The following is a 51116-nucleotide window of genomic DNA, read 5'->3' on the forward strand; positions in this document are numbered from 1 at the left end:
ATCCCAGGCCGTGCCTTGAAGGCGCCTCAAGGCACGGGCGAGGTTTGCCGCTCACGCCCCGCAAGGAGATGAGGATTTGCACTAACTACGCCCCCGTGCAGCGCCAGCTGCTGCGCGATGTGTTCGGCGTCGAGCCACCGCAGCTCGACTATCCGCTGGAGACCCGGCCGGACTGCCGCGCCGTTCATCGTCAGCAACGGTGGCGGCCGACAGGCGCTGGTGGGGACATTCGGTATGGTGCCAAAGACCCGGATCCCGCCCGGCGGGGCCAAATTCGACACGACCAACGCGCGATCGGAAACAGTCGGTGAGAAGCGGTCGTTCTCAGGGCCCTGGAAGAAGGGCCAGCTCTGCCTGGTGCCGGCCAGTTCGTTCTACGAGCCCAACTATGAGAGCGGGACCAAGTCCGTGCGCTGGCGGATCTGGCTGAAGGACGAGCCTGAGTTTGCCATCGCTGGGCTGTGGCGYGCCTGGCCGGACGAGGACGGCGCGGAAGTGTTCAGCTTCACCATGCTTACCATCAACTCGGACAAGCATCCGCTGGTGAACCGCTTCCACGCCCCCGGAAAGGAGAAGCGGATGATCGTCATCGTGCCGCGCGCCGAGTGGGGTGACTGGCTGACGTGTCGGGATCCGGAGCGGGCGCACAGCTTCATGCGGCCCTACCCCCCCGAGCTAATGGACGCTGCGCCGGCGCCGCGCGCGCCGCGGGCAAAAGCTGCCGAGTAGCCTTGCGCATCCCATCGAGAGAGTTATGTTCCCTCGGACCTAATTCCACTAGAGTGATGCCGGGCAAACGCGATTGCCCCGTCTTTCCTTCAGCACCCACTCCTTCCCGGCAGCGGGTGCTTTTTTTTACCGCCAGCGCGCCCGCACCTCGTCCGCCAGGTCCATGAGCCGGCGCACTCCGTCGCGCGCCCATCACTAGTAGGGTACCAGCTGTTGATGCGACGCATTATCATTAGCGATGGCAACAGATTGGACCCCTTGTTGCTTTCCGAGGTGTAGGCGCCATCTCCCTGCGCCTACACCCCTTTCTCCCTCTAAGGTGCCTACCATCAGCGCACCAGAGTACCTACGCTTTACCCCAACTCGTTCTCCAGATTCGCCAAGCCACCTCCCCTGCTCCGCCGCGCGCTAATTGACAAGCGGCCACGGCGGCCTCCAGCCGGATCTAATACGGCGCGCGCTGTGCCACCGCCATCTATGAACACTGCAGTGGTGGCACTTCGCAGGGGATCCCGTCTCCGTCACCGTCAATCTTCACGCCAGGGCAATTGCGCAGGTAGAAGCGAGCTTCCTGACAGGAAGTCATTTGGCTGCAGTGCTGCTTCCCCTGACATTGAAAGACCGGCGAAGCTGCCGGAAGTGCTGTCGCTTCAATCATGGGTTCAGCAGGCTGGGCAGCTTGTTCGGCCTTGGGAGATTGCTTGAAGTAGAACCAGGCGGCGGCGACCGCGACAGCGACCAGTAGGAATTTGTTCAAGTGACCCCTTCTTTTTATGCGAAGGATGCCACATTTTCTCCTTTATCAGGTCAAAGCGACGGAATAGCCGGCCTCGTCTTTCGCACTGTAGGATACCTTTCCTATTCCAGAATGACAGGCTGGTGGGGTAGATGCGGTCAAGACTCAATGGCTCTGGCCTACCCATCGCGGTCAGTCACCTAGTGCCCAGTGAACAACCGAGCCTAGCTGAAAGCAGCCTCCAAGCGCGGTCATCGAGATGCATTTTGCGTGCATCCTTCACTGCTGTGTCCTGCCCTATGCCGGACGGCGACTCTGCCTTGACAATGCCGTTACCGCTCGCGCGCCGGTTGCTGGCAGAATCGCACATGACACCGGCTTCTCGAAGCCGGCCAAGGACAAGCACCAATGACACTCCCGATGGATGACCACCCCCCACTGATGAGGAACACCCTCGAAGATGCCCTCCCAGTTGCAGCAATGCGACCAAACCTCTTCAAGTACGCGACGTCCGAATTGTCTCAGGACGCGGTAATCTGCTGGATCCTGGCAGTGGCGGACGTCCATTTCCGCGATTCTTGTCCAGAATTGCATGCGTTCGGCCAGGCCTTCGTCCGGTCACTCCTTTCACGAAGCGCCTCCTGCCCTCAGCCACAGGAGGTCAGAAGAGTCCGCGTCGTCCAGCAGGAAGCAAATATCGACATCCTGTGTTGGATCAACGAGGAAATTGTAATTCTTATAGAGGATAAAGTCGGAACCAAGCAGCACAGTAATCAGCTTCATCGATATAAGAACCACCTCGCAAAGGCGCGGGACCGCATAGCGCATTCGGTACTGATTTACCTTCAGACTGGAGATCAGTGCGATTATTCTCCTGTCACGGATGCGGATTATCATGTCCTGCATCGGCGTGATCTGATTGATCTACTTGGTACCGAGAGCGGACGTCAAGGACGCTTGAAGAGTGACATTCTGGAGGACTTCGCATGCCACCTCGAGCGCATCGAGACCTTAGTCCAGGGCTATCCCGTTATTCCAGTGAAGAAATGGGGGAAGAACGCTCGAATCGGCTTCCTCTCGCGCCTCAAGCGAGACCTAGACAGCGGATCATGGAAGTATTGCCCCGATCAGACCGGGGGGCACTATGGCTATTTCGGAGACAAGGTGCAAGTCGATGGCGCGGCGATTTACTTGCGGGTAGTGCTCAGCGATCGTGAGAACAAACTGTTCTTCAAGATAGACGTTTCTACTCCTGCGGAGCAAGTCCGTCTCAGAGACATGTGGACTAGCCTAATCGTTGGCCACGCATGCAAGCTGGGACTGGCGGTTAGCAAGCCTAGGCGGAAGTTCGACAGTAGCACGATGACAGTCGCTATAGTGGGCCATCCATTCCCAATGACCGATCCAAGCGGCTGTCTCGACCTTGAACAGAGCCTTGAGATAATTCGCGAATGCCAAAGGGTCATTGATACTTGCAAGCGCGAGGTTGTCGATGCGGCCACGGGCTACCACGATCGCGCCGCCCGACAACATGCCGGGTTCGTGGAGGCTTGAGCGATGAAGGTCTACTTGGACGACGAACGCCCCACGCCTGCGGGCTGGACGAGAGCGTATTGGCCATCAGAAACAATAGCACTACTTGAAACCGGTGAGGTCACCGATCTGAGCCTCGACCATGATCTTGGAGACGATGAGCGCGGGACCGGCTACGACGTCATCCTGTGGATTGAGGAGGCCGTGGCGCTTAGGGACTTCGTCCCGCCGCGAATCACTGTCCATTCCTCGAATGCATCGGCCGCTGAAAAGATGCGCGCTGGCATCTTGACCATTGAGCGATTGGCAGGAGGCCGTTGATAGGCCAAGGGAGCGCTACCTCTCTCAGCCCAGAATGCCCCGCGCCCGAACTTCATTCTCCAGGTCTGTCAGCCGCTTCCCCTGCTCGGCTGCGCGCTCATTGGCACGCCGCCACTGCTGCCTTCAGTCTGACCTCATACCCCCCGCGCAGCGCCAGCTCGGCCAGCGCCGCGCGAAAGAACTCGAAGTCGCCGGCCGTCTCCGGCACCTTCGCCAACGGCCAATCCGGCTCGGGGATCTCGGGCGTCTCGCACGGCACGGCCACTGGCACCCTCACCTCCACCGGCTTCTCGATCATCTGCGGCGCGGCGGCGCAGCCGGCCAGCAGAAGCACCGCAAGTACCGCACACGCCGCGAAATTGCGTTTTTGCGCAAGTTGCCACTTCATAGCTTCCCCCGCTCGGTCATAAAGGTCTCGCGCAATCCATGCAGCGATGCGCACAGGTCCGACCCCGGCACCTGCGCCTGGATCTTGCCGGCCAGCAGCGTGTACTTGGACTGAGCTGCCTGAGCCTCGGCGTCGGCCTTCGCTGCCTGGTACTGCCGCAGCTTGGCCTGCGCCTCAAGGGCAGCCACCGCGGCGTTCTGGGTGGTCAGAGATCCGGCCAGCGCCCGGTTGTCACCCTTGGCCTTGACCAGGTCGGCCAAGGCCTGAGCCAGCTCGGCGCGAGCAGCGTCACGCTCGTGCCGGTAGACCAGCACCGAACCGCCAGCCAGCGCCAGCACCACCAGCACCGCGACGAAGAAGATCCGCTGCGGCGTGGCGAAGACGGCTTTGATGACCGCCCCGATAGCGTCAAGAATCGGCATGGTGGATCACCTCCGTGGGACTGAACTGGTAGCCTTCCCGCGCATTCCTCTGGGTGATCCAGAGCGGGAACGGCAAGTCGAATGAAAAAAAACCGTTCGAAGGCGGCTGGAATGAAAGAAAACTGGGAAGGCTGAAAGAAAACTTGGGGCCGTCAGCGGCCCCACCCCTCCGGAAACTCGGCCAGCGGCACGATCTGGCCCGCCAGCGCGTGCGTGCAGTCGCCCAGGAACTGGATGCGGCCATCGGTCACGAAGCTGTGGCAGGTCTTCTTGACGTACGGGATCTGATAACTCGGATCGGCGCGCTTGCGCGCGACCTGGGCGCGCAGCTCATCGGGGTTGCCTGCAGCGGCCGGCTCATCCCACCAGGTCAGCACACTCGGCGTGAACGTCGGGCGCTCCACGTCGCCATTCCAGCCCCAACGCGGTCCGTCACCGGCACCGTGCTGGATATGGTGCGGGCTATCACAGCCAGGGCACCAGAAGGAAAGCCCGTTGCCCGGTGAGTCCTGAAGGACCTTCGATAGGATGCTCATGAAACCCCCAATGCAGTTTTGGCGCGCGCCCAGAAGGCGCGCCGCTCCGCAATACCGTTGATCCCGCCGTTGATGGCTCGCGTCAGACCCACGAAGTCGCCAGCGTCGGCGAACCGGTTCAGGCTATGGGTGTGCCAGTACCAACCGGCGGACGCCGCCGCGTGCACAGGCAGTTCCAGCAGTTCGGGATGCGTCAGCAGGTCCAGGTGCAGCCCGAACCCGCACAGCAGATAGTTCTTGCGGCGGGTGACCTGAATCAGGCCCCGCCCCATGAACCGCTTTCCGTCGCCGGGCTCGGTATTGCCCAGGTCCGCCCGGCCCTCATACCGGCGCTGCGTCGGCGTCGGGCCCCAGATCTCGCGTAACAGGCGCAACTGCCCGGACTCGTGCGCGACCTGCGCCACGAAGGCGGCCGCGCGTGTGGGCGTATTGACCTCGAACTGCAGCATGGCGGTGGCCAGCGGCGCAGCGAACACATCGGCGCGCGCGCCGGCCAGCGGCATGATGGCGTGCAGCTGCACCGCGGTGATAAGCGGGTCAGCCATGCTTCGCCCCAGCCACCGCGTCACGCACGTCCTCCGCCACCTCGGCCAGGTCCTTGTCGCGACGCTTCTCGATGAAGTTGAACAGCCAGCGCACCACCGCCCAGCCCGGCAGGCCGCAGGCGAACACGACGCCGAACAGTGCGACCAGACCGATGTAATCATGCGTCCAGGCCTGCAGCCCGAGCTTCTGCACGACGGCCGCGCCCCCGGCGACGCTGGAAACGACGGTAGAAATCAGCCCTACCGCCCACTCTCTTGGGCTTCGTGGAGTCATCATCATCATCATCATCATCATCATCATCATCATCACTACGAGGGCGGCCAGGCCGGAGGCGCCGGCGGCAACCGCCGCCGGGCCGCCGAAGGCTTTGAAGGCAGCAGCGCCGGCTGCGGCGCTGCCGCTGATTGGTTCGGACATTTGTGACCCCGGAAATGAAAAAGCCCGCAGGACGCGGGCGTAAAAAAGCCGCCCGAGGGCGGCATGGTGATAGTTCAGAGTCTCAGTATTAGGAGGCTGGCTGAAGCCCCTTGTCGCTACTTCGCAAACGGCGCAGCCCGGCCTCCACCAGGACGACCAGCATGTGGACGAGCGCGGCCATAGCCACCGTGGAAACAAGGTAGAAGACATAGATCGCCCACAACGGCTGCTCGACGAATCCGAAGAAATGCCGATAGAAGCCGACGAACGGCATGTGCACCAGGTAGATCTCAAAGCTGAGCTTGTTCAGCCAAGCAAATGACCACGGTAGCCGGGCTATCTGGTAGACGCAGATGAAACCGCTGATGGCAATCAGCGGGTCGACCGCTGCGGCGCCGATGTTGTACAGGCTCATCAACGTAGCCGCGAGCCAAAGGACCAAACCAATCGGCCAACTCTTCCTCAGCCGACTTTCAAGCTTCTGGCGATCCTCGTGCAAAGCAATGCCGAAGAGGATACCGACGCAAAAAGATCCCATCACAAAGGAGATATACGTGAACGGCGTGAGTACACCAAGGTCCGGAGGGAACTTGAGCACAGCCGCCTGTATGCACGTTGTGACGACAAGCGCGAACACGCCAAGTTTCCTGCATAGAGCGAAGAACAACGGGAACGCCACGTACAAAACCACCAGGCTAAACAGGAACCAATGATGCGTGGAAAGGTAGGTGGTTCCGCCTATGTTCAGCAAAAACACGTTGGCGACCCACTCCTGAGCGCTCTTCGGCAACACATAGGGCACATCCCAGCTTCCTGCCCAGCGCATAGCGGCTTGATAGATGAGGATTGTGCTAATGGTGACCCAGTATGGCAGGTAAATCCGCCATGCCCTGGCCACTATGAACTGCGTCCAACTCGGACGCTTCCTCATGCACGACAGAGCAAGCCCCAAGCCGCTTGCCGCGAAAAATAACTGATTCCCCTGCCAGCCCAACTCAAACGGGATGGACAAGAAGGCCTTGACGCTGGATAGAAAGTGCAGCGGATCAGTAGTCCGCTTGTTGAAGAACAGCCAGAAATGGAAGGAAATCACCCCCAACATCGCCAGCAACTTGATGTTGTCGACCCAGAGGATGGGCCCGCCACCCCTGTTTTCACCCTGTAATGCCACGCGCCGTCCCCCGGACGTCTAATTTGACGGCGGAAGGATAGCGTATTTCCGAACAGAACACGGGCGCCGGGGGCTCAGGCAGCCGAGTTCAAATTCGACAACGCCGTTCGTAATACAATACGCCGCCCAAAAAAGGATCCTACGCATGACGGCCGAGAAGCCGCACGGGAAGAACCAAGAAATTCAGATGCTTCGCGGGATTTCGATCGCGTTCATCCTGGTCCAGCACTACTACCCTGCTCTCCCGGCGCCGGCTTGGTTTTACGAAGCCGTCCATGCCACAAGCCTACGGAGCGGCGTGGATCTGTTCTTCGTCATCTCAGGATTTGTCATTTCCAAGTCTCTGCTCGAAACAATGCGAACTTTGGCAAACGCCAAATGCCCGGGATGCCTTGATTTATTTAGGGGTGGAGAACTTCAGAGAACTTCTGCGGACTTCATTATGGTCCCGCCGGCAGGAATCGAACCTGCATTTCACGCTTAGGAGGCGCGTGTTCTATCCATTGAACTACGGCGAGCGGATAGGTTCTGCCCAGTAGCTGGAAACCCTTGTCAGGACTGGCTCTAGCCTTATCCTGCCTGGGTTTCCGGGCGATTGGTCGACACCGAACTTATCACTTTGCATCATCCTGTATCATCACATTTCACGCAGCGCGTGCTACAGATTTGCTACAGGAGACCGCATGGCATCGATCCTCAAGATCGGGGAGCGCTGGCGCGCTCAGATCCGGAAGCAGGGCCGGAGTATATCAAAAACCTTTCGCACCAAGGCAGAAGCGCAAGCGTGGGCGAAAAATTCAGAAGTGGACATTGAGACGCCGCGCGTGGCCGCCAGCCTCACGGTCGGCACCCTCATCGATGACTATCGGAAAGCACGCGAGAAATCGGGCCGCGCTGTAGCGCTGCAGTCCAACGAGGAGTACATGCTCCGCAAGCTCAAACTGGCCTTTGCGGACCACCTGGCACACCGCCTGTCGACTCAGGACATCCTCAAATTCGCTCAGGATCGGAAAGCCGCCGGCGCAGGCCCGTACACCATCAGCATGGACATCTCCAAGCTCGGCACGGTCATGCGCCATATGAGCAGCATTCAAGACCTCGCCCTGCCCGATGTAGTGAAAAATGCCTGGCCCGCCCTAAACCACCTCAAGCTGGTCGGCCCTGGGGGCAAGCGCGAGCGCCGCCCCTCCCCCGCCGAGCTAGGAAAAATCTTCGCCTGGTTCCGCGAGCATCCCGAGCACAAGCTGCCCATGGAGGCGATCATCCGCGTCCTGATGCAATCTGCCTTCCGCCGGGGCGAGATTTTCCGCATCACATGGACCGACCTAGACGAAGCTCGCCGCCTTGTGCTGGTGCGTGACCGGAAAGACCCCCGCCAGAAGCAAGGCAATGACGAGTTGGTGCCGCTCATCGGTGATGCTCTTGAGATCATCCAGCGCCAGCCTCGGAACGCCCCCGATGACCGGATTTTTCCCTATGTGCCAGGCACGGCCAGCAAGTATTTCAAGTGGGCGTGCGACGGGAAGCAAATAGCCGATCTGCACCTGCACGACCTTCGGCACGAGGCCACCAGCAAGCTGTTCGAAGCCGGCTGGGACATCCCCGAAGTCGCGGCCGTTACCGGCCACAAGGATTGGCGGAACCTGAAGCGGTACACCAATCTGGATCCCGCTGACGTGGCCGAAAAGGGCAAATTACTGCACTTCAAGCCCAAAGCGGCCTAGCGCGGCGACCGGCAATCCTGTCGTTGGAACGGCTGGCAAGGGTGCGCAGTTTTCAGTACATTACAAGATTCGCCGGAGAAATCGGCCGCAGCCTGCCACAGGCACAGGAAAACCACAATAGACCACAAATGACAAAAGAAGCATTGGAGAATAAGGCGCTGCGCATCGAGGGGCGTGCCAAAGAAGCGCTAGAGCGAGTGAGGTCCGCAATTGCAGACACAGGAATCGAGCAGGCCTGCTACGCGGTGCGCGCGAGGGTCAAGTCGGAGAACCGCCTTGTCGAGAAAGTTGGCCGCAAACGCGAAACGAAACCTGAGTATCAACTTGAATCGATCACCGACGTCATTGGCATTCGCCTCGTCACATTGTTCCGGCGAGACCTTCCGGAGATTCTGACGAAGGTGCTCGACATCATCGAACATGAAGTTGAGCTCATGCCCAATCCAGTGAAGAAAGCCAGCCTGGAAGAGATCATCGTCTACAACAATGAGCTCGATAGCTCCCCCTTCAACCTCCTGATCAAGGAAACACTTGATCAACGGCGTGTGCAGTTTGCGAAGCTTTCTTCGAAAGAAGGGTACTCAAGCCTGCATATCGTATGTCGCGTTGGCAAGCACGTAGTGAAGTGCGCCGACATCGGGCCGGAGTATCTGCTGCCAATCGAGATCCAGATCCGGACAGTCTTTGAAGACGCATGGGGCGAGATCGACCACAAGTATGGCTACGTGGCACGGTCTGGCAAGGAACTGACGCTCGCTGGAAATCAAGCCCTGATTGGCCCGCATCTCAGGGTGCTCAAACAGTTCACCGATGCTTGCGCGGCTTACGCTGACACCATTAAGGAAATGTCGTCCGAGTATGCGACGGTGAGCACCAAGGCCGGCAAGATCTTGTCCGTGGAGTCAGACGACGACGTGTTGCGACGGTTTGAGCAACTGGATGTCCCCCAGCCCTATATTGATCAGTACGCCAACGGTCGACTGATTCGAGAAAAGTGCGCCTCCGAGCAACTGAGCAAGCAAGATCGCGCGCTGCGCTATCTCGAAGCGTCCCAGTATTTTTCGTCGATTGCACAGGAATGCGAGAACGAACTGCAGGGAGAAGGCCTGAAGCTGTACTGGTACTACGTCACATTGAATGCCGCATTCTGCTTGCTTTCGACCAATTCCAGCGAGAGCATTGAGAACGCCGTAGGCATCTATCTAGACCTCAGCGAAAAGTATCCTAACTTTCCCTTGGTCAAATTCCGTCTCGGCCAAGCCTACTCGAAGCTGGGACGGACCGACGATGCAATACGACTCTTCGAGGATGCGCTGGGCGACGTCGAACAAATTGCGGCAGCAAGCAAGGCAAAACAAAGTTGGGACGACAATCTGCCCCTGCCGGACTACACTCACATTTCCACGGCGCTGCCCAAGCTCTTGGGTTACCAGTACTGGGAAAAGGGCGCATACCGCACTGACGCGGGAGATGTGCAACAGCGCCTCACCTTGTACCGCAAGGCCTACGAAGTTACGTTGCTGGCCTACGCGCTAACGCCGGACAGCGCTGACCTCGCGAATAACCTCGCCTACTACGCCCTCGAGTATCTGGGCTTGGATACCAACGACGAATTCAGAAATACCTTGGTGGACGGCCTGGAGAGGTACCTGCCGACTATTGAGACCGCAGCGGACTCCCCCGAAGCAGATGCACTGCTACTCGACACACTTCTTCAAATCTACATTGTCACCGCCCAAAAAGAGTCTTCTGCGTCACTTGCAACACGCATTGCAGATGTTCTAGATGAGGCGGAAGATATTCCAGACACGATCGCTAGGTCCATCCAGGCGCGAGTGCTGAGAGTTATGAAGAACACCTAACTGATGCAGGGGCTTTTCGCAATCGCTTGACTTCCTGGCTCTCAAAACGTTAAATCGACACACGAACCCATTTTAACCCCCGCCCGGAGACCATCGTGACTACAGCTTGGCCCAACAATGACGGCTAAATGTTGCTCATAGATCACCAAATAGACAAAAACGCCTCCTTGGAGGCGTTTTTGCATTTCCATTCGCTCACATCACAGGCGCCCCGCAGACGGCTACCCCAAATAGCGACTGCCGTCGCGCCTACCTGACCCAATGGGCCCGGCGACGCTCTCGTGCAGTCCGCGTCCGTCGCATCGTCGGCCAAAATGGGCACTCGCTAGATCTGGCCGACAGAAGGAAGTGTCAAGAGCTTTGCGCTTGCGGGAAGATCAGCGAGTCAATTTCCTTGACTGCAGAAGCATGCAAGGAAACCCCAAGATTCAGGGAAGTGTTGAAGTTCGCAATCTGCCGTGCCGCTGAGGGAATTTCCTCCACTCGGACCTCACCTTGTTGCGTGCGTTCAATTGCCCCCCATATGACACCGAGTAGCTTGACCTTAGATCCTGGTGCAATGGAGCCATCTGGCAGCGTGTAGAAGGGGGATTGGTAAGCGAATACTGGTGAACCGCTTGATCCAGGAAAGATAGCGATGTCCAAGAGGAAATCTCGACGATTCTGATATGCGGCCAAAGGGTGAGTTGCAGTGGTCCCCATTCTGGCCACCGGCATGTTGTTGTGCGAGTCCCATATACCAATGGGATAACCGATGACGACCACGTGCTCGATGTCTCGCAGGGAGTCTTCGGCAGACGCGATCCAGTGTGAATCGAGCAGCACGGCTCTGTGCTGAAGCCCAGCCTGTACCACTAGACCAAATGGTACTGTGACGTCAATGCCGCAAAGATCAATGTTCGAATCAGGGTGCGGATACAGGTTGCCCTGCAAGGCGACTTCAAAAGTCTGGTCAACTCGGCCGCGCGGCTGGTGGACTTCGTCGAGATCGTTGATCGACGGAGCTGTGGAAGCGACGAAGCGAATCGAGTCTGCGCCAGCGACAACATGCTTGTTCGTCAAGATGAGGATTTTGCCGACACCCCCGTGCTCGACCTTATAGTAAAAGCCTGTACCTGTTGAGTGGACGTTACCACCGGCACAGGCAAGTAGCCTGACTGTAGACCTCACGATTCCATACTCGATGTTCATTCTCGCGGTCCTTTGATGCTTTTGGGCCTATCCCAATGCTCGTTTCAGGAGGTGTGATTGTACGGCGGAGGGCTGGAAGATGCGACGCACGATGTAACGTAACGAACCCAGGGCCGGCGATACGCCGGCCTTCCATTTCGACTGCCCTGTGGCTAGAACAGGCCAGCCGGCTCAGCAGCACGATCCCAGCTGTAGATGATCACCTCCCGACGTGCAGCCAGCTTGTCGCCGCCAGCCACCTGGTAGTTGATGTCGAGTGTCTCCATCTGGAAGCGCGCAAAGATGCGACGGATCTCCGGATGGTCGTTCAAGCTGACGATGGCCTTGCCCTTGAGCTGGCGCATCACCTCCGCCATGCGCACGTATTGCTCGAGCGGGAAATCGACGCCATAGCCCTCTGTTTCCCAATAGGGCGGATCCAGGTAGAACAGCGTGTGCGGTCGATCGTAGCGCGCGATGCACGCCGCCCAATCCAGCTGCTCGATGTAGGCGCTGGCCAGGCGCAGATGGGCGGCAGACAGGCTCTCCTCCAGTCGCAGGAGATTCAATCCCGGCGGCGTGGTGGTTGCGGTGCCAAACGTCTGTCCGGCCACCTTTCCGCCGAAACAAGCCTGCTGCAGGTAGTAGAAGCGGGCAGCGCGCTGGATGTCAGTCAACGTCTCCGGCCGAGTGTCCTTGAGCCACTGGAACACCGTGCGGCTGGTGAGCGCCCATTTGAACTGGCGCACGAACTCCTCCAGGTGGTGCTGCACGACGCGGTAGAGATTGACCAGCTCGCCGTTGACGTCATTGATGACCTCAACCGCCGCCGGCGGCCGCATGAAGAACAGCGCGGCGCCGCCGGCGAACACCTCCACATAGCACTCGTGCGCCGGGAAGCGGGAAAGCAGGGTATTGGCCAGGCGGCGCTTGCCACCGAGCCAGGGAATGATGGGTGTTGCCATTGTGGTGAGCCTTTCACATTTTGGTATGATTCGCCCGCCTCCTAGGAAGGTGGCAGGGCCTTGGCTGGGCTCACTGGTAATGTCAGTGTGTTCGGTGGCCACCGCCGGTGCTCCAACACCGACAGTGGCCGCCCTGTCTTTACCGCTGCGCCTGGTTCAACGTGCCGCGGACGGCGTTGTAGGCGTCGATACAGGCATTGGCGTCGCGGATCCCGCGGTCGCCGTCCCGGGCGATGCCGTCGAGAGCTGCTGCAGCCTCCGGAGCAAGTTCGGCTCGCGCTTCACCAGCTCCGCCGGCAGCGCCGGGATCTGCGGTGCCGCCACCGGCGCCGGCCTGACAGGAACGGACGGCGAGGGACAGCCGGCGAGCGCCAGACAGGTACTCAGCGCGAGCAGTAGCTTTTGCGATTTCTTCACGATCTCTCTCCTCTTTGGCGTGTTTCACCACGGCCGTGATTGCCTCTCCGGCCGCGCGCTCCAGCCCGCGGTACTTCGTGACCTGGTCGGCCTCCGCTCGCGCGGCAGCCTCCCGCTCGCCGGCGACCTGCTCGCGCAGTTCGGCCAGCGCACGCTCATAGCGATTGCCCTGCAGCCACCAGGCGGCAGATCCGCCCAGGACCGCGCCGGCGGCCACCATCAGAAAAGCCACCAGCAGGCGGCTCTTCCAGGCGGCGAGAAACTCAAGCGCCTTTGCCATGCCGGCCCTCGCTCTGGCGCAGCCTGCGCTTGAAGTAGCTCTCCAGGGCCTGCGCGCCGACGATGCCGAACGCGCTGCCCAACCCCACCAGCGCCACCGGGTTGAGCCCGGGGAACTGGATCAGCGCCATGCCGGCCACCATCGACGCCGCGGCCCCCATCACCGCCCGGCCGAACACCAGGCGCACGGTGATCGTCTCGTCGCTGGCCAGCAGCTTGCCCAGGCCGATCATGGCGCCCACCCCCACCAACATAAACAGACTCTTCTCAGGTTCTTGCATGGGGCTCCTTTACCCTTGAATGCATTGCGTGGCCCGCACGTAGCGCTGCATGCGGTCGTCCAGCCCGTTGTAGCCGCCGTTGATGCGCTTGGTCAGGGCGCGCTGGTCGCCGGCGTCGGCCAGCTGGTTGCAGCCGTTGGCGAACCAGAACCACCCGGCCGAGCGCGCCGCCAGCCGGTCGTCGGTGGCGAGCAGCTCGGGCTGCCTGACCAGGTCGATGCCGAGGGCCTGACCGCAGGCCATGTAGTTGTCGTTGAACGTGATCTGCTTGAGACCGCGGCCGCGGTACCGCCAGCCATCCCCGGTGCTGGCATCGCCGTTGCCGTAGCGCCCGGCGTAGACGATGCTGGCGATGCGCTGCTGGCGCTCGAGCGGCACCATGCGCTCGCCGGCCTGGCGGCCGAGGGTCTTGGCCAGCGCCGGCGAGAGCCGCTTATCGAAGGTATCGATCAGCCCACCCACCGAGTAATCGAAGGACTCCGCCAGGGTGGAGAAGCCCTTCGATTCATGGCCGACCTGGGCAATCCAGGCCGCCACCCGGTGAGGGAGCAGGATGCCGAACTCGAACAGCGCGGCGTCGACGTGCGGCCACCAGCGATCGGCCAGCGCCTCGTTGATGCCGGCCGCCTTCTGAAAGGTTGTTTTATCCATGACCTCGAATTGAAAAAGCCCGCATGCGGCGGGCAAGAAAAAACCACCCCGCAGGGTGGTCGATGGTGGTGCGGCTGGCGTGCTAGGCCGTGAGCAGGCGGTAGGCCTCCTCCTGCGTGATGTCCAGGTCGTAGTGGCTGGCCAGCACCGCGGACAGCGGCAGCGCCGCCGGCAGGCCGGCGACGGCCAGCTGCGCGCGGTAGGCCTCCAGCTCAAGGCGCAAGCGCCAGCGGCGGCTGACCTGGTACAGCAGGCCATTGCAGCCCAGCCAGCGCCAGAACTGCCGCGCATGGGTCTGCTCATGCGCCAGCAGTGCGGCGCTGGTACCGGGCCGCACCAGCACCACCGGGCCGACCGTGTAGCCGTCAAAGCGAGCCGGGATGAGGTGGCGCGTCTGCACCACCAGGCAGAGAGGGCGCAGGCAGAGTTTCATGCGGCCCACACCCGGTAAGGCGTCTCCGGAGGAGCCAGCGTGTACTCCGACAGCTCACCAGGGTTGAGAGGGCGAGCCATCCGGAGATTGGCGAAGTAGCCAGGCTGCAGCGTCAGCGGCACGCCGTCGGCGTCATACGTGGCCGGAATCTGGCCGATGTAGTCAAACGAGGCTTCCGGCTCGGCATATTGCTCGCCAACCGCCAGAAGCTCCTCCGCCGTATCGGCGCGCAGGAAGTAGTCGCTATAAGTCATGGCTTTGTCGTAAAGGCAATCAGTTCGGCATCGGATTTGAACTGCGGAATATATTCGAACAGCGCAATATCTCCGCCCAGGCTATTGGAAGCATTGGTGTTGATCCCGCCGACACCTAACCGGCTGCAGGGCGGAATGCCAGCAGTTGTCACGGAATAAATCGCTCCATTCACCGCAAGCTTTGCGACAGTGCCTTTAACGGATACCGCCGTCTGCACGCGAGTCCCCGGCTGGATGACACCGGTGTTTGGTACCCCAACCGTTACCAGGCTCGTGCCGCCATACGTCCCACCTAGAACCACCCCGCCTGACGTGAGCTGGCCGAGATAGAAGCGGTTTTGCAGCGTGTTGTCCCCGAACTCCCAAGCGGTGAGCGTGGTGTGCGGGAATCGCGGCTGCGTGAAGTCGCACAATACGGTGGATTCCGCAGCGTTATATGCCAGCTTTGACAAGTCCGTTTGTAGCATCCCGTCAAGTCCGCGGCTTACCTGCGCCGTGGTGGTAACGATTGGGGGTGATGGCACGATTGCGCCCACCTCCATGCTGCAGTGATGCACGATGATTTCCTCGCCCATCGGCGTACCCGACACGTAGGGATAGACCATCAGCGTTTGATTGGCTTGCTGAATGACCGATACGTAGAGCCGCCATACCTCGCCGCCATTCGGCCCAACGTTGGCGATCTTGTAGGCGCCATAGGAGCGGTTGTTCGCCCCCGGTCCGTTTAACGAAATGGCCTGCGTATTCGGCACGAATCGAACACCGGTCCAGATCTGTGAACTTGGAGAGGTCTGGTAGAAGTTCAGATCGATTGCCGACGACGGCGTTACGCCCGGCACGATTTCAATAATCATGCTGGCGCAATATGGCGAAGTCGAAGGCGTAGCCGTCGAAGCCAACGACGCGCCGGCGTCCGGGCTCATCGGCGGCATGCCAACCGCGACATGCTTGTAACGGTAGGCCTTTTGAATGCCATCGGAGAACATGGACGGCACTTCCGTTACGTCGTAATACGTCGTCGCAATCGAAATGCGGCTAGGCCAAATGCTATTGGCACGCGCAGGCTGCGCCGAGTAACCCCGCGCCAGGCCCGTAATGCCATCGTATGCCATTGCCGGAACACCGATCGCAACCGGAACGTAGCGGCTATTCGGACCCATCACATAACGGGTAGTTGTCCGCGTGAACTGCACGCATTGATCTAGTGTCTTTTGAGACAGCATTATGCTTTCACCTTGAAAATGCCGAGTAGCCCATAAGGCCAAGCCGGATCATCGTCCCAGCTCCGATAGTCTTGCCCGACGAAATTGAGCGTCATGGTGCGATCGTTGACGGCGACGAAGTTGAGCGACATCGTGCCTTGGGCCAAGTCCAACACGTCGTACCGCCCCCTGCCTGCCATCGTTACGCTGTAACTGATGCCGAGCCGCATCACAGCACCACGAAGTCGTTAGCGGTAGTGCCCGTTGCGTTGATGCGGATGCAACGAATCGGCAGGATGCCGCCGGGCCAGTTCTTGAAGAGCACCGCAACGCCGTCTTCTCGCACCGCCATAACGTCGCCGGGCGTACCGACATAAACCGAACGGGCAAAGGTTGCGAAGTCGACGGTGTCGCTCTTGTTCGCCGCATAGTAGTCGCGCGACGGCGAATCCAGTTCCTGCCGGTGATACCGGTACTTGTCTTCTGCAGGCATGCAGTCCTCCAAAATGAAAAAAGCCACCCGAAGGTGGCGAGGTTGATTCAACGCGCGAGGCGCTACAGCTTGATCAGATTGACCATGAAGATTCCGGTTGCGACGAACAGACAGGTGCTGGTGTCTCCCCCGCCCAAGGTGGCCGACCTCCACTGGACCACAGCCTGCGCGTTGTAGGTGAGCACCACCTCCCGCACCACGTTGTAGTTGTCGTCTAGCAGTTGCGCCTTAATGTTGTTGCGGAAGCCGGGATCCGATTGGAAATTAACGATCGTGTCATTCCCGGAGGCAGAGACAGTTGACATGATCGCGGTAATCGGCATGTTGCCGAAGTACGGATCCACTGCCGCCGCCAGCCCGCCATCCGATTGATTCCAGCTGTACCACATGGTCCCTGGGATGTCGTTTTGCCTGACCGGCACCAACCCCCACCAAGGCCGTGTCTTGCCTAGAAAGTCAGAGAGCGAGATGGGCCCAGGATGAAGCCGGCTCATGCCGAGGAGGCGCTTGACGTTGTCCCAGCTGAGCGACAGACCTTCACCCGGCAACAGCCGCAGCTCTGTGGCGATGTCCTGAAACGAAATTGGCGGTACAGCAGGCAAGGTCATGCTCGCACCTCCTCGAGCTGGCGTACCCTGGCAGCAAGCTCTTTCAATGCCTCGATCAGCACCGGCGAGAGCGCACAGTAGTCGACGGCCAGATACCCATCGGAACCCTCTTGCACCGCTTCCGGCAGCACCGAGCGCATCTCTTGCGCGATCACACCCACGAAGCGCCGGCGATCCTCAAGGTCGTTACGCACATAGGAAACGCCACGCATACGTTCTACCTTCGATAGCGCCTGCTCGATCGGCTTGACATCCTCCTTCAGTCGTCCATCCGAGGTATATGTCACATTGACGGTCGCCACCAGCGCCCCGTTGCATCGCATACTTCCCTCAAAGATGAACTTGTACAGCGCGTCATCCGCCGCGCCACCGAACAGGTGCCGGCCGGCGCTGTTGACCTGGTGCTCGGCGACATACGTGCTGAAGTCCCGCGCGGCCGCCGTGTTGCGCAGCAGGGCATAGGCGCCACCCTCGACCTGCGTCTGGAACACGCCCACCGCGCCGGCCTGGTCAGTTTCCACGTAGCGCACCAGCGGTTGCGTATGGCTCATCGTCAGGGCCGGGAGCGACTGCACCCAGGCCACGCCGTTGGCCGCCGCATTGACCGCCAGGAACTTGTTCGCATTGCCGGCCAGGGCGGGCACGCCGGCCGCTGACTGCGCCGCCGCGGCATAGGTCTGCGCCTGGCCGGCCGAGGTGGCCGCCGCATCGCGGTAGCCGAGCACCAGCGCCGCCGTGGTTTTCACCCAAAGCACCACCTTCATGAACTGCGCCAGCGCGATCATGAAGCGCGTGCGGTGGCCACCGTTGCCGAGTCCGGTGGTGGCGCTGTCGCTGTCGTCAATGGTGATGTTGTCGCCGCCGACGTCCGGCGTAAAAGTCACGCTCGTCATTAGAGTTCCTCGATTTCAAAAGCGTTGCTGTGATTGCCGACCATGACGCGCGCGATCGGGCTGAGCTGGCGCAGGCGCCCCAGGTAGGACTGGCGCAGCAGGTGGATGGCATCGTCCTTGTCCCACACCAGCAGGAGCTCGCCATCGATGCCGGCCTTGCGCTGGATCTCGAAGATGCGCCCCAAGGCCTCATCCTTGGTCAGGTAGCCCAGCTCGAAGCGGGTGACGCGACGGCCAGCCTTGCGATCGAAGTACGGCTGACCGGACATGGCGCGCTGCATGCCGGTATCGGTCTCCCAGCCGATCGAGGCGCCCCAGTTGGCGTTGTAGATCGGCTGCCAGGCACTCCCCACGAACAGGCGCCCGAACTCGACATAGCCATCCGGATTGGTCTCGTCGTCGACCTCCACCCGGAGGTAGCGGCCGGCCACCGGCTTCGGCAGCACCGCCAGCAACAGGGACGGATATTCCTTGCGCTCCTCCTCGGTGATGCTGCCGGCCCAGAAGTTGTCATCCTCCCATTCCAGCACGCTAGTGGGGAACAGCGTCGGCCAGGCCAGCTGCCAGTCCGGATCCCAGGCCAGGTAGGTCTGCGTGGCGAAGTCCATCAGCAGGCTGGGCCCGCCGTCCGGTGGCACCGTGACCGCGTTGTCGTAGACCGTGCTGGTGAAGCCCGCATTGTTGGCCACCCTCACCCGCCACTTGGCCGCGGTGGACAGGTTGTGCCGGACGACGGCAATCACGGAAATCAGGCGACTGCGACCGAGATCCAGCGTGAATTGCGTGTCGGCCTTGCTCGCCGTCGCCGTACGGGCCACGCGCGAGAGCTGGCGATCCTTGAGGTTGTCGCGCGAGATCTGCCAATTGCCACCGCTCAGCGTGCCGGTGTCGGTGATATTGGGATGCGCTAGGAGAACGTTCGCCACCCTACCCCCACAAAGTCAGTTTCACGGTATCGGAATCGACACCGGCATCCAATCCGATCACCCGCAGCAGCCGGCCGGCGAGCCCGTAGCGCGGATGATCCAGGGCCACCACCACACCCAGGTCGACCTGGTCGCCCAACTCGGACAGCGGCACCTCGACGTCGACTAGGATGCGCCGCACGCTGTACAGCGCGCTGCGCCGGGTCGCCTCGGCCGCGGCATCCGCTTCGGCGACCAGCGCCRCATCGAATGTCACCTCTTCCGAGGAAGGCCACGCCGTTTTGACCGCCACCACCTCGACGGCCGTCTGCCGGTATTCCTGCGCCAGAAAGGCCTTGCGCGCTTGCGCCACGCTGCCGGCTGGCTGCGCCTGCACCGTGTAGTTGCGACCAAAGCGCACCACCGCGCGCCAGTTCGGCACGCCGGCGGAACGCAACACCAGGCTGGTCACCGCGTCGACGGACCACCGCGCCACCGGCACGCCGGTCGGGGCAGTCAGCCGGCCCATGCGCAGGCGGTTGAGGCGATCGAAACCGTACCAGGCGCCGATGGCGTTGGCCAGCTCATCCATCACCGTCTGCGTGTTGGCTTCGCTGTCCACCCACACCCCCACCGGCGCACTGTTGGCGGCGTTGAGCGCTGTCACGTCGGCATCCACGATGTCGCCGGCCGGGATCTCCCCATCGAGCGCGAGCTGCTTGAGCAGCGCCCCGGCGCGCTGCTCCGCAGTGCCGGCATCCGCCGTCACCTGGCCGGCCGGCATGGATCCCAGCCGGAACAGGCCCAGCCAGCAACGGAAGGTGCCGGCCGCCGGCGCGGTGGCCAGCAGGTCGGCCTGGTTGGCATAGTCAGCGCCGCGCGCGAGGGCCACGCAGTTGTCATAGACCACGGTCACGGTGCAGGCCTGGTCGGAGACCTGATAGACCAGCTTGGAGGTGTTGACGGCCTTGGCCGGCACATTGAACACGCCGCCATAGACGCGCGGCTTGTACTGGTCCTTGAGATCGTCCTTGGTGCCCTCCACGCCATCCGGGAGCACATTGCTGCCGGCATACTTCGGCCGAGCCAGGGGCCGCCCCAGGAATGCCAGGCGATCGCGCACCTGCAGGCTCATGGCGCCGTCATCCGCGCTCACGTCATCGAGCAGCCCCGACATCACCGTCGCCCAGCCGGACACCGGCGTGCCCGGCTGCCCCACCTTGACGGTGAAAGGCCGGCCATCAAACGCATAGTCGGTGACCAGGTTGTCCAGGCCACCATCGGTGTTCAGCAGCCGGATCTTGCCCGCCGAAGCGCGCGAGGCGCCGTAGGTGGTGGCCCGGTCGAACAGCGTGCGCGACAGCCGCGGCTGTTCGACCAGGCGGCCCTCGAAATACGCATTGGCCGGCGTATCGGTCGGCCGCGTGGTGAAGCCTGCGCTGGCGAAGCGCAGCACCTCCACCGCCGCGGCCGAGATCCGCCAGGCGCTTACCTCTATCGCAATCGTCATGATTTGCTCTCATTGATCATTTCATCGAGCAGCCGGTTGCCCTTGCCGGCTACCGCAACGGCCTCCTGGTGGTTTTCCTCGGCCTGCTGCATGCGAGCCGCAGTCAGCTGCCGACTGTCATTGCGCAGCGCCTGCACCTCGGCCCGCAGCGACTTGATTTCCGCCACCAGGGCAGCGCTGCCGCCACGGCCAAACTCCGACCAGTTCGGCGCCTGGTTGAACCGCATGTTTTCCGCCCGGGTCAGCACCCGCTCGCSCTCGTGGAGCACAGGCCGGTAGCCGTCGAACGGCACGTACGCCAGACCGTTAGCGTGGGAGCCGTCCGGCTTGAAGCCCTTGACGCTGTTGTAGTCGGCGGCGTACTGCCCACCGCTGGCGTAGTAGGCGCGGGAGGCCTCCAGGAAGGCCTGCGCGATCTGCGTCCACTTCGACTGCGCGTCGGCATCGCCACCCAGCGCCGCGGCCGAGGTTTCCTCATAGCGCCGCCGGGCCTCCGCATACTGCTGCTCGGGCGTCAGCGTCGACAGGTTGCCCAGGTCCAGCGAGGCCTGGAACTCCCGCACCTGCTTGCCGAAGGCATCCAGCGCCTCGGTCAGTTGCGCGAAGGCCGGCGCGATGCCCAGCAGCGTGGCGTACAGCTTGCGGCCGCTCTCGTCGTTGAGGTTGATCCCCTCCATCAAGGCGCGGAATGCCGCCTTGCTCTGCGGCATCGCCACGTTCAGCGCGGCGAACTGGGCGGCCAGCTGCTTCCTGGCAAATGCCTGCTGTTCGCCCGCGCTGTAGTACGCCTGGAAATAGCTGTTGAGCCCCGAGGTCAGCGCCTCCATGCCGCCGGCAACCTTGGCCAGTTCCAGCGCAGCCGAGGCCGACAGGTCCGCAAAGCCCTTGAATGGCAGCTTCTTGACCGCGTCGGCAAACTGGTAAAGGCTGTCGAGCGTGGCCAGCACAGCCTGGACATCATCGGCACTGAGCTTGGAGGCGTCGATGCTATCGATGTAGTCCTTGAACGGCCGATCCAGGTTCGCGCTCTGCAGGCCCTGGATGATGGAGCGCTGCAGCTGCAGGTTCAGGGCCTCGAGCACCTTGCCGGCATCCTTCTCGCCGGACAGGTCAACGCGGTTGTCCTGCCCCAGGCCGGCGAACACGAAGGAGCGGCCCTTCTTGGGGCTGACTTCCCAGCCAGCCCGATAGCCGCCGGTGCCGTCGAGCGAACCGCCGTAGCGCTCGGTGAGCGACTGCAGCGAGCCATAGGTAGTCTCGATCGCCTTCGTCACCTGGTCGGCCGCCGGATCACCGCCGGACGGCCCACCGCCCTTGCTGGCCTTGCCGCCATTCACGTTATAGCCGGCGCCGTAGCGGGTTTCCCCGCCTCCACCGATCAGCGAGCCCAGCGCAGCACCAATGACGGCACCGGCGATCGTGCCCACTACAGGCAACGCAGAGCCCAGGCTGGCCCCCACGGCGCTGGCCGCGGCCGCGCTCGACCCTGCCACCGCCAGCCCGCCGACTGCCCCCAGGCTGCCACCCAAGGACGAATAGCCCTTGTTATTGAACAGGGCACCGCCCAGCATCCCGCCGGCGATACCTGCACCGGCACCCCACAAGCCCGAGGCGCCGTTGACCCAGGAGCCCATGCTGCTACCGGCGCCGGAGGCAAATCCGCCCGAGCTGGCCGTCGCGCTCAAGCCGGCGACACCGAATTCGCCCGTTTGCGCAGCCAGCATGGCGGCCTGTTGGCTGCCGACAGTCAAGCCGGGCACCATGGCGCCATACGCGCCCGAGTTGCCCACCAGCAGGCCACCCAGCATGCCGTTGACGCCGTAGGCATCGCCAAGCAGGTTGGACATCTGCATCAGGTTGGATGTACCACCCATTCCCCCACCGCTGCCATAGCCGCTGGCAACACCACCCGGGCCACCACTGAACCCCAGCGCGCCATTCACCCCCGCCTGGACGTACTGGAAGGGAATACGCAACACCGTGGTCTTGAACAGGTTTTTGAGGCCATCCACGAAGGTGCGGCCCATGTCCTTGCCCGCCTCGAAAGCCCGGAAAAAGGAATCTGTCAGCCCCTGCCCGATCTCGTCATAAACACGCTTCCATTCCTCTGCGGTTTTCTTCGCCTGGTCATAGCGCGCCTCAGTGGCTTCCTTGGTGTAGAGCGCATCCCGCAGGCGCTGGCGTGCCTCGATCTCCGCGTCAATCGCCTTGAGCTGCTCGCTCATGGGATCCAGCATGGCGATCGCCTCCCTCCGCTCCTGCAGGCGCGCCACGGTCACGGCCTCGATCGCCGATGGCAGGCGCCCATACAGCAGCGTTTCCTGCGTCACAGCCACAATGCGCTGTTCCAGCCCCAGCAGCGTCTTCTGGTCGAGATCGGTCTGCTGGCGGTAGAGCAGATCGGTCTGGTCCTGCAGCGCGTTGATGCGCTCCTGGCCCAGGCTCTTGAGCTCGGCCTCGATGCGTACGCGCTCGCCGCGGTACTTCTCGCGCGCCGCCAGCTCCTTCTTGCCAGCGGCCAGGTCCTCCAGCTGCTTCGATTGCTCCAGCTCGCCCTCCAGGGCGGTCTGCCGCGCGTCATAGCTGCGCGTGAGCGCCTCGGTTTCCGTGATCTGCCCGGTCCGGCGCAGGCGCTCGACATTGGCCAGCTCACGCTTGAGCGCATCCTCGCGCAGCTTGCTCTGCTGCTCGATCGCGGCCATCTGCCCGCCCAGCGCGTTCTGGAAGGCCTTGTTGGCCTCCTCCGCGTCCTTGGCCCCGCCAGCCCACTTGTCATAGGCCACCTTGACGCGCGCGGTGTAGGTCGTCAGGTTGATGGCGCCCTCGGCCAGCAGCGCCTTCTGCGTGGTGACGTACTTCTCGTAGTTCTCGTTGACCCCCTTGAGCTGGTTCTCGAACTTCGCGTTGTCCGCTTCCAGCTTGCGCACGCGCTCGGCACGCATGGCAGCCTCGGCGGCCACCAGGGCGTTTTCGAGCCGCGCCTCATCCAGCAGGTTCGGGTTGTAGGGATTGGCCGCCCGCTGCTCCGGCGTGAGGGCGGCATTCTTGGCGCGCAGATCCGCCAGCGCCTTCTTCTGGTCGACCAGCCTGGCGCCATCGCCCGCCGGCGTGCCGTCGCGGATCTCGTTGCGCTCCCGGTACTTGGCAATCTGCTTGTTCAGGTCGTCAATGATCTGCTGCGTCGACTGCCCACTGACCGCGACCTGCTTGCCCGACGAATCGACCGCCTCGCGCGCCGCATCCCGCTGCCGCGCCGAATAGATCTCCCAGGCCGTGACGCCCAGGCCCAGCACCGTGACCACCGCGCCCAAGGGGCCGCCCAACAGGCCGAGCGCCCGGGTCGCCAGCCCGGCGCCGGCACCGGCGGCGGTCTGCGCCGTCGCCAGCGCGCGCTGCGCCACCGCATTGGCTTCGGTGGCCGCCGCAATCTCCAGGTTCACCCGGACTTGCTGCTGGCCGAGCACCGCCAGCTCGGCGAGCGCGGCCGACCGGGCCGCCGTGGCCGCGGTCGCCTGCAGCTCGGCCTCACGCACCAGGCGCAGCGAACCGGACAGAGCGCCAGTGGCCGTCGCGGCGGCAATGGTGGCCTCCGCGCTCTGCAGTGAGGCATTGGCACTGGACAGCTTGGCCATCTGCTCCGCCCGGGCCACCCCGATGGCAGCAGAGACCGCCGTGGTGTCAGCAGCGACCGCCGCGGTATGTGCTGCCTCCGCCTCGACCGCCAGCAGGGTCGCCGTCGCCTGCTGCCGGGTCGCCTGGCTCAGCAACAGAGCGGCGTCCGCCTTGCGAGCGAACGACGACGCCGCATTGAGCGCCCAATCGGCCGCCTTGGCTGCCACCAGGCCAGTCAGGGCCGCCGTGACATAGTCCAGGTTGGTCGCCAGGAACGACACGCCGTCCGCCAGCTTGCGGAACACCCCGGAGGCCTCGTTCATGTCCGAGATGCGCTTCATCAGCGCATTCTGCAACTGGGTGAACGACTGCTCGACCGTCATCGGCATCTGCGCAAACTCGGCGCTCAGCTGCTTGCCCGCCTTGTCCAGCGCATCGAGCAGCTGCGCCGGCACCAGCTGGCCGGCTTCGCCGAGCTTGCGCAGCTCGCCGATCGAGACGCCCAGTCCATCGGCCAGCGCCTGCGCCAGGCGCGGCGCCTGCTCCAGCACCGAATTCAGCTCTTCGCCGCGCAGCGTGCCGCTGGCCAGGCCCTGCGAGAACTGCACCAGGGCGGCCTGCGTCGATTCCGCGGAACTGCCGCTCAGCGCGATCGCCTTGGACACGTTTTCCGTGACGCGTAGGATCTTGTCCTGGCTGGCGCCCATCTCCTGCCCGGCCTTGGCCAGGTAGGAGTACGTCTGCGCCACCCCGGCCCACTGCTGGCGCGTGCGCTGCGCGACGTCATACAGCGCGCTTTGCGTCTGCGCCGCCCCCTGCGCCGACGACGACACCAGGCCGATCCGCGCCGACAGGTTGGTCGCCGCATCCGACATGCTGACCATCTCCGCAATGGTCAGCCCCAGGCCGATGCCGCCAATCGTGCGCATGAGGCCGTCGAAGCGGCGGTTCAGCGCGTCGGTGGACTCCACCACCCGGCCCATCGAGCCCGCCATCCGGTCCGCACTGCGGGCGACAGCGACCGCGCTTTGATCGGCCCGGGTCGCCACCCCCTGCAGGGAACTCTCGACGTCCCGGCCGAACTTCTTGGCGGTCGCCGCGCCGGCCGCCATGCCCTGGTTGTAGTCCGTCAGGTCCGCCCGATACCTGACCATCATGTTTCCGAGCTCGGACACAGGCCCCTCCCCTCAATTGAAAGCACCCGCCGCAGCGGGTGTTGATGCTATTGGCGCCGCGCCTCGGCCTCATCCATAAAGACCTGCAGCGCCGCTTTCTCCATCAGCTGCAGATCCGCGAACAGGGCCGCCAGCCGCTTGCGTCGATATCGCTTTTTGCTCATGACGCTGTCGACGCCGGGATAGTTGAGGCCGGTGCGCACCACGCCGGCCATGGTGCCCACGTAGTTCCACTGAGTAGCCACGTCGAAGAACAGGAACAGGGATTCCTCGTTGTCGGCGTAGTAGAAAAAATCCTCGCCGGTCGGCCGCGCGCGCACCGCATCGAGCACGTCCTCGGGGGCGCCGAATGCCGCCAGCGCGTCGGCCACGTCGGCGTCGGCCTCGAAGTCATCCTCGCGGAAGCCAGCCCAATGGCGCGCGGCCGCAATCAGTTTTTTGCGCGCGCCGTGACGATGTTGTCCCAGAACGCCTGCTGCACCGCTGCGGCCGCCGGCGGGATGCTGAGCAGGAATGCCTTGTTCTCCTCGTTGAACTCGGCGACCGTGCCATCGTCGGCGACCATCTCTTTCCAGCCCACCAGGACCTCGCGCGCGATCCAGATCGGATCGTTAGCGCCCTCCACAATCCAGCGGGCCTTGAGCGCTTCCAACTCATCCACGGTGTACCGGGTGAAACTGGCCAGGAACTGCGATTTTTCGAGAATGCCTTTCTCGTTGAGGACCTCAACGTTGACGCGCGCGCCGAAGGTGGGTTTCATTGCCAGGCGGAATGCCATGGGGATCTCCTGAAGATGCAAAAGGCCCGCACAGTGGCGGGCCTTGATGGGTTTTGGTTGGTGCGACCAGGTCGCTTACTTGACGGTGATCACCAACTCATCGTTGCCGGCCGACGGGGCGACGATCAGGTTGGCGGTCATCATCGCCACGCCGTCCTGGTCGGTATAGGCCGGATTCGACAGCTGCACCTGTGGCGCGTCGAACTTGACGATGTTGCCGGGGACCGTGCCGTGGGTGATCGACAGCGAGCCGGTCAAGGCATCGCGGACCGTCGACCACCAGTCCTTCGAGGCGACGGTGGTGAGCTCCATGTTGATGCTGCCTGCCACCTGGCGATCGGTCTGGGCTCCGCCCTCGTAACCGATCAGCGAACGCCAGACCAGGGTGTTTGCCAGGTCGATCTGCAACGCCTGCAGCGGGCCCGTGTACCCCTGAATCGACCAGGTCGCCGTGTTCGTCTTGTTGGCGAGAACCGGGCGTTTGAACTTCGTGTAGTCGACGCTCGCCGGGTTCCCCGCATCGGTCACCGGGCTGAAGGCGCCGAGGAACTTGTAACGCATCACCGGAATGCCCTTGCTGGTAATGTCGAACGCGACCGTGCCCATGCAGCCGAGCAACTTGTGCAGCAGTCCATCAATATAGCCATAGATGGACACCGTCTCGTTGCTGCCAGTGATCGGCGCATATTTGACGTCGGTGGCCGCGGTGACCGTCTCCGACATGCCGCAGGCACGCATCAACGGTCCCCAGGCTGGGGCGGTACCGGCCGCGCCAGCACCGGCGAGTTCGACCTCAAAGTCCAGCTCACTATGGATACCAGCCGGCAGCTGGTCGCTGTTGCCGAAATAGGCGCGGATCAGGTTGCGCGGCACATTCTCGGCCACCAGCGGCTGGATGTTGACCGACCGCACCAGGATGGCATTGGCGGCGCCGGTGGGAATCGCATCCGTGCCGGATGTGGTCTCGATTTTCGCCAGAATGACGGTCCGTCGATTGAGCTTTGGCATGGCTTACTCCTTGGAAGGGTTGTCGGGCCGCGTGGCGAGTTCCAGCGCGGGGCCAGCGGTCGGGGTGCGCCGGCCCGTGACGGGATCGAACATGAACGAGCCACCGATGCCGGCATATTCATCGGTGCCGATGGCGATTTCCGAATCCAGCGGCACACCGGCCTGCGCGGCCGGCAGGCCCTCATCCGCCGGCGCATCATCGCCGGCCATGGTTGTCATCATGGGGATCTCCTAGGCACTCAGGCTGTCACGACTGGTGCGGTAAAACAGGTCGTAGTGGACGGTGCGCGCGCCGACGATGCCGCCGAGGTTGTCGTAACTCGGGGCATCCGTGCCGAGCTCGCCGATATCGATCAGGGCGGGATCCGTGAAGGCCATCACCACCGGGTGGACCAGTGCCAGCGTGGCCTCGGAAAGCGCATCCGGGTCGGCGTCACGGGCCACCACCGTAATCAGCAGCTCGGCGTGGCGATCGATCTCCGCGGTGGACTCGGCGCCCATCTGTTCCTGGCCGTGATGGACCACCAGCACGCGCTTGGTGGTGCGCATGTCCAGCGCGGCGAACAGGGAGCGCGAGAACACCAGGCCTAGCCCCTGCAGCGCTGGCGCAGCCTGCAGCGCCTGCAGCACGCCTTGCGCCATGGCCTCTCGTTTGGTTGTCATGTCGGTACCGGGTTAAGGTCGATCGCCACAAACGCGCCATCGCCGCGCTTGACGGGCGGGCCGACCGGGTTGTAGGAGCCGGCGCTGTTGCCTTCGGTCACCACCACCACGTCTGTGGCGGTCAGGACGCCAAACACGTCCGCGCGGCCGAGCAGCTGCACGCCGGCACCACGCGAGAGGCCGTTCAGCGTCTCGCCGGGTACCTGGCTGAGCAGCGCCAGCCGGGATATGCCCAGGCTGGCCACCGTCACCAGGTCGCCGAAATCCTCGACAAAGACGTCGAGGTCCTCACCGGGCAGCATCAGGCAGCCGGAGGGGTGGGATCGCCACCGGCGCCACCGTCGCCGCCGTCACCCTCCGGCCCCTTGCCGCCAGCGTCCTCATTCTTCTTGCGCCCCACGTTCTCGACCGCGCCGGCGGCTACCAGCACGGCGCCCTGCTCGTCGCTGACATCGAACACCGAGCCGGTCTCCTGCAGCTTCTTGCCGGTATCGACCGGCCAGTTTGCTTTGACTTTCATGGAATCCTCGAATGCAAACGGCCCGCTCATGGCGGGCCGCTGGGGTTATGTGTGCGACGCCAAGCTTAGGCGATCACGTTCTGGAAGAAGTACGACAGATCCGGCGCCGTCACCAGCTCCTGCACCCGCTCGCCGGCGCGCACCTTGTAGGCGCCTTCGAGACCACCGAAGTCCTTACCGAAATCCGCATCGGCGATGCGATCGCCGAACTGCGCGGTGAAGCCCCAGGTGGTCGACCGGGTGCTGTCCGATGGGATCTCGCGATAGGTGAAAGCGGCATGCTTGCCCCAGGTGCGCTGCAGAGCCATGGCCTGGCCGCGGCGGGCCGTGTTGACGAATGCCTCGCCCACCTGGATCTCCTCGAGCTCCAGCGCGTTGGCCAACTGCTGCCGCGTAACACCGCCGGAGGTGCCGCCTTTGCCGTTGACGTAGTCGATCACCTTGGGATGCAGGATCAGCTTGGTCCAAACCGCGCGACCGACCGTCATAACGTTCGGCCGCATCACCGGGGAATCGAGCGCGGTCAGGATCGCGCTGATCGGGTCGGAGCTGGTGTAGTCCGACCATTGCGAGGAGCCGTTCAGCGTGACCTTGTTGACGTGGTTGGCCGGGTTGAACACCGCAGCCGCTACCCGCACCTCACGGTCGAGCGTCACCAGCTTCATGGTGAATTCCGCCGCGGTGGCCAGGGGGTCGACGCCCTCCGGCGCATTCTTGACGTCATCGACCGGCACGACTTCATCCAGACCGTAATCGTTCACGGACGCGGTCTGGATCACACCGGTGCTTTCGACCTGGTTGGGCTTCGCCTTGCGGCCCACCTTGGTGTCGGGGACGGTGAACTGGTCCGCCATGCTCTGGACCAGGTACTTGAACTCGGCCTTGCCGACCGGCACGCGCGGCATTACCGAGTCGGCGATCATTTGGCCATTGGCATAGGCGATCACGACCGACGCAATAAGCGGCTGGTTGATCGGGTACGGGGCGACTGCAGTCGTCATGTAGTACTCCTAGAAAACGCGAAGAAGAAGAGGAACATCGGGGCGGCGTAGCCGGTGGCTTAGCCCTGGATCTGGTTGGGGCAGACCAGCAGCGAGCCGATGTCGCCGAGCACGCCGGAGACCTCTGCGAAGCCGATGGTGCGGGCATTCACGCCGGCCGCCGGTGCGGCGACGATGGCACGGCCGCTGGCGTCGCTGGTGAGCGGCGCGCCACGGGTGACTGCACCGCCGTACTCGACGTCGGCGATACCGCTGCGCACGATGCTGGGACGGTCGCCGGCGACGTAGGCAAAGCCTTCCGTCACGCCGAGCAGGGAATCGGTCGATGCCGAGCCCTGCTTGACCGCACCGTCGCTGGCGCCCTGCGCCACGATGCGGAACTTGCCGAGTGCACCCTCGGCGATGTGGGTTTTGATGAGACCAGGATTGCTCATGATGTAGTCCTGTGAGGATGGTTGGAGAAGGCGCCGATCAGGCCTGCGCCGACAGTTCGTTGAATGCCTTGGTGGCGGCCGCGGCGTAGCCAAGACGCTGACCGCTGGCCATGGCCGCCTGCATCAGCTCGGTCGCCCGTGCGCTGATTTCCTGCTGAGTCGGCGCCTTCTTGCCTCCGGCGTCCGGGTTATCAACCTTGGGTGGCAGCGGGTTCGGCGCATCGATCACAAGCGACTTGGCCTGCGCTGCAAGCGCACCACGGTGGGCGGCCAGGACTTGCGCGGCTGCCTGGTCCGGCGTGGTCTTACCATCGGCCTTGAGCGTGGCGATCAGCTTTTCGTGGCCGGCCATCGCATGGGACTCGATACCCAGGATGCGCTCGCGCTCGGCGGTGGCGCCGGCGGCGCTGGCCTCGGACTGGATTTGCTGCAGCAGCTCGGGCGATTGCGCCGCCAGCTCTTCGCGGGTGATGCTCATGGAGGTTCCTTTCGGAGAGGTGGGCAGGTCTGCCCGGGGTTTAGAAGGGGGCACGGTGCGCGCCCCGGTCGTGCTGAACTCGCCGGCAGCGAGCCGTCCTACCAACTGGTCTAGCGTGGCAATGCCGTCGACCAGGCCGGCATCGATGGCCTGCTGGCCAACGAAGATCCGCCCATCCGCCATATCAGCCAGCACCTGGTCGACGCCGGCGCCGCGGTTGTCAGCCACGGCCTGGACAAACTGGCTGTACAGGTAATCCACGTAGCCCTGCACCGACGCCCTGCCCTCCTCGGAGAGTGGGGCATAGCTGCTGGCAATGCGCTTGAACTTGCCGGAATAGACCTCGGTGGTCTTCACGCCGCGCTGGGCTTCTGCGCCGGACACATCACGGTGGCTGGTCACGACGCCGATCGATCCCACCTCGGTGGTGCCATCGGCGATGTACACGGCTTTCGCCGCGCTACCGATCCAGTACGCCGCCGATGCCATGGTGCCGTCGCCTAGCGTCACCAGCGGCTTGGCCGCGCCGACCTCGCGCACCACATCGGCCAGCTGCTGGGTGCCGGCAACGGTGCCGCCCGGCGAATCGATATGCAGCAGGATCGAGTTCACACGGCTGTTGGCTGCGGCGGCCCGCAGATCCCGCGCTACCAGGTCGCTGGAGGCACCGCCGGAGATGTCGCTGAACAGGTTGGCGCGCCGCCCGATCGTGCCCATGATGGGGATCACGGCCACGCCGTTGACGATCTCGTAATCCTGCGGCTCGCTTCCTAGCGGCCGGCCAAGGCTTGCCGCGACCGCCTGCAGGTCGACCTGCTCGCCCAACATGCGCGCGTCGTAGGCAGCGACGATCTCGATGAGCTTGCCCGGCAGGATGGCCCAGGGCGCGGTAACAACGTCGAGTAGTCGATTCATCATCGTTCCTGAAATGCAAAACCCGCCTTGGTAGGCGGGTTCGCTTTATTGGTTGGCACTGTCCGGCGGTGGATCCGCGTTGGGATCCGGCGGTGCTGGAGGCGTGGCCTCGGCGAGCAGACCATCCCGCCGGCGCGCCTCGATCTCCCTCGCCTGCTGCGCATGGTTGTCGACCCAGCTGCTGCCGTCATAGGCCATCGTTTCCTTCGCTAGCGTGGTGCGCCCGATCTCCAGGTTTTTCTGCGATGCGAGCGCTTCCTTGAGCGGATCGACCGCACCAGGCGCATCACCCACCCACTGGCAGCCCAGCCAGGCGCGCCGGATCAGCGGGTTATCGAAATAGCCCGGTGCCGAGATCCGGCCATTGGCGACCGCCTCATCCATCACCAGCTCATAGACGGGCTGGCAGAAGTTGGTGGCCAGCCAGAAGCGTCGCATCTTGAAGAAGCGCCAGGCGTCCAGGATCGCTGCCCGGGCCGCCGTGTAGCTGGAGGTGTAGTGCTTGATGAGCATCTCGAACGGCAGCTCCAGCGCCACGCCGATCTGCCGCAGGATCGACTGCACGAACGGATCGAACAGTGCGTTTGGCCTGCCTGGATTGATGATCTCCACGCTATCGCCCGGCGCGCCCTGGATGATGGCACCCTTGCCCAGCTTGTAGTCCGGCGCTGTATCGTCGCCCCCCTCCGTCGGATCAAAGGCACCTTGGCCGTCCTCGGTCTTGATGAACACCGTGAACATGCCGGACACCACCGCCGCGGCCAACTCAGCCTCGGTGTACACGCCGAGCTGGCGCAGCGGATCGATCACCGGCGCCAGGTAGGGTTGCCCGCGCGTCTGGCCCACCCGTCGACGCTCGAACAGGTGCAGGACGTTGCGCCGGCCGGTACTGGTACCGAACACTTCGCGCCGGTCCCATACCCTATCCCTTACCCCCAGGCCGCCAGGATGTGAGCGCAGAAAGTGACACGCGACGGGCGCACCGAAATCGTCCAACTCCACGCCACCCGCCAGCTTGTCGGTATCGCGCACGTTTTTCGGATTGCAGCAACGGTCTCCCTCGATCAGCTGCAGCCGCGTGCGATAGGCCGTGCGGTGGCGCTCGAGCATTGGCGTGACGCAGAACACGTCGCCGTTTTCCAGCGTAGAGCGGAATGCCAGCGCCTGCATTTCGTAGAAGGTCTGCGCCAGCGTGATGTCGCATTCCTTGCTGTCGGCAAACAGCGAAAACTCAAGCTGCGCCTGTTGCTGCCAGGCGGCCGCCTGCTCCTCGGACAGCCCCAGCACCTTGGCGTCGATGGTTGGCTGCGGCGCGAGGCCAGTGCCGACCACGTTGGTCACCACCGTATTGATCGCACCGACCGCCAGCGGATTGTTACGACCGAGGTCGCGGCTGCGATTGCGCAACTCACCGAGTTCCGGCAGCAGATCCGCGTCGGCCGATCGACCGAAGGCGAACCAGTTGCGCAGCGAGCGCTTGGTGCGGGAAGCGCCATCATAGGCGCCCGAGTAGGCCTGCGCCGTGCGGGCCTGCGCGCGCCGATTGCCAGCGGCCGGGTTGAAATAGTTGACCAGGCGGTCGGGCAGCGTCAACTTGCTGGCCAGCACGGCGCCGAGCTTRGCGTCCTTCATTCCGCCACCCCGTAGCCAATCCGCATCCGGCGGCCGCCGTTTTTAGCGGCGCTGATCCTGACCTCCCAATAGTCGATCTGCTTGCGGATCTCGGCAGCGTCGGCCCGCGTGAGCTTACGCCCCTCGATCTCATAGGATTGATTGCGCGCCACTGCCAGGCTGGCCGCCAGCCAGGCATCGAGCTGCGACTGTGCTTGTGCCGCTGTAATCATGGGTCATATCTCCACGCCACCTGAGACGGTGCCGTAACGGCGCCGGCGTCGCGGTGGCAAGTTGGGGGTTTCGTTGGTGGTGACCGGCGCTGGCGCTTGCCGATGCCGCGCCGGCGGGGCGTCCTGGTCGTCTTCGTCGTCTTCCGCGTCGACCTCGCGAGGTGCGGCCGGCGGCTCCGGTGTCGGGACTGGCTCGGGCGGCGCCGGCTCGTCGAAGAGCCCGGCCTGCGACAACCGCGCCTCCAGGGCGGCCCAGTCGCGCTCCTGCATCAAGTGGACCTTGGCGGCACGCGTGGCGTGCAAGGCGTACACCTCGCAGTCCAGCGCTTCGTTGCGCTTGCCCACCTTCTTTTGCCAAACGCGAATGACGTGGCCGTTTTGCTGCCGCGTCGGCGCCTTGACCTCGGCCAGCAGCTGCTCGAAGTAGTCGGCGATCACGTTTTTGTAGACGTGGAAGCGGCCCGGCCCTTTGCCCTCCATGCCAACGCGGCCGCGCTCACCAATGAGTAGATCCTTGGCGCGGCCCACGCCGACCATGAACACCGCAACGCCGTACTTGGCCGCCTTGGTGTTCTTCTTGTTGGTGTCGATCACTGCGCTGGGCTTGCGGAAGATCTCCGCATCAGCGTTTGTCGAACCCTTGATGGCCATCACATGCGGCACACCGCGGCCCTGGCGCGAGCGCACGTACTTGTAGACCGCATCGGACGTATTGCCGTCTGAGCTGTCGATCGACGCGGCGGAGATCGACAGGCCAAAGCCGCGAACGTGGCGATACTTGCCAAAAATCAGCTTGTCGAGCTGGTTCCAGACGTCATCGGTAATCAGCGCAGTTTGTCCCCACAGCTGGTCATAGCGCACCAGCCAGGACTCTTCGCCGCGGCCGTAGGCACGCACGGCCACCTCAAGACGGCTGGGCTGCACGTCGACGCCAATCACCAACATCAAGCCGCCTTCCGGCACGATGCCAGCCTCATAAGGCAGCGCGCGCTCAGCCAGCTCGTCGGCCTTGGGCTGGTCGCCCTTGAATGAGTAGGCCACGCCCATCGAGCTATTGGTGAACGCCACCAGCTTGCTCTCATCACCCATCGCCAGGTGGTGGAGCGCCGTGAGCCAGTTCTCCATCAGAATCGGCATCACCGAGCCGGGAAATGGGCTATACAGCTCGTTGATGAAGTAGCCGGCGATGCCGTTGAACGGCGCGGTGGCCATCCAGCGGCCGGCCTTCACGTTGCGGCGCTTCTCCGTATCGTTCCAGATGCCGCCGCAGTGCGGGCAGACGTAGTAGGCCTTCTCCGGCACCTTCTTGCCGAAAATCGGATGCGATGCGCCCTCCTCTTCGGGGCATTTGAGGTAGTCGAAACTCAGCGCGTGCTCTTCGCCGCAATGATGGCAAGGTACCATGCCGACTCGCTTGTCGGAGAGCTCCATCTCGGCCGCGATGGTCGATGTGCCCTCGACCGTCGGCGTGCCGCCGATCACGATCTTGACGCGCGAGCGGCGAAACGTCTTGGTCCGCTCCTTGGCCAGCTTGATCGAGTCGCCCTGGCCGCGCAGGTTCAGATTGCAGTCGTCGGGCTCTTCGATAAAGATGCGCGGGATCGGACTGGACTTGACGCTGGAAGGCGAATTGGATCCGACCAGCTTGAGGAAGCCGCCGCGGAAACGCTTGAACAACATGCGCTGCTGCGACTTTCGGCTGCGCAGGTCCACTGCCCTGCGCAGCCGCGGCGTGGCGCTCACCATCGGCTCGAACTTCTCGGCCATGTATTCCTTGGCCGCGCCCTCTTTCGGGAACAGGCCAAGGATCGGCGACGGGTCCAAATCGATCCACTTGCACAGGATGTTGCCCAGCACGCCTGAGGTCCACGCGACCTGCGCTGATTTCTGGCAGCACACCTCGATCACGGTCGGATCATCGAGCGCCTCGAGCGGATTTCCCGGCCAGCAGAGGTAAGGCGTCACCTCCGGGTCATACTTGCCGGCGCGATCGGCCTCGACGCTCGACAGGAACCGATACTTGCGCGCCCATTCCAGGGCATTCATGCGGGGCGGCAGGGCCCAGCGCGAAACGGCCATACGCAGCGTGCGCTTAGCCGTATTCGTCATCCTCCTCATCGTCTCCGGCATCGTCAGGATGCTCAGAGTCCGGGTCTCCATCTCCATCATCGTCTTCGTCCAGGTGTTGGAGCTTGGCCAGGCACTCCTCAATGAAGGGCAGCACGAGCTGCTCGTCAATCTCGATGTCGTGCGCCTCGAACACGGCATCGGCCACCTTGCCGGGCAGCAGCAGCATCTCGGTCTTGGCCGCCTCGACGTGGCTGGCCCACAGGCCTTCAAACTTGGCCGCCGGCGCCAGCAGTTCCAGCTTTTCGCCGATGCGCAGCTCGACCTCGATTTTTCGCGCGCGGTCGAGCTCATCCTTCGGACTGGACAGGCCTGCGCGGTGCAGCTCGCGCTGCGTGTACCAGGCGAGCACGGCTGCGGTGTCGTATTCGTTGCCGCGGCCGCGCTGGCCAGCCAGTTCCACCGGCATACCCTCCTTCGCTTGCCAGCGGATCAGCGTCTGCACCGCGAATCCGGTGATCTCCGCCAGCTCCTGCAGGTTCACCTTCTTGCCCATGACACCCCCAAAACTAACTAACCCTAGAGCCCCTTTCATCTAGGAAAAGAACGCGGTGCGAATGACCCCCGCGAGACGGGAGGCCGGAAGGACCCGCGTGCGCCCGGCTGCACCCCACCGGGCGCCCTGCCCTGCCCGCCGGCGCCGGCTACCGCGCCGTGGCCAGCGCCTGCTCCCAGGCCTGCAGCATCTCTCGCTCGAAGTTCGCGCGTGCCGTCAGCTCAGCCACCTCGCTGAAGCGCAGCCGTTTCTCATACTGGGCGCTGGTGGCGAAGACCAACACCGGCACGATCTTGCGGTTACGGTCGACCCGCGCATAGATGGCCTCGGGCAGGTTGTGCCCGCGCGGCTTGCCCTTGAAATACCGCTTCGACGTGCCAGAAGAATTGAGCTCGGCTGCAATCGTCTTGATCGTGCCGCGGGTCAGGTTGCCGTACTGGTTCAGTTTCGCGCCGGCGCCTGGCAGCGCGATGCCCTTGCCGAACAGCTTCTCGAACGTTTTGAGCTCACGCTGGCCGCCCTCGACTTCGGTGCGCAGGTAGCGAGCCTGTCGGTCCTTGATGAAGACCGAGGATTCCAGCGAGGTCTTGTTGGCCGGCGTAGTGCCCACCGCCGTGCGCGTGAATGGCGCAGGATTATCGAACGCGCGCATGATCTCGCTGGTCTCAGCCCCCTGCGCCAGCTTGGCTAACCGCGTGAGCGCCACGGCCGCGGCGAACGGCATCTGCCGCTGCTGCAGGCCGAAACCCTGCACCACGCTGCTTACATCAACGCTTACGGCTGACATGGGGTATCCCCTCGCTCGTTCACCTGGCGGCTCCTGTTCGGCCCCGTGAAGATGAGTCGCACCCGCCTCTTACGAAAGACGCGCGGATCGACGCAAGCGGCGCCTGCGCGACAAGCAGGGCCGGCGAGTTGCGCGGCAAGCTCTACTGCCCATTCAGGTGAAAGCTCAATGCTCGCTGCCCGCCGCCCCTCGAATACCGTCAGCGTACGAGTGCCATCCAGCTCATGCGCCACCGCATAGGAGAGCATCGACTGCATTGCCAGCCTGTTCTTTGCGAACAACTGCATCAAGCGAGAAAGGAAAGGACTGCGCTTCGCCATATGCTAACTCCCCGTAGCTTGGGCCGGCTCTTCTTCGTGGGCCGTAGTGCACAGGCATTGCGTCAGGATGATCACCAGCAGAAGCATCGTCGCCAGCCATTGATGCTCTGTCCAGGCCAGGTAGGCCACAGAACCGAGCGACCAGATCCAGCGCGCGACCGGGTATCGCGGAAAGTCCGCCTTCTTGCTGCGAAGCGCGATGCGCCCGGTTTCGGTCAGGCACGTTGCGACAACGAGGAGTGCCAGCGTTAGCCCGAGTGTCGCCATCACGCCGTAGACGACGACCGCGACCCGGCCAGCCCCATCGTTACCCGCGATATGCAGCCCGGCGAGCGCAGCCGCAGCAATGCGCAGAATCCAATCAAAAGCCGTCTTCAAGACTCACCTCCGGAATGAAAAAAGCCCCGCCGGCATGACCCTGGCGGGGCGAATCGGGCGGGATGCCCGAGGAGACAACTGGAAATCAGGCGGCGCAGAATGCAAAAAGCCCGACCAGGTAGGGACCGGATCGGGCTTCGCTTTCACTGCACGCACTGAAACCACAGCGTAGCCGAAATCTACCCCTACCCAGTCAGGATTTCAATAGCGAGCGTCAGGGTCCCCCTTTAACCATTTGATCCATAAAAGAAAAAAGGCGCTACCTTGAAAAATGGTTTTGCTGGTTCTGTCAGGGCTTCAGCAGCAGATGCAGCGGCAGCACCTTGGCCTGCGGATTCTTGAGGCAGTACTCGAGCGCGACCAGCAGCGAGTTATGCAGGCGGCGGACATGGCTCTCGCTCACGCCCAGCCGCTGCCCGATCTTCTGGCGCGTCAGTTCCTCGACGTACCAGGCCATGGCCAGCTTGCGCAGATCGAGCGGCAGCCGCCACAGCGCTTCGTGCAGCTGCTCGCACTCGGGCGGCGACATCGGAATGAACGACCGCAGCGGCATCGAGCGGATCTCCTCGAGCGTGAGGCAGCTCTCGCCGTAGCCATTCGGCGCGCCGCCGGACTTGGCCCATTTGCCCCACGAATGTAGGCGATCGACCGCCCACTCCAGCCGCTCGCGCTCGCGCTTGTCCACTCGAATCCCGACCGTCATCGCTTCGCCCTCCCCCCAACGATGGTGCGCATCCGCGCGAATTCCAGTTCGGCCGCGGTCGCGTCCGATGGCATGTTCTCGGCCTCCGGAATGCCTGGAATCGGTGGCAGGTGTTCACGCACGCAATCCGACCACAGCCATTCCCAGCGCGATCGCGCCTCCGGCCATGCCACAACCAGCACCTGGTCGAGGCCAAAGCGCACGGCCGTCCAGAACACGGCGCGCGAGCTCCACCGGTCGCGCTTGACGGCACGCATCTGCAGCTGCTCCACCGCCTCGGCATAGGCAAGCTCGGCGCTCCGCTCGGCCGCGCTCATTTGCGGCCGCCCCTGCGCACCAGCTTGCCCAGCTCACCACGCGGCAGCGGGCCGGGCTCGCCATCGATCTGCGCGGCAAACGCGGCATCTGCTGCGGCCTGATTGACGAGCCGAATGCGCTCCTGCTCGCGCGCCGCTTCCACATCCTCGGCGTAGTGCGTTTCCCAGGCCTCGCCACACTCTTTCGCATTCCGCAACAATGAATTGAAGTACGGCCAAGGCTTACCGACCACCCCCGCCTTCGTAGCGCCATGCCATTCGTCCAAAACGCGCTGGGCGAGCGTTTTGCTCAGCGGCGCCGTCGAACATGCGATGTAGGCCCGCTGGCGCTGCGTGATACCGGTCGGCCAGTCCAGATGCGGCTCCCAGGTGAGCACCGGCTCCGAACCCTTCTCCCCTGCAAGCCGGGCCGGAGGCCGATCCCCACCGCCATTCAACGGCTCGTGGCGTTGCTCTGAGGGCCCGTTGCGCCCTTGCGTCGCGGTGGGTGTTTCGTCGCCTTTCAGGGGGCTGCCTTCCTCCTGCGCCGCAGGCGCGGGAGGGTTGATCGCCTTGGTTGTTTCGTCGTCTTTCAGGGGGTTATCAGCCTCCTGCGCCGCAGGCGTGGGAGGGTTGATCGCTTTGCCATCCTCCTCGTGCCGCAGGCATGAGGGGGTAGGGGGAGTAGGTTTTAAGGTTTTACCGGACTCCTGATGTGTGGCGGCTTTCGCGTTATCCACAGGGGCGCGAGTGCGCTGCGAACCCTTGCCACGACTAGCCTTAACGGGTGCTGTAGACTGTATCGAGGTCGTATCGGGTTGTTTCTGGACATTTTTGTCCTTATCAGCCAACGGGCACGCGAACACCATCTCATAGGGACCGCCCATCCTGCGCAGCAATCCCATCTCCTGCAGCCTGGTCAGCATGCGCTGCAGCTTGCTCTTGTCGTGCGCCAAGTACTTCACGCCGTGCCGAGCGTTGCGCTCCGTCCATTCCTTGAGCGCCTGGTAAGAGATCCGCACGCGGCGCCCCACCACGCCCGTCTTGAAGTCCATGCGTGGCCGCAGCGCGCCCACATAGAGCTGGAAGATGTCCGCGCCGGCACCATGCAGTGCGTCCAGCTCCAGATCGTTGATTCGGAAGGCAGGCATGGTTAGAACTCCTCGCCGACAGCATCAATGAATTGCGGCCGTACTTCGCGCACGTAGCCGTTCTTCCATGCACGGCAGTGACCTGTGCCGTCCGCGTACGGATTGGAAGCAATCGGGCACTGGCCAGCTAACGCGGCTACCTTGCCCTGCTCCTCGATCTTGCTGATTGGTTGAATTGGATAGTCCATGGTCTTTACGGCCGCTCGCTGGCGGTTTCACATAGAAGGTCAAAGGTCAACATGAAGGCACGCGGGTTGTACGGCCCGGTCTCGATGCGATCGGTGGCGATGGCCACCTCAGCGCGATAGGCGATACGGTCGCTGCCTGACAGCTGCAGCCATCGCTCTTTGCAGATTTGGGCCAGCRTCGACATCTGCCCGGCGCCGGCGAACACATAAAACACATCGCGCAGGGTCCAGAAGGTCAGCAGATGCCGCGCGAAGGCATCAAGGCCCTTCCCGCCCTTCACCAGCGCAATCTCGCTGGCCCGCCGGCGCGCGCACGCCAGCTGGACCGCGTGCCTGCATGCCAGGCCGGCCCACACTCGCGTGGACTTGCAGCACGTCATGCCAGGCTCGAAGCGAATCTCCATCTTCACGCGGGCGGCACCTGGTCGAACGTGCAAAGGTCTTCCCACACGTCGCCGAGATTGGCTCGACCGTCATAGGCAACCGCAAGGCAATGCTTAAACGCTTCGTCCAGACGCAGCTGCGCCTTGTATTCCTCGCTACTCACGCTTAGCAGCTTGAATTGCCGTCCGCCCCCCACCTTGATCGCAAAGACGCCGAATGGCTTGCCGCCTGCCACCACGCGCTTCTTGATGCGCGCGAAAAGCTTACGCAGCTCTGCCTGTGTCAACGGCTTGCGCTTCCGCGGGGATTTTGTAAGTCGGCAGCGCGCAGTAATGAACGCAGCGCCTGGCGTCATACCTTGCGCTTCCGCTTGGTGATCAACTTGCCGAGCGTGCGCAGGAGCCGGCGCTTGAAGCCAACCGCCTCGCGCAGCTCGCGGTGGGCGTCCTGCACGGCCTCGTCGGAGGTGTCGGTGGCAAGGCGCAGCACGGCCTGGTGCCCTTTCGCATCCTCGCGCATGAGCTTTCCCAGGGCCGCATGGACACACAGCTCCGGCTCCGGCTCGCCGACCTCGGCGCGCACGAACAGACCGAAAGGCGCCAACAGTTGATCGAGCACGTTGATCCGGAGATCTGCCGGCAGCGCTGCCAGGATCGACGGGATGAAATTGGTCGGCAGTAGGGTGCTTTCCTTCGTTTCATCATCGAGCCAGCGAAACACGCGCTCGGCATTGACCTTCATGCGCTCAAACGTATCTCGTGTCATCGGCTCGAAGCGGATACCCGTTACATCATCGTAGCCGAGCCGCTCATGGGTGCTGACAATGAGATCGACCACCGACTCCCGTCCCATCCGCTCCCGTGTCCGCCAAGTGTTGACAGCATGGCGCAGCATGCCAATCAGTCTCTGAGGTTGGTTCTGCATGAATTGTTTTCCCCGGTGGATACACTGCCGTCTAAACCAAGCGCAACCGCACGCCTTACACCCTCGGGATGAAATCTGTGTTCCAACCCAAGTCAAAATTGCGTCGACTGACCCCGCTGGAGCGCCGCAGGATCGCTGTCCTGCAGCGCACAACAACACGCAGGACTGGCCTCACCCCGATAGCTCCGACTGACGTGGCACAGATCGCGGCGCTAGGTGCAAACAGAGAGACCTAACGTGGACGCTCTAGTCCCGGAGTAGTCAACGGGAAATGGACTTCTCGGGCGGGGATGCCAGCTAACTCCGGCCAGCGCTTCACCCATGTGTCCGGGCACAGTTCCTTTCGCGTCACAGTGCCTGCGGAGTTCTGCTCGATCGCCACACAAAGCTCACATTTGAACTGGCGGCTCGTGCTTATCGCTCTCCGCATATAGTTTTCAGAGGTACCGCACGCAGCGGCAAACGCGGCGCGCGCTGACTTATCTAAGGAGTTGAGGTACGTGAGGAGGTCCATACCACAAGCATTACATTTATGTAATTTCAAGTCAATACAGTTCTGTGATTTACCTTAATGTAATTTGGCCGGACAATCCGAACGCATGACCACCGCAGATAACCGCCGCCGCCGCCTGTTGGCGCTCATCAAGGAACAGTTCGGGACCCAGGCTGAGTTCGTCCGCCGTACCGGCGAAAATCAGGGTGCTATCTCAGCAATCCTCAGCGGCGCCAGGCCGTTCGGGGAAAAGAAGGCCAGGGATATAGAGGACAAGGCCGGTGTACAGGCAGGGTGGCTGGATCAAGCGACAGCAGACGAGAGTGCTGTCAACCCCACTTCAGTGGAAAAACAATCTGTGCCACCGAAAGGCCAAGGGGCCTCAGCCAGCACTTACAATGCGCTGCAGGGAGACAACTTCGAGCCAGGCCCCGACCTTAGGCCGAGGCGCTACCCTGAGATTTCTTGGGTGCAAGCAGGGATGTGGACGGAGAATTGCGAGAATTTTGTACCGGACGAGCACACAATTTGGCACCAGTGCCACATTGATCTTGGGCCATGCGGCTTCGTGGTCAGCGTGCGCGGGCCTTCCATGACCGCACCGGCCGGCATTCATCCATCCTTTCCTGATGGCATAAAGCTGTTTGTCAGCCCTGATTCCGAGGCATTGCCAAGCAAGTTTGTAATCGTGCGCCGTGATGGAAAAGCCACATTCAAAAAACTAACGCTAGTCGACGGTGACCTTTACCTTGAGGCCATAAATCCCGATTGGCCGGATCGCTATATTCGCGTTCAGGATCACGATCACTTCTGCGGCGTAGTCCGGCATGCGGGATTCGACCTCTGAGCGTGCCCCAATGTTGATCGGGTAGGTATTGTCGACGTGCGCCGCCTTAGTGCTTCGAAAAGGAGGCTGCATGCGCAGTACCGAAAAATGCTCAGCCTGCGGGGCATATGTAGCAAAGCGAGCGCAATGCGTAAGGTGTGGCGGCCCGCTGCAGGAAGCGGTCTCTACTGTGCCAGAGGCTACGGCAGCGCCCTCAGAGCATCCTGTGGACTCAGTGCTTAGCGCAGGCATGTTCCTCATTGTTGGCACCGCAATTGCCGCCCTTTCCATCTGGCTACTGTCCTCTGCCAGTAAGCCTGGCAATGAAGCGGAAAGCAGCGATGCTTGGATCGCCCGCAACCAAAATATTGTCAGAAAGGCCCTCCGCGACCCAGATAGCGCCGCATTCTCTGACACTAGGATTGGGGTCAATAAGATTGTTTGCGGCCGAGTCAACTCACGGAACGGTTTCGGGGGGATGACTGGATACCAGCGCTTCATTGCTGGTGGAGAATCATTCGGCCCGTACCTTGAGGAACAAGTTCAGCACTTTGATATTGTATGGGAACGATACTGCCCTTGATTCTCTGTTTGCGAACTGATGGCGCCTGACGGCAGCCGTCCTTCGCAGTAACCCTGCCAGATCCGCACTTTACTAGCCCGCCAACCTCTGCGGGCTTTTTTGCGTCTCGGCACAGCGACAATCGGTCTGCTACCCATAGGAGGCCATACCGGTGCAGCCCTCCCACCTCGCACTCGCGCCTCTCCCCCGTACTTCTTCTGCCCGATTCTGCACCTACTGACATACAGCAAGCGAGCCATCATCGATAAATTACATTTTTGTATTGACTCGTTAATTACAGTTTTGTAATATCAGCCCATCAATGCATCGCAACGCCTCTTGATGGAGACCGCAGTGAACAAGCCCACCCGCACCAAAGCCTGCATCGCCTACCTCGCCTTGGTAGCCGCCGCCTTCGCAGCTCACGCCTGCGCCGTAGAGCGCGACCAGCAGGCCACGCCGACCACCGCCGCAACCCGCAGCGCGTGAGGCCGGCCATGAAACTCGAACACTGGAACGGCATCACTAGGCCAACTCCCTGGGTCATCATTGACGACTTCGGCGGGGAACATGACCTCCTCGATGGGATTGGTGATTTCGGTGGAGGCGCCGGTCTTGCGTATCAGAATCAGTACCCCATCAAGCGTAGCCGGCTCGAGGACCCCGACTTCTGCCGGGCGCACTTCACCAGACCGCAGCCCTTTTTCGTCCGCGAGAGCTCGACGTTCGCTAGTCCTTTTGGCATCAGCCTGGAATTGCCCCTCCGCGTCGACTTCACGCTGCACCCGTTCTGGGACGACGAAGCGGGCGAACCACGGTGGACTCAGGCGGAAGGCGCAACCGTCGAAATTCAGGTGGCGCGCGTAGACGACTTCGACGTCTACCCTGCATCGACAGTGCTTGTCCGCGCTGCGCTGGAAGCCTTCTGCTGGGCCTACATCGACCTTGAGAAGGCTCGCGAAAAAGAGCGCCTCGCCAAGCTAGAAGCGGAGACGAGTCATGCATAGCTCTGCCATCGACCGCCTCGCCAACGGCTACTTCAGCCGTCATCCCATCCAGGGCATGGTCGTGTTGCTGCTGGCCTTCGGCCTGGCCGGCGGCATCGCGCCGCTGATTTGAAATGGCTCCGCGACGCCGCCCCGGCTGGGATATCTCCGACGCGCAAGCGCGAGCTGAGTTCATTCGCAGGAACGGCCCAAGCGATCCCGCATACGTCGAAGAGCAGATTCACACCAGCTATATCCGGGACGACCTCGCACTCACACGCGCGGAATACCGCCGCCAACAGGCGCACCACCCACACCCCCTACGCCGCCAGCGCCGCCCCACCGGCCCCGACTGGAAACAACTTTCAGCCAACGACAAAGACTGAGGAGCAATCATGCTGATAGGACTCACCGGCCCGGCAGGCGCCGGCAAGGACACTGCCGCCGATTACATTGTTTCCGCCCACAAATTTGTTGCGGTCGCATTCGCGCAGACGCAATGCCCCGCGTGGGATCAGACGCTTAACGGCCTGCAGGAAGCGGGCATCGACGTGGTCGTGAAGGAGATCCGCTCGAATGTTGAGGCGGCCATCATCCGTGACCACGGCGGTTTCATCGTTCGCCTGGTCCGCACATCCGACGAACGCGGCTCACTGATAAGCGCCGCCAGTGTGCGCCTGCGGGAAGCCGACCGCGAGATCCACAACGACGGTACGCCCTTTGATCTGTATGACAAGCTCGACGCCATCATCGGCGAGGAGTCTTTCGTGGGGGCCGTGTCGTGAGCCAAGCCATCTCTCTTCGCCACCCGCGCCGCGCGCACCTAACCTCGCTGCCGTTTCTACGCAGCACCCGACCCCTGACCTTCTCCGCCAGCCTGGTCGCATTCATCAGCGCCCCCACGCCCAGCGCCTACATCAAGCTAGAGCGGAAACTCGACCTGCTCGCTATCGCAATGCAGGTCCAGCGCGGTACAGCGTACCTGGTGCAAATCCAGTCAGCGCGGCGCGCGATGGTCGCCATCCTCGATCGCGTCGAGCGAATCAGTGTGCTCGCCGTTTCGACGCACGATGCGCAGTCCTTGCGCGCCGCCGCCCCGCATATCGAGGCCGCTATCGGCTCCATCCGCCTCGACGCCTTCTGCTTCGCCAACGCCATCGTCCAGCACAAGACACAGCTGCAGAGCGCGGCGCTAACCCACTGATCTTATCGATCAACCCGAGGCACTACCCATGACCACCATTCAAGTTGCGCTCACCATCCTCGCCGTGTCCGCACTCGCCGGCGCCGGCATTTTCCTTTACCTCATCTGGATCGCGCCCGAGCCCGAATGCGCCGAGATCTGGCCAGATGAGTCCACTCCGCGCCGCCCCTGGTTTGCCTTCCTCAAGCTGGAGGACCTTGCCGTGGACCTCATGCAGCCTACAGGTATGCGCGATGAAGCCGGCTACTGCAGCCATCCGGCCCTCCCCGCTTTCCCAGAGAACACGAACTACCACATGCTGCTTGAGGCCATCGGCCTCGCGGCAGCCTTCGTCTGCATGGAATCCGATTGCAAGAACGAAACCTTGATGGACCGGGTATGGGAGGGTGGCAGTTGCCTCGAGTGGACCCCGACCACCCCGGCCGGCGAGGATTGGAATCTCCTGGAGATCTACTCGACGGAGGACGGTCCCTATGCACTGTTCGCGCGCCCACTCAGCCGCGCTGAGCAACAAGAGCGCATGCAAATGGGCCAGTTCAACGCGTCCACAGTTGCCGGCTATCGGAATGTCCTCACTGCCCTCGCCAAGGACCTGGACGCACTTGCGGCCTTCGCTGAAGACGCCACACACCCGCCGGCAAGTTTTGCCGATCGTGCCGCACGCCGTGCCGTGAGAGCCGTTTCACACCTGCACAAGGAAATCGAACTACTCAAGTCCGAAGCCTCGCAGCGCGCCGCATAACCCATTGAGAGACCCCCACCATGACCGCAACCACCACCGGCACACATCGCCTCATCTCGCTTTCTCGTCTGTTCCTATCCCCGCGCAATGCCCGCAAGACAAAGCCAACGCCTGCCTCGATCGAGGCCCTTGCCGCATCGATCGAGGCACATGATTTGCTGCAGAACCTGGTCGTTATGCCCGAACTGCAGGACGGCAAGGAAACAGGCCGCTATGCCGTCCTCGCCGGTCAGCGCCGCTGGCTCGCCATGCAGCTCCTGGTGTCACGCGAACAGATGGACCCCCACCACTCGGTGGACTGCGCGATGCGCCACGCAGGCTCCGCGATCGAGGCGAGCGTGGCTGAGAACACCATGCGCGAGGCCATGCATCCCGCTGATGAGTTCGAGGCCTTCAAGGCCATGATCGACCAGGGCGCCAAGCTCGAGGACGTGGCCGCAAACTTCGGCGTCACGCCGCTGGTGGTCCAGCGTCGCCTCAAGCTGGCCAATGTGTCACCCAAGATGATCCAGCTCTACCGCGACGACCAGGCCTCGCTCGACCAGTTGATGGCGCTGGCCATCACCGACGACCACGACGCCCAGGAGCGCGTCTGGAACGAGAGCGACAACTGGGACCGCCAGGCAACCCGCTTGCGCGCCAAGCTGGCCAAGGGCGCTGTGGAAGTGCGCAGCAACAAGCTCGCACGCTTTGTCGGCATGGATGCATATGAAGGCGCCGGCGGCCATGTGGAGCGCGACCTCTTCAGCGACACCGGCAACGGCTACATGAGCGACGCCGAGCTGCTCGAACGCCTGGCCAACGACAGGCTGGCGGCCGAGCTCGAACGCGTGCGCGCGGAGGGATGGTCATGGGCCGAGGTTCGCCCCGACTTCTACGAGACATACAACTTCAACCAGGCGGAGAGCACGACCCGCAAGCCTACCGCTAAAGAGCGCGCGCGCATCAAATCGCTCGAGGCGGACCTGGACCAACACCAGAAGGCCCTGGAAAAGCTCGAAGACGCCGACGACTACGGCGCCGAGCACGACACGCGCCAGGAGCGTATCGAGGAGATCGAGGAGCAGCTCGCAACGATCCGCCTCGCACTCAGCGACTGGACCATCGACGCCAAGGCCACCGCCGGCGCGATCATCGCCGTCAGCGGCGCCGGCGAGATACAGATCCATCGCGGCCTGATCGCGCGCAGCCGCGGCGCAGCCGGCACGGCAGAGTCTGCCGCCGGCGTCATTCCAGGCGAGAAGCCAAAGAAGCCCGCCGTGTCGGAGAGCCTGGCGAAGCGCCTCACCGCGCACCGTACGGCTGCCCTGCAGCTGCACCTGGTCGAGCAGCCGCATATCGCCCTCGCGGTCCTGGTGCACGCACTGGTAGGCAAGCTTTTCCGCAAGGTGCAGTCCTACACCACCAACAAGACCGCCCTGCAGCTCTCGATCGAGAACGGGATGGATCCACTGCCCAACTCCGCAGATGACATCGAGACCAGCCCGGCCTGGACGAAGCTGCAGGCAACTCGGAAGGAGATCCTGGCCACGCTGCCGAAGTCCGACAAGGACCAGCTGCAGCAGCTCATCGCGCTGCCCCAGCAGGATCTGCTGCAGCTGCTGGCGCTGTGCACCGCCGCCGGCGTGAATTCAGTGACCGGCATCGAGGGCCCGAACCCGGCCGATGCGATCGCCGAGGCCGTGGAACTGGACATGGCGCAATGGTGGACCGCCACGCCTGCCAGCTACCTCAACCACGTGCCCAAGGCCCGCGCGATCGAGGCCGTCGCCGAGGCCACCAGCAAGAAGGACGCAGAGGCGCTGGCCACGATGAAGAAGGACAAGCTGGCCAAAGCCGCCGAGCAGAAGCTGGCCGGTACCGGCTGGCTGCCCAAGATCCTGCGCGGCCCGAAGAAGGCGGCGGCACCCGAGAAGAAGAAGCCGGACGCAAAGCCCACCGCACCAGCGACGACAGCTGCGCCGGAAGACTTGGCCAAGCCGACCCTAAAAAAGTCTACGCATCCGGCCGTGCGGTACCGCGACGCTGCAGGCAACACCTGGACCGGCCGCGGCAAGCGCCCCGGCTGGCTCTCCGCAGCGCTGGCCAGCGGCAAGACGCTCGATGCATTCCTGACTCGGTGAGACACCACATGAAGAAAACTCAGAAGACAAAGCACGCCCAGCCCTGCCTCTCGATGAACAGCCTTGCCGTGCAGCTGGAGGATAAGGGCCTGCGCCTGGCTGCCACATCGCGCACCAGGATCACCCCTCCCCCGCCGCTTCATGCAGATGACATTGCCGTCGACCAGCTCGCCACGGCAATGAAGGCAAAGCTGGCTGCCTGCCGCGCAGAAGGAAAGCGCGGCTGGGACAACCCACTGGAATGCTCCCACGAGCGGCTTGCCATTCTCCTCGGCGAGAGCCTGGTAAAGGGCAACCCGGTGAACATCGCCAACTTCGCTGCCATGCTGCACGCCCGCGGCGCTTCGCACCAGGTCATCGCCGAGCAGGCCATGCGCGCCCTGCTGCGCGGTAGCCGCGAGATCCACGCACACGACAAGCTCAATGCAGAACGCTACCTCAAGCTGCGCAACGTCAATGATGAGCAGCTCGGCGCCGCCGGCATCCCCTGCATCTCGATGCCTACCGGCCTCAAGACTGGCCACCACCTCAATGGCGATGAAGCCGACCGCGCCATCGATGCCATCCCCGCCGCAGGAGAGCCGCAATGACCGCCAGCACCCTCCCCGCTTTTCCTTCGAGTGTGTTTCACCTCGGCGGCGCCTTAGGCGCGCCCTTTGATGACGACAAGACCATGCCCCTCCCTACGCTGACGGGCGAACCCACCCGCGCGCAACTCGCCCTGGACCAGGTTTCTCGCTATGGCACCGCGACGCCGGCCGAGCTGGAGGTGCCGCCCACTCTTTTTAGCCGTGCCACGAAGCGCTCCAGCGCCGCTGTGCAGTCAATGCGGGTCTTCCAGGCGATCAACGTACTCTTGAGCCCACCGGATGGCCCTCGCCTGGGCGTCCCCATACCTCGCACAGTGCTCAAGCACGACGGACTCGGCAACCACCGCAAGGTCGCCCTTACTGACTCGGCCCAGAGACGCAAACATGCCGCCATCCAAGGGCTTTGCAAAGCCCTCAATCACGTAACCACGGTATTTTTCGATGGACATGGGGAATGCTCCTCCTATCGAAACCTGAGTGCACTGCAATTCAACGGCTGCCTTATCAAGCCTAGTATGCAACGCCATGCCGTGCTGCCCGAGCGCCGTTCTTACCACACCCTCTTTAGCGGGGTATCAACAGGGAGGGCTCGGACGTGAGCGGAAAAAACAAAATCGAGTGGACGGACCCCAACTGGCAGTTACCGCTTCGCTGGAACGGGATTCTGCGCATCCAAGCCTTCGATGTGCTTGTCAATCATCACTTGAATGGAGGCAAAGGAAGCGACGAAGGCGCTGTCAAGATCCATGAATCGCCCGGCCGCGACATCGTCGATAGGTACGTGGACAAACGTACCTTGGACCGTGAGCTGGACTCTCTGGGCAACAACGCGAAAACTCCCTGTGTGTTCCCCATCGACAGTCGAGGACATTTCAAAGCCGCGGTACGCACCGTAACGTTGTTCTTCCATCGCCGCCCTCCCAGCGCTTTGGGAACCCTAGCATGGTGGCTCGTGCTGCAGTCTCTCGCAGTCCACTTTGCTGAACGCGATCCTCTGCTCAACCTTGGCCCATTGCTCCTGAAGCGTGGGCCGCCCGGCGGCGATCAGACTGGCGTTGGCCCGGTCCATGGTATCGCGCATCACCCTGGCCAGATCGGCGACCTGGAGAGCTGCACCAATGCCAATGGCATCGGCGACTTCCTTGCTGAAAAACTTGTCCATTTGCGTCATACCGGGGCGGCGGATTGCAAGGCTTGGGCCAAGCGTCTAGTTGCGCAGCGAAACCAGCAACAACTTGGTGTCAATGGCGGCCCGTGCCAAATTCTCCGCTTCGTCAATGGCCTCCTGAGCGTTCCGGACCAGCCTGTGCTCCCGGCCATCGCAGAGGAATCTGTAGGACATGACCTCCTCTGGGCTCTCCGATGCGCTTTCGAAGGGAAATGCGTGATACGTAGCGACCCAAAGGCCCGTGAAGCTTTGCTCCGCAAAGGCAGTCACCTCGAAGTCGCGATAGTCGAAAAATTTGGCTGGCATGTGGGGGCGGCAATTTTTGCCCGCATCGTAGCATGGCCTCAATCGAAGTGAACAGCATGAGCGAAAACACCAAAATCGAATGGACGGACGCCACGTTCAACCCGTGGATCGGTTGCACTAAGGTATCCCCCGCGTGCGACCACTGCTACGCCGAGGTATCCACGCCTGCGCGCACACTGGGCGTGATCTGGGGCGCCAAGGAAAGCCGGCACCGTACGTCGCCCGCTAACTGGAAGCTGCCGCTGCGCTGGAATGCCCAGCACGCCGAGTTCTTCGCAGCGCACGGCCACCGCCGGCGCGTCTTCTGCGCCAGCCTGGCCGACGTTTTCGACAACCAGGTCGATCCGGCGTGGCGCCGCGATCTTTTCGACTTGATCGAGCTGACGCCGGACTTGAACTGGCTGCTACTGACGAAGCGCATTGGCAACGTCTTCCGCCTGGTCAGCGACATCCGCAGCCACGACTGGCTGGCCGGCCAGGATAACGTCTGGCTCGGCGCCACCATCTGCAACCAGGAGGAAGCCGACCGTGACATTCCCAAGTTGCTGGCCACCCCGGCGAGCGTGCGCTTCTTGAGCATGGAGCCCCTGCTCGGCCCCGTGGACCTCACCCGAATCTCGATCGCCCCTGGAACTTACCTGGATCCGCTCAACGGCGGTACGTGGAGTGATCGACCGGGCGAGCGATGGAGAGTCACCCACCTTCCACTCGGCTTGGACTGGGTAATTGCTGGCGGCGAGAGCGGCACCAGYGCGCGGCCGATGCATCCGGACTGGGCGCGTGGCCTGCGCGACCAGTGCGCGGCGGCCTTCGTGCCGTTCCTGTTCAAGCAGTGGGGCGAATGGGCGCCAGGCATCACCACTCCGGCAGGCGAGCCGGGGCGCTTCGCCCTAAGCTGGGCCGCCGACAGCTGGCATGGCGATAGATGGCACATGCTGGAGAGCGCGCCGCGGCAGTTCACCATGTTTGGCACCACCGGCCGCATGACGTACGTGGGAAAGAAGAACGCCGGCCGCCGGCTCGACGGCGTGCAGCACGATGGCTACCCGGAGATCCAGCGATGAGCCTGCTCACGCAAGCCTACTTGCTCGAGCAATACGGCCCGCGGTTGAGCGTGGCCCAGCTGGCGAGCCTACTAGATATTACGGAGGGAACGATTCGGAACCAGGTTAGCGCCGGGTCATTCCCAATCCATACGTATTCGGAAGGGGGACGCCGCTTTGCCTCTTACCAGGCAGTCGCCGAGTATCTCGACGCCATGGATTCTGCTGCGCGTGGGAGGGGCCTGAAGGCGGCCTGACGAAATTGACCTGCTACAAAAATGCTACAGCAAAGAACAAATCCGTTGGGAATCAAGACCTTAGATTATCATTCCTCGCCGTGAACTACGGCGAGCGGATAGGTTCTGCCCAGTAGCTGGAAACCCTTGTCAGGACTGGCTCTAGCCTTATCCTGCCTGGGTTTCCGGGCGATTGGTCGACACCGAAC

Annotated in this window: 62 protein-coding genes, 1 tRNA gene and 1 pseudogene; 18 read left to right on the top strand and 46 right to left on the bottom strand. The window is 62.9% G+C overall.

Features of this window, described 5'->3' with window-relative positions:
- The first annotated feature begins 74 nt into the window (after positions 1-74).
- Positions 75-729, top strand: a pseudogene (locus AC1DN0_RS24565) (SOS response-associated peptidase).
- Positions 730-1204: 475 nt separating this feature from the next.
- Here the strand turns inward: AC1DN0_RS24565 and AC1DN0_RS24570 are convergent.
- Entirely contained in the window at positions 1205-1486 is a 282-nt protein-coding gene (locus AC1DN0_RS24570; RefSeq protein WP_441626866.1) for an excalibur calcium-binding domain-containing protein, read from the bottom strand.
- 399 nt (positions 1487-1885) lie between these two features.
- On the opposite strand from AC1DN0_RS24570, the gene AC1DN0_RS24575 reads away from it, so the two are divergent.
- Both AC1DN0_RS24575 and AC1DN0_RS24580 read left to right on the top strand, forming a co-directional pair.
- Entirely contained in the window at positions 1886-3019 is a 1134-nt protein-coding gene (locus AC1DN0_RS24575; protein ID WP_441626868.1) for a PD-(D/E)XK nuclease family protein, read from the top strand.
- Positions 3020-3022: 3 nt separating this feature from the next.
- On the top strand, positions 3023-3319 hold the full coding sequence (locus AC1DN0_RS24580) for a cyclic-phosphate processing receiver domain-containing protein (RefSeq protein ID WP_441626870.1): 297 nt from the start codon (positions 3023-3025) through the stop codon (positions 3317-3319).
- Positions 3320-3416: 97 nt separating this feature from the next.
- Here AC1DN0_RS24580 and AC1DN0_RS24585 read toward each other — a convergent pair whose 3' ends face one another.
- The 7 genes from AC1DN0_RS24585 to AC1DN0_RS24615 form a co-directional block, all read right to left on the bottom strand.
- Positions 3417-3707 carry a hypothetical protein gene (locus AC1DN0_RS24585; protein ID WP_441626872.1) on the bottom strand — a complete coding sequence of 97 codons (291 nt, stop codon included), beginning with the start codon at positions 3705-3707 and terminating at the stop codon, positions 3417-3419.
- The gene (locus AC1DN0_RS24590) at positions 3704-4129 is read right to left on the bottom strand and encodes a hypothetical protein (protein ID WP_441626874.1); all 426 of its coding nucleotides are present in this window, start codon (positions 4127-4129) and stop codon (positions 3704-3706) included. Before AC1DN0_RS24590 ends, AC1DN0_RS24585 begins: the two co-directional genes overlap by 4 nt.
- Before the next feature lie 152 nt (positions 4130-4281).
- Complete coding sequence (locus tag AC1DN0_RS24595; RefSeq protein ID WP_441626876.1) at positions 4282-4665, bottom strand: ubiquitination-like system serine protease family protein; 384 nt, start codon at positions 4663-4665, stop codon at positions 4282-4284.
- Positions 4662-5210, bottom strand: coding sequence for a glycoside hydrolase family 19 protein (locus tag AC1DN0_RS24600; protein WP_441626878.1), 549 nt, complete (start codon positions 5208-5210; stop codon positions 4662-4664). Before AC1DN0_RS24600 ends, AC1DN0_RS24595 begins: the two co-directional genes overlap by 4 nt.
- Positions 5203-5628 (bottom strand): hypothetical protein, encoded by a 426-nt coding sequence (locus AC1DN0_RS24605; RefSeq protein ID WP_477111513.1) that lies wholly within the window; start codon positions 5626-5628, stop codon positions 5203-5205. Before AC1DN0_RS24605 ends, AC1DN0_RS24600 begins: the two co-directional genes overlap by 8 nt.
- Positions 5629-5716: 88 nt before the next feature.
- On the bottom strand, positions 5717-6799 hold the full coding sequence (locus tag AC1DN0_RS24610; RefSeq protein ID WP_441626882.1) for an acyltransferase family protein: 1083 nt from the start codon (positions 6797-6799) through the stop codon (positions 5717-5719).
- A gap of 443 nt (positions 6800-7242) precedes the next feature.
- A tRNA-Arg gene (locus AC1DN0_RS24615) sits at positions 7243-7317 on the bottom strand.
- 165 nt (positions 7318-7482) lie between these two features.
- Here AC1DN0_RS24615 and AC1DN0_RS24620 point away from each other — a divergent pair.
- Both AC1DN0_RS24620 and AC1DN0_RS24625 read left to right on the top strand, forming a co-directional pair.
- On the top strand, positions 7483-8523 hold the full coding sequence (locus AC1DN0_RS24620) for a site-specific integrase (protein ID WP_477142973.1): 1041 nt from the start codon (positions 7483-7485) through the stop codon (positions 8521-8523).
- Positions 8524-8546: 23 nt separating this feature from the next.
- Positions 8547-10385, top strand: a complete 1839-nt coding sequence (locus AC1DN0_RS24625; protein ID WP_477142974.1) for a hypothetical protein — start codon at positions 8547-8549, stop codon at positions 10383-10385.
- Between the two features lie 351 nt (positions 10386-10736).
- Here AC1DN0_RS24625 and AC1DN0_RS24630 read toward each other — a convergent pair whose 3' ends face one another.
- From AC1DN0_RS24630 to AC1DN0_RS24815, 38 genes are all read right to left on the bottom strand, one after another.
- Complete coding sequence (locus tag AC1DN0_RS24630; RefSeq protein ID WP_477142975.1) at positions 10737-11576, bottom strand: S1 family peptidase; 840 nt, start codon at positions 11574-11576, stop codon at positions 10737-10739.
- A 152-nt stretch (positions 11577-11728) separates the two neighbouring features.
- Positions 11729-12520 (bottom strand): DNA adenine methylase, encoded by a 792-nt coding sequence (locus AC1DN0_RS24635; protein ID WP_477142976.1) that lies wholly within the window; start codon positions 12518-12520, stop codon positions 11729-11731.
- Between the two features lie 139 nt (positions 12521-12659).
- Positions 12660-13217: a lysis system i-spanin subunit Rz gene (locus tag AC1DN0_RS24640; protein ID WP_477142977.1), complete on the bottom strand. Its 558-nt coding sequence runs from the start codon at positions 13215-13217 to the stop codon at positions 12660-12662.
- Positions 13201-13497, bottom strand: coding sequence for a phage holin family protein (locus AC1DN0_RS24645; RefSeq protein ID WP_477104052.1), 297 nt, complete (start codon positions 13495-13497; stop codon positions 13201-13203). The genes AC1DN0_RS24640 and AC1DN0_RS24645 overlap by 17 nt, the downstream gene beginning before the upstream one ends.
- Positions 13498-13506: 9 nt before the next feature.
- Positions 13507-14148 (bottom strand): glycoside hydrolase family 19 protein, encoded by a 642-nt coding sequence (locus AC1DN0_RS24650; protein WP_477142978.1) that lies wholly within the window; start codon positions 14146-14148, stop codon positions 13507-13509.
- 82 nt (positions 14149-14230) lie between these two features.
- Positions 14231-14581, bottom strand: coding sequence for a hypothetical protein (locus AC1DN0_RS24655; RefSeq protein WP_477142979.1), 351 nt, complete (start codon positions 14579-14581; stop codon positions 14231-14233).
- Positions 14578-14835, bottom strand: coding sequence for a hypothetical protein (locus AC1DN0_RS24660; RefSeq protein ID WP_477142980.1), 258 nt, complete (start codon positions 14833-14835; stop codon positions 14578-14580). The genes AC1DN0_RS24655 and AC1DN0_RS24660 overlap by 4 nt, the downstream gene beginning before the upstream one ends.
- Positions 14832-16058 carry a hypothetical protein gene (locus AC1DN0_RS24665; RefSeq protein ID WP_477142981.1) on the bottom strand — a complete coding sequence of 409 codons (1227 nt, stop codon included), beginning with the start codon at positions 16056-16058 and terminating at the stop codon, positions 14832-14834. Before AC1DN0_RS24665 ends, AC1DN0_RS24660 begins: the two co-directional genes overlap by 4 nt.
- Positions 16058-16267 carry a hypothetical protein gene (locus AC1DN0_RS24670; RefSeq protein ID WP_447429498.1) on the bottom strand — a complete coding sequence of 70 codons (210 nt, stop codon included), beginning with the start codon at positions 16265-16267 and terminating at the stop codon, positions 16058-16060. Before AC1DN0_RS24670 ends, AC1DN0_RS24665 begins: the two co-directional genes overlap by 1 nt.
- Entirely contained in the window at positions 16267-16530 is a 264-nt protein-coding gene (locus AC1DN0_RS24675; RefSeq protein ID WP_477142982.1) for a spike base protein, RCAP_Rcc01079 family, read from the bottom strand. The genes AC1DN0_RS24670 and AC1DN0_RS24675 overlap by 1 nt, the downstream gene beginning before the upstream one ends.
- 62 nt (positions 16531-16592) lie before the next feature.
- Complete coding sequence (locus AC1DN0_RS24680; RefSeq protein ID WP_477142983.1) at positions 16593-17138, bottom strand: hypothetical protein; 546 nt, start codon at positions 17136-17138, stop codon at positions 16593-16595.
- Complete coding sequence (locus AC1DN0_RS24685; RefSeq protein WP_477142984.1) at positions 17135-18031, bottom strand: tail fiber domain-containing protein; 897 nt, start codon at positions 18029-18031, stop codon at positions 17135-17137. Before AC1DN0_RS24685 ends, AC1DN0_RS24680 begins: the two co-directional genes overlap by 4 nt.
- Positions 18031-18957, bottom strand: a complete 927-nt coding sequence (locus AC1DN0_RS24690; protein WP_477142985.1) for a hypothetical protein — start codon at positions 18955-18957, stop codon at positions 18031-18033. Before AC1DN0_RS24690 ends, AC1DN0_RS24685 begins: the two co-directional genes overlap by 1 nt.
- A gap of 1 nt (position 18958) precedes the next feature.
- Positions 18959-20446, bottom strand: a complete 1488-nt coding sequence (locus tag AC1DN0_RS24695) for a hypothetical protein (RefSeq protein ID WP_477146076.1) — start codon at positions 20444-20446, stop codon at positions 18959-18961.
- On the bottom strand, positions 20443-25233 hold the full coding sequence (locus tag AC1DN0_RS24700) for a tape measure protein (RefSeq protein WP_477146077.1): 4791 nt from the start codon (positions 25231-25233) through the stop codon (positions 20443-20445). Before AC1DN0_RS24700 ends, AC1DN0_RS24695 begins: the two co-directional genes overlap by 4 nt.
- Before the next feature lie 47 nt (positions 25234-25280).
- A complete protein-coding gene (locus tag AC1DN0_RS24705; protein ID WP_477142988.1) occupies positions 25281-25604 on the bottom strand; it encodes a DUF1799 domain-containing protein in 324 nt (107 codons plus the stop codon).
- A 59-nt stretch (positions 25605-25663) separates the two neighbouring features.
- Positions 25664-26011, bottom strand: coding sequence for a hypothetical protein (locus AC1DN0_RS24710; RefSeq protein WP_477142989.1), 348 nt, complete (start codon positions 26009-26011; stop codon positions 25664-25666).
- A 75-nt stretch (positions 26012-26086) separates the two neighbouring features.
- Positions 26087-27019, bottom strand: coding sequence for a phage tail tube protein (locus AC1DN0_RS24715; protein WP_477142990.1), 933 nt, complete (start codon positions 27017-27019; stop codon positions 26087-26089).
- A 3-nt stretch (positions 27020-27022) separates the two neighbouring features.
- A complete protein-coding gene (locus tag AC1DN0_RS24720; protein ID WP_477142991.1) occupies positions 27023-27241 on the bottom strand; it encodes a hypothetical protein in 219 nt (72 codons plus the stop codon).
- Between the two features lie 9 nt (positions 27242-27250).
- Positions 27251-27682 carry a hypothetical protein gene (locus AC1DN0_RS24725; protein WP_477142992.1) on the bottom strand — a complete coding sequence of 144 codons (432 nt, stop codon included), beginning with the start codon at positions 27680-27682 and terminating at the stop codon, positions 27251-27253.
- The gene (locus AC1DN0_RS24730) at positions 27679-27984 is read right to left on the bottom strand and encodes a hypothetical protein (protein ID WP_477142993.1); all 306 of its coding nucleotides are present in this window, start codon (positions 27982-27984) and stop codon (positions 27679-27681) included. Before AC1DN0_RS24730 ends, AC1DN0_RS24725 begins: the two co-directional genes overlap by 4 nt.
- Complete coding sequence (locus tag AC1DN0_RS24735; protein ID WP_477142994.1) at positions 27984-28202, bottom strand: hypothetical protein; 219 nt, start codon at positions 28200-28202, stop codon at positions 27984-27986. Before AC1DN0_RS24735 ends, AC1DN0_RS24730 begins: the two co-directional genes overlap by 1 nt.
- 65 nt (positions 28203-28267) lie before the next feature.
- A complete protein-coding gene (locus AC1DN0_RS24740; RefSeq protein ID WP_477142995.1) occupies positions 28268-29203 on the bottom strand; it encodes a hypothetical protein in 936 nt (311 codons plus the stop codon).
- 59 nt (positions 29204-29262) lie between these two features.
- The gene (locus AC1DN0_RS24745) at positions 29263-29637 is read right to left on the bottom strand and encodes a DUF2190 domain-containing protein (RefSeq protein WP_477142996.1); all 375 of its coding nucleotides are present in this window, start codon (positions 29635-29637) and stop codon (positions 29263-29265) included.
- Between the two features lie 37 nt (positions 29638-29674).
- Positions 29675-31030 carry a S49 family peptidase gene (locus AC1DN0_RS24750; RefSeq protein WP_477146078.1) on the bottom strand — a complete coding sequence of 452 codons (1356 nt, stop codon included), beginning with the start codon at positions 31028-31030 and terminating at the stop codon, positions 29675-29677.
- Positions 31031-31075: 45 nt separating this feature from the next.
- On the bottom strand, positions 31076-32662 hold the full coding sequence (locus tag AC1DN0_RS24755; RefSeq protein WP_477142998.1) for a phage portal protein: 1587 nt from the start codon (positions 32660-32662) through the stop codon (positions 31076-31078).
- Positions 32659-32874 (bottom strand): DUF6148 family protein, encoded by a 216-nt coding sequence (locus AC1DN0_RS24760; RefSeq protein WP_477142999.1) that lies wholly within the window; start codon positions 32872-32874, stop codon positions 32659-32661. The genes AC1DN0_RS24755 and AC1DN0_RS24760 overlap by 4 nt, the downstream gene beginning before the upstream one ends.
- Before the next feature lie 3 nt (positions 32875-32877).
- Positions 32878-34983, bottom strand: coding sequence for a phage terminase large subunit family protein (locus AC1DN0_RS24765; RefSeq protein WP_477143000.1), 2106 nt, complete (start codon positions 34981-34983; stop codon positions 32878-32880).
- Positions 34967-35497, bottom strand: a complete 531-nt coding sequence (locus AC1DN0_RS24770; RefSeq protein WP_477143001.1) for a terminase small subunit — start codon at positions 35495-35497, stop codon at positions 34967-34969. The genes AC1DN0_RS24765 and AC1DN0_RS24770 overlap by 17 nt, the downstream gene beginning before the upstream one ends.
- A 148-nt stretch (positions 35498-35645) precedes the next feature.
- Positions 35646-36284, bottom strand: coding sequence for a hypothetical protein (locus AC1DN0_RS24775; protein WP_477143002.1), 639 nt, complete (start codon positions 36282-36284; stop codon positions 35646-35648).
- A 323-nt stretch (positions 36285-36607) separates the two neighbouring features.
- Positions 36608-36982: a hypothetical protein gene (locus AC1DN0_RS24780; protein ID WP_477143003.1), complete on the bottom strand. Its 375-nt coding sequence runs from the start codon at positions 36980-36982 to the stop codon at positions 36608-36610.
- A gap of 289 nt (positions 36983-37271) precedes the next feature.
- The gene (locus AC1DN0_RS24785; protein WP_477143004.1) at positions 37272-37667 is read right to left on the bottom strand and encodes a sigma factor-like helix-turn-helix DNA-binding protein; all 396 of its coding nucleotides are present in this window, start codon (positions 37665-37667) and stop codon (positions 37272-37274) included.
- Between the two features lie 14 nt (positions 37668-37681).
- Positions 37682-38002 (bottom strand): hypothetical protein, encoded by a 321-nt coding sequence (locus AC1DN0_RS24790; RefSeq protein WP_477143005.1) that lies wholly within the window; start codon positions 38000-38002, stop codon positions 37682-37684.
- A complete protein-coding gene (locus AC1DN0_RS24795) occupies positions 37999-39132 on the bottom strand; it encodes a hypothetical protein (protein WP_477143006.1) in 1134 nt (377 codons plus the stop codon). Before AC1DN0_RS24795 ends, AC1DN0_RS24790 begins: the two co-directional genes overlap by 4 nt.
- 2 nt (positions 39133-39134) lie before the next feature.
- Positions 39135-39320 (bottom strand): hypothetical protein, encoded by a 186-nt coding sequence (locus AC1DN0_RS24800; RefSeq protein ID WP_477143007.1) that lies wholly within the window; start codon positions 39318-39320, stop codon positions 39135-39137.
- Between the two features lie 5 nt (positions 39321-39325).
- Positions 39326-39730 carry a hypothetical protein gene (locus AC1DN0_RS24805; RefSeq protein ID WP_477146079.1) on the bottom strand — a complete coding sequence of 135 codons (405 nt, stop codon included), beginning with the start codon at positions 39728-39730 and terminating at the stop codon, positions 39326-39328.
- Positions 39727-39990 (bottom strand): hypothetical protein, encoded by a 264-nt coding sequence (locus AC1DN0_RS24810; protein WP_477143009.1) that lies wholly within the window; start codon positions 39988-39990, stop codon positions 39727-39729. The genes AC1DN0_RS24805 and AC1DN0_RS24810 overlap by 4 nt, the downstream gene beginning before the upstream one ends.
- Before the next feature lie 65 nt (positions 39991-40055).
- Positions 40056-40628: a hypothetical protein gene (locus AC1DN0_RS24815; RefSeq protein WP_477143010.1), complete on the bottom strand. Its 573-nt coding sequence runs from the start codon at positions 40626-40628 to the stop codon at positions 40056-40058.
- A gap of 599 nt (positions 40629-41227) precedes the next feature.
- Here AC1DN0_RS24815 and AC1DN0_RS24820 point away from each other — a divergent pair.
- The 13 genes from AC1DN0_RS24820 (at position 41228) to AC1DN0_RS24880 (ending at position 50928) form a co-directional block, all read left to right on the top strand.
- Complete coding sequence (locus AC1DN0_RS24820) at positions 41228-41968, top strand: XRE family transcriptional regulator (RefSeq protein ID WP_477143011.1); 741 nt, start codon at positions 41228-41230, stop codon at positions 41966-41968.
- 229 nt (positions 41969-42197) lie between these two features.
- Positions 42198-42530 carry a hypothetical protein gene (locus AC1DN0_RS24825; protein ID WP_477143012.1) on the top strand — a complete coding sequence of 111 codons (333 nt, stop codon included), beginning with the start codon at positions 42198-42200 and terminating at the stop codon, positions 42528-42530.
- A gap of 333 nt (positions 42531-42863) precedes the next feature.
- A complete protein-coding gene (locus AC1DN0_RS24830; RefSeq protein WP_477143013.1) occupies positions 42864-42998 on the top strand; it encodes a hypothetical protein in 135 nt (44 codons plus the stop codon).
- An 8-nt stretch (positions 42999-43006) separates the two neighbouring features.
- The gene (locus AC1DN0_RS24835; RefSeq protein ID WP_477143014.1) at positions 43007-43516 is read left to right on the top strand and encodes a hypothetical protein; all 510 of its coding nucleotides are present in this window, start codon (positions 43007-43009) and stop codon (positions 43514-43516) included.
- A gap of 374 nt (positions 43517-43890) precedes the next feature.
- A complete protein-coding gene (locus AC1DN0_RS24840) occupies positions 43891-44280 on the top strand; it encodes a hypothetical protein (RefSeq protein WP_477143015.1) in 390 nt (129 codons plus the stop codon).
- Positions 44277-44699 (top strand): hypothetical protein, encoded by a 423-nt coding sequence (locus AC1DN0_RS24845; RefSeq protein ID WP_477143016.1) that lies wholly within the window; start codon positions 44277-44279, stop codon positions 44697-44699. Before AC1DN0_RS24840 ends, AC1DN0_RS24845 begins: the two co-directional genes overlap by 4 nt.
- A gap of 28 nt (positions 44700-44727) precedes the next feature.
- The gene (locus AC1DN0_RS24850) at positions 44728-45441 is read left to right on the top strand and encodes a hypothetical protein (RefSeq protein WP_477143017.1); all 714 of its coding nucleotides are present in this window, start codon (positions 44728-44730) and stop codon (positions 45439-45441) included.
- 20 nt (positions 45442-45461) lie between these two features.
- Entirely contained in the window at positions 45462-47564 is a 2103-nt protein-coding gene (locus tag AC1DN0_RS24855) for an H-NS family nucleoid-associated regulatory protein (RefSeq protein WP_477143018.1), read from the top strand.
- 8 nt (positions 47565-47572) lie between these two features.
- Complete coding sequence (locus tag AC1DN0_RS24860; protein ID WP_477143019.1) at positions 47573-48154, top strand: hypothetical protein; 582 nt, start codon at positions 47573-47575, stop codon at positions 48152-48154.
- Positions 48151-48753, top strand: coding sequence for a hypothetical protein (locus AC1DN0_RS24865; protein WP_477143020.1), 603 nt, complete (start codon positions 48151-48153; stop codon positions 48751-48753). The genes AC1DN0_RS24860 and AC1DN0_RS24865 overlap by 4 nt, the downstream gene beginning before the upstream one ends.
- Positions 48750-49679 (top strand): hypothetical protein, encoded by a 930-nt coding sequence (locus AC1DN0_RS24870; protein WP_477143021.1) that lies wholly within the window; start codon positions 48750-48752, stop codon positions 49677-49679. The genes AC1DN0_RS24865 and AC1DN0_RS24870 overlap by 4 nt, the downstream gene beginning before the upstream one ends.
- Before the next feature lie 5 nt (positions 49680-49684).
- Entirely contained in the window at positions 49685-50692 is a 1008-nt protein-coding gene (locus tag AC1DN0_RS24875; RefSeq protein WP_477143022.1) for a phage Gp37/Gp68 family protein, read from the top strand.
- Positions 50689-50928, top strand: coding sequence for a hypothetical protein (locus AC1DN0_RS24880; protein ID WP_477143023.1), 240 nt, complete (start codon positions 50689-50691; stop codon positions 50926-50928). Before AC1DN0_RS24875 ends, AC1DN0_RS24880 begins: the two co-directional genes overlap by 4 nt.
- Positions 50929-51116 lie beyond the last annotated feature (188 nt).

The organism is Cupriavidus sp. 05N39 (genome assembly GCF_056397325.1).

What these genes read in the sequence shown, in the direction of transcription:
- AC1DN0_RS24645 (WP_477104052.1), bottom strand. Translation starts at nt 13,497, where the DNA reads ATGCAAGAACCTGAGAAGAGTCTGTTTATGTTGGTGGGGGTGGGCGCC.
- AC1DN0_RS24725 (WP_477142992.1), bottom strand. Translation starts at nt 27,682, where the DNA reads ATGACAACCAAACGAGAGGCCATGGCGCAAGGCGTGCTGCAGGCGCTG.
- AC1DN0_RS24820 (WP_477143011.1), top strand. Translation starts at nt 41,228, where the DNA reads ATGACCACCGCAGATAACCGCCGCCGCCGCCTGTTGGCGCTCATCAAG.
- AC1DN0_RS24605 (WP_477111513.1), bottom strand. Translation starts at nt 5,628, where the DNA reads ATGTCCGAACCAATCAGCGGCAGCGCCGCAGCCGGCGCTGCTGCCTTC.
- AC1DN0_RS24760 (WP_477142999.1), bottom strand. Translation starts at nt 32,874, where the DNA reads ATGATTACAGCGGCACAAGCACAGTCGCAGCTCGATGCCTGGCTGGCG.
- AC1DN0_RS24800 (WP_477143007.1), bottom strand. Translation starts at nt 39,320, where the DNA reads ATGGACTATCCAATTCAACCAATCAGCAAGATCGAGGAGCAGGGCAAG.
- AC1DN0_RS24710 (WP_477142989.1), bottom strand. Translation starts at nt 26,011, where the DNA reads ATGGCATTCCGCCTGGCAATGAAACCCACCTTCGGCGCGCGCGTCAAC.
- AC1DN0_RS24860 (WP_477143019.1), top strand. Translation starts at nt 47,573, where the DNA reads ATGAAGAAAACTCAGAAGACAAAGCACGCCCAGCCCTGCCTCTCGATG.
- AC1DN0_RS24835 (WP_477143014.1), top strand. Translation starts at nt 43,007, where the DNA reads ATGAAACTCGAACACTGGAACGGCATCACTAGGCCAACTCCCTGGGTC.
- AC1DN0_RS24795 (WP_477143006.1), bottom strand. Translation starts at nt 39,132, where the DNA reads ATGCCTGCCTTCCGAATCAACGATCTGGAGCTGGACGCACTGCATGGT.
- AC1DN0_RS24720 (WP_477142991.1), bottom strand. Translation starts at nt 27,241, where the DNA reads ATGATGACAACCATGGCCGGCGATGATGCGCCGGCGGATGAGGGCCTG.
- AC1DN0_RS24765 (WP_477143000.1), bottom strand. Translation starts at nt 34,983, where the DNA reads ATGACGAATACGGCTAAGCGCACGCTGCGTATGGCCGTTTCGCGCTGG.
- AC1DN0_RS24840 (WP_477143015.1), top strand. Translation starts at nt 43,891, where the DNA reads ATGCTGATAGGACTCACCGGCCCGGCAGGCGCCGGCAAGGACACTGCC.
- AC1DN0_RS24730 (WP_477142993.1), bottom strand. Translation starts at nt 27,984, where the DNA reads ATGCTGCCCGGTGAGGACCTCGACGTCTTTGTCGAGGATTTCGGCGAC.
- AC1DN0_RS24600 (WP_441626878.1), bottom strand. Translation starts at nt 5,210, where the DNA reads ATGGCTGACCCGCTTATCACCGCGGTGCAGCTGCACGCCATCATGCCG.
- AC1DN0_RS24640 (WP_477142977.1), bottom strand. Translation starts at nt 13,217, where the DNA reads ATGGCAAAGGCGCTTGAGTTTCTCGCCGCCTGGAAGAGCCGCCTGCTG.
- AC1DN0_RS24735 (WP_477142994.1), bottom strand. Translation starts at nt 28,202, where the DNA reads ATGAAAGTCAAAGCAAACTGGCCGGTCGATACCGGCAAGAAGCTGCAG.
- AC1DN0_RS24850 (WP_477143017.1), top strand. Translation starts at nt 44,728, where the DNA reads ATGACCACCATTCAAGTTGCGCTCACCATCCTCGCCGTGTCCGCACTC.
- AC1DN0_RS24770 (WP_477143001.1), bottom strand. Translation starts at nt 35,497, where the DNA reads ATGGGCAAGAAGGTGAACCTGCAGGAGCTGGCGGAGATCACCGGATTC.
- AC1DN0_RS24655 (WP_477142979.1), bottom strand. Translation starts at nt 14,581, where the DNA reads ATGAAACTCTGCCTGCGCCCTCTCTGCCTGGTGGTGCAGACGCGCCAC.
- AC1DN0_RS24740 (WP_477142995.1), bottom strand. Translation starts at nt 29,203, where the DNA reads ATGACGACTGCAGTCGCCCCGTACCCGATCAACCAGCCGCTTATTGCG.
- AC1DN0_RS24635 (WP_477142976.1), bottom strand. Translation starts at nt 12,520, where the DNA reads ATGGCAACACCCATCATTCCCTGGCTCGGTGGCAAGCGCCGCCTGGCC.
- AC1DN0_RS24585 (WP_441626872.1), bottom strand. Translation starts at nt 3,707, where the DNA reads ATGAAGTGGCAACTTGCGCAAAAACGCAATTTCGCGGCGTGTGCGGTA.
- AC1DN0_RS24880 (WP_477143023.1), top strand. Translation starts at nt 50,689, where the DNA reads ATGAGCCTGCTCACGCAAGCCTACTTGCTCGAGCAATACGGCCCGCGG.
- AC1DN0_RS24580 (WP_441626870.1), top strand. Translation starts at nt 3,023, where the DNA reads ATGAAGGTCTACTTGGACGACGAACGCCCCACGCCTGCGGGCTGGACG.
- AC1DN0_RS24855 (WP_477143018.1), top strand. Translation starts at nt 45,462, where the DNA reads ATGACCGCAACCACCACCGGCACACATCGCCTCATCTCGCTTTCTCGT.
- AC1DN0_RS24660 (WP_477142980.1), bottom strand. Translation starts at nt 14,835, where the DNA reads ATGACTTATAGCGACTACTTCCTGCGCGCCGATACGGCGGAGGAGCTT.
- AC1DN0_RS24790 (WP_477143005.1), bottom strand. Translation starts at nt 38,002, where the DNA reads ATGAGCGCGGCCGAGCGGAGCGCCGAGCTTGCCTATGCCGAGGCGGTG.
- AC1DN0_RS24745 (WP_477142996.1), bottom strand. Translation starts at nt 29,637, where the DNA reads ATGAGCAATCCTGGTCTCATCAAAACCCACATCGCCGAGGGTGCACTC.
- AC1DN0_RS24665 (WP_477142981.1), bottom strand. Translation starts at nt 16,058, where the DNA reads ATGCTGTCTCAAAAGACACTAGATCAATGCGTGCAGTTCACGCGGACA.
- AC1DN0_RS24620 (WP_477142973.1), top strand. Translation starts at nt 7,483, where the DNA reads ATGGCATCGATCCTCAAGATCGGGGAGCGCTGGCGCGCTCAGATCCGG.
- AC1DN0_RS24815 (WP_477143010.1), bottom strand. Translation starts at nt 40,628, where the DNA reads ATGCAGAACCAACCTCAGAGACTGATTGGCATGCTGCGCCATGCTGTC.
- AC1DN0_RS24675 (WP_477142982.1), bottom strand. Translation starts at nt 16,530, where the DNA reads ATGCCTGCAGAAGACAAGTACCGGTATCACCGGCAGGAACTGGATTCG.
- AC1DN0_RS24680 (WP_477142983.1), bottom strand. Translation starts at nt 17,138, where the DNA reads ATGACCTTGCCTGCTGTACCGCCAATTTCGTTTCAGGACATCGCCACA.
- AC1DN0_RS24775 (WP_477143002.1), bottom strand. Translation starts at nt 36,284, where the DNA reads ATGTCAGCCGTAAGCGTTGATGTAAGCAGCGTGGTGCAGGGTTTCGGC.
- AC1DN0_RS24685 (WP_477142984.1), bottom strand. Translation starts at nt 18,031, where the DNA reads ATGACGAGCGTGACTTTTACGCCGGACGTCGGCGGCGACAACATCACC.
- AC1DN0_RS24825 (WP_477143012.1), top strand. Translation starts at nt 42,198, where the DNA reads ATGTTCCTCATTGTTGGCACCGCAATTGCCGCCCTTTCCATCTGGCTA.
- AC1DN0_RS24670 (WP_447429498.1), bottom strand. Translation starts at nt 16,267, where the DNA reads ATGCGGCTCGGCATCAGTTACAGCGTAACGATGGCAGGCAGGGGGCGG.
- AC1DN0_RS24650 (WP_477142978.1), bottom strand. Translation starts at nt 14,148, where the DNA reads ATGGATAAAACAACCTTTCAGAAGGCGGCCGGCATCAACGAGGCGCTG.
- AC1DN0_RS24750 (WP_477146078.1), bottom strand. Translation starts at nt 31,030, where the DNA reads ATGAATCGACTACTCGACGTTGTTACCGCGCCCTGGGCCATCCTGCCG.
- AC1DN0_RS24575 (WP_441626868.1), top strand. Translation starts at nt 1,886, where the DNA reads ATGGATGACCACCCCCCACTGATGAGGAACACCCTCGAAGATGCCCTC.
- AC1DN0_RS24715 (WP_477142990.1), bottom strand. Translation starts at nt 27,019, where the DNA reads ATGCCAAAGCTCAATCGACGGACCGTCATTCTGGCGAAAATCGAGACC.
- AC1DN0_RS24590 (WP_441626874.1), bottom strand. Translation starts at nt 4,129, where the DNA reads ATGCCGATTCTTGACGCTATCGGGGCGGTCATCAAAGCCGTCTTCGCC.
- AC1DN0_RS24595 (WP_441626876.1), bottom strand. Translation starts at nt 4,665, where the DNA reads ATGAGCATCCTATCGAAGGTCCTTCAGGACTCACCGGGCAACGGGCTT.
- AC1DN0_RS24865 (WP_477143020.1), top strand. Translation starts at nt 48,151, where the DNA reads ATGACCGCCAGCACCCTCCCCGCTTTTCCTTCGAGTGTGTTTCACCTC.
- AC1DN0_RS24630 (WP_477142975.1), bottom strand. Translation starts at nt 11,576, where the DNA reads ATGAACATCGAGTATGGAATCGTGAGGTCTACAGTCAGGCTACTTGCC.